This window comes from [Pseudopropionibacterium] massiliense, from assembly GCF_900607225.1.
Lineage (GTDB): Bacteria > Actinomycetota > Actinomycetes > Propionibacteriales > Propionibacteriaceae > Arachnia > Arachnia massiliensis.
In genome coordinates this window covers 2,358,866-2,415,411 of the sequence record NZ_LR027842.1, presented here as the reverse complement: position 1 = coordinate 2,415,411, position 56,546 = coordinate 2,358,866, and the positions used below count along the sequence as shown (strand labels likewise).

Annotated in this window: 53 protein-coding genes and 1 tRNA gene (2 of these 54 running past the window's edge); 31 read left to right on the top strand and 23 right to left on the bottom strand. The window is 67.6% G+C overall.

The window, feature by feature from the left end:
- Together E0E39_RS10780 and E0E39_RS10775 are read right to left on the bottom strand one after the other, a co-directional pair.
- Positions 1–814, bottom strand: partial view of a D-serine ammonia-lyase gene (locus E0E39_RS10780; protein ID WP_130874732.1) — the 5' portion only. The gene continues 542 nt to the left of window position 1, outside the view; only the first 814 of its 1,356 coding nucleotides appear in the window; the start codon lies at positions 812–814; its stop codon lies beyond the left edge, outside the window.
- A 144-nt stretch (positions 815–958) separates the two neighbouring features.
- Positions 959–1,426, bottom strand: coding sequence for a DUF5360 family protein (locus tag E0E39_RS10775; protein WP_245988285.1), 468 nt, complete (start codon positions 1,424–1,426; stop codon positions 959–961).
- A gap of 40 nt (positions 1,427–1,466) precedes the next feature.
- Between E0E39_RS10775 and E0E39_RS10770 the strand changes: the two genes are divergently transcribed.
- Together E0E39_RS10770 and E0E39_RS10765 are read left to right on the top strand one after the other, a co-directional pair.
- Positions 1,467–1,757, top strand: a complete 291-nt coding sequence (locus E0E39_RS10770; RefSeq protein ID WP_130874731.1) for a hypothetical protein — start codon at positions 1,467–1,469, stop codon at positions 1,755–1,757.
- On the top strand, positions 1,754–3,118 hold the full coding sequence (locus E0E39_RS10765) for a tripartite tricarboxylate transporter permease (RefSeq protein WP_130874730.1): 1,365 nt from the start codon (positions 1,754–1,756) through the stop codon (positions 3,116–3,118). Before E0E39_RS10770 ends, E0E39_RS10765 begins: the two co-directional genes overlap by 4 nt.
- 148 nt (positions 3,119–3,266) lie before the next feature.
- Here the strand turns inward: E0E39_RS10765 and fni are convergent, their stop codons facing one another.
- The 6 genes from fni to E0E39_RS10735 all read right to left on the bottom strand — a co-directional run bounded on the left by fni (position 3,267) and on the right by E0E39_RS10735 (position 9,606).
- Positions 3,267–4,355 (bottom strand): type 2 isopentenyl-diphosphate Delta-isomerase, encoded by a 1,089-nt coding sequence (gene fni / locus E0E39_RS10760; protein ID WP_130874729.1) that lies wholly within the window; start codon positions 4,353–4,355, stop codon positions 3,267–3,269.
- Entirely contained in the window at positions 4,352–5,446 is a 1,095-nt protein-coding gene (locus E0E39_RS10755) for a phosphomevalonate kinase (RefSeq protein WP_130874728.1), read from the bottom strand. Before E0E39_RS10755 ends, fni begins: the two co-directional genes overlap by 4 nt.
- Positions 5,443–6,426 carry a diphosphomevalonate decarboxylase gene (gene mvaD / locus E0E39_RS10750; RefSeq protein WP_130874727.1) on the bottom strand — a complete coding sequence of 328 codons (984 nt, stop codon included), beginning with the start codon at positions 6,424–6,426 and terminating at the stop codon, positions 5,443–5,445. Before mvaD ends, E0E39_RS10755 begins: the two co-directional genes overlap by 4 nt.
- Positions 6,423–7,385, bottom strand: a complete 963-nt coding sequence (gene mvk, locus E0E39_RS10745) for a mevalonate kinase (protein ID WP_130874726.1) — start codon at positions 7,383–7,385, stop codon at positions 6,423–6,425. The genes mvaD and mvk overlap by 4 nt, the downstream gene beginning before the upstream one ends.
- 179 nt (positions 7,386–7,564) lie before the next feature.
- A complete protein-coding gene (locus E0E39_RS10740; protein WP_130874725.1) occupies positions 7,565–8,641 on the bottom strand; it encodes a FecCD family ABC transporter permease in 1,077 nt (358 codons plus the stop codon).
- Complete coding sequence (locus E0E39_RS10735) at positions 8,638–9,606, bottom strand: FecCD family ABC transporter permease (protein ID WP_245988284.1); 969 nt, start codon at positions 9,604–9,606, stop codon at positions 8,638–8,640. Before E0E39_RS10735 ends, E0E39_RS10740 begins: the two co-directional genes overlap by 4 nt.
- Before the next feature lie 187 nt (positions 9,607–9,793).
- Between E0E39_RS10735 and E0E39_RS10730 the strand changes: the two genes are divergently transcribed.
- The 3 genes from E0E39_RS10730 (at position 9,794) to E0E39_RS10720 (ending at position 13,437) form a co-directional block, all read left to right on the top strand.
- Positions 9,794–10,870, top strand: coding sequence for an ABC transporter substrate-binding protein (locus E0E39_RS10730; protein WP_130874723.1), 1,077 nt, complete (start codon positions 9,794–9,796; stop codon positions 10,868–10,870).
- Positions 10,867–11,688 carry an ABC transporter ATP-binding protein gene (locus E0E39_RS10725; protein ID WP_245988283.1) on the top strand — a complete coding sequence of 274 codons (822 nt, stop codon included), beginning with the start codon at positions 10,867–10,869 and terminating at the stop codon, positions 11,686–11,688. Before E0E39_RS10730 ends, E0E39_RS10725 begins: the two co-directional genes overlap by 4 nt.
- Positions 11,689–11,838: 150 nt before the next feature.
- A complete protein-coding gene (locus E0E39_RS10720) occupies positions 11,839–13,437 on the top strand; it encodes a hypothetical protein (RefSeq protein WP_130874722.1) in 1,599 nt (532 codons plus the stop codon).
- Between the two features lie 97 nt (positions 13,438–13,534).
- Here E0E39_RS10720 and E0E39_RS15810 read toward each other — a convergent pair whose 3' ends face one another.
- The 4 genes from E0E39_RS15810 to E0E39_RS10700 all read right to left on the bottom strand — a co-directional run bounded on the left by E0E39_RS15810 (position 13,535) and on the right by E0E39_RS10700 (position 17,091).
- Positions 13,535–13,687 (bottom strand): hypothetical protein, encoded by a 153-nt coding sequence (locus tag E0E39_RS15810; RefSeq protein WP_165444744.1) that lies wholly within the window; start codon positions 13,685–13,687, stop codon positions 13,535–13,537.
- Positions 13,688–14,269: 582 nt separating this feature from the next.
- Positions 14,270–14,342: transfer RNA gene (locus E0E39_RS10710), tRNA-Arg, on the bottom strand.
- Between the two features lie 73 nt (positions 14,343–14,415).
- The gene (locus tag E0E39_RS10705; RefSeq protein WP_130874721.1) at positions 14,416–15,774 is read right to left on the bottom strand and encodes an MFS transporter; all 1,359 of its coding nucleotides are present in this window, start codon (positions 15,772–15,774) and stop codon (positions 14,416–14,418) included.
- 18 nt (positions 15,775–15,792) lie between these two features.
- Positions 15,793–17,091 (bottom strand): MFS transporter, encoded by a 1,299-nt coding sequence (locus E0E39_RS10700; RefSeq protein WP_130874720.1) that lies wholly within the window; start codon positions 17,089–17,091, stop codon positions 15,793–15,795.
- A gap of 190 nt (positions 17,092–17,281) precedes the next feature.
- On the opposite strand from E0E39_RS10700, the gene E0E39_RS10695 reads away from it, so the two are divergent.
- The 11 genes from E0E39_RS10695 to E0E39_RS10645 are packed head-to-tail and all read left to right on the top strand — an operon-like array spanning position 17,282 to position 28,518.
- The gene (locus E0E39_RS10695; protein WP_165444743.1) at positions 17,282–17,983 is read left to right on the top strand and encodes a helix-turn-helix transcriptional regulator; all 702 of its coding nucleotides are present in this window, start codon (positions 17,282–17,284) and stop codon (positions 17,981–17,983) included.
- Positions 17,980–21,684 carry a nitrate reductase subunit alpha gene (locus tag E0E39_RS10690; protein WP_130874718.1) on the top strand — a complete coding sequence of 1,235 codons (3,705 nt, stop codon included), beginning with the start codon at positions 17,980–17,982 and terminating at the stop codon, positions 21,682–21,684. The genes E0E39_RS10695 and E0E39_RS10690 overlap by 4 nt, the downstream gene beginning before the upstream one ends.
- A 21-nt stretch (positions 21,685–21,705) precedes the next feature.
- Positions 21,706–23,295: a nitrate reductase subunit beta gene (gene narH, locus E0E39_RS10685; RefSeq protein WP_130874717.1), complete on the top strand. Its 1,590-nt coding sequence runs from the start codon at positions 21,706–21,708 to the stop codon at positions 23,293–23,295.
- Entirely contained in the window at positions 23,295–24,002 is a 708-nt protein-coding gene (gene narJ, locus E0E39_RS10680; RefSeq protein WP_130874716.1) for a nitrate reductase molybdenum cofactor assembly chaperone, read from the top strand. Before narH ends, narJ begins: the two co-directional genes overlap by 1 nt.
- Before the next feature lie 3 nt (positions 24,003–24,005).
- Positions 24,006–24,743, top strand: coding sequence for a respiratory nitrate reductase subunit gamma (narI, locus tag E0E39_RS10675; protein WP_130874715.1), 738 nt, complete (start codon positions 24,006–24,008; stop codon positions 24,741–24,743).
- Positions 24,740–24,994 (top strand): DUF6457 domain-containing protein, encoded by a 255-nt coding sequence (locus E0E39_RS10670; protein ID WP_130874714.1) that lies wholly within the window; start codon positions 24,740–24,742, stop codon positions 24,992–24,994. The genes narI and E0E39_RS10670 overlap by 4 nt, the downstream gene beginning before the upstream one ends.
- Positions 24,994–25,740: a HesA/MoeB/ThiF family protein gene (locus E0E39_RS10665; RefSeq protein WP_130874713.1), complete on the top strand. Its 747-nt coding sequence runs from the start codon at positions 24,994–24,996 to the stop codon at positions 25,738–25,740. Before E0E39_RS10670 ends, E0E39_RS10665 begins: the two co-directional genes overlap by 1 nt.
- A gap of 1 nt (position 25,741) precedes the next feature.
- Positions 25,742–26,977: a molybdopterin molybdotransferase MoeA gene (locus E0E39_RS10660; protein ID WP_130874712.1), complete on the top strand. Its 1,236-nt coding sequence runs from the start codon at positions 25,742–25,744 to the stop codon at positions 26,975–26,977.
- Positions 26,974–27,444: a cyclic pyranopterin monophosphate synthase MoaC gene (gene moaC, locus E0E39_RS10655; protein ID WP_130874711.1), complete on the top strand. Its 471-nt coding sequence runs from the start codon at positions 26,974–26,976 to the stop codon at positions 27,442–27,444. The genes E0E39_RS10660 and moaC overlap by 4 nt, the downstream gene beginning before the upstream one ends.
- Positions 27,437–28,282 carry an NTP transferase domain-containing protein gene (locus tag E0E39_RS10650; protein ID WP_130874710.1) on the top strand — a complete coding sequence of 282 codons (846 nt, stop codon included), beginning with the start codon at positions 27,437–27,439 and terminating at the stop codon, positions 28,280–28,282. Before moaC ends, E0E39_RS10650 begins: the two co-directional genes overlap by 8 nt.
- Entirely contained in the window at positions 28,279–28,518 is a 240-nt protein-coding gene (locus tag E0E39_RS10645) for a MoaD/ThiS family protein (protein WP_130874709.1), read from the top strand. The genes E0E39_RS10650 and E0E39_RS10645 overlap by 4 nt, the downstream gene beginning before the upstream one ends.
- A 1-nt stretch (position 28,519) precedes the next feature.
- Here E0E39_RS10645 and E0E39_RS10640 read toward each other — a convergent pair whose 3' ends face one another.
- Complete coding sequence (locus tag E0E39_RS10640) at positions 28,520–28,894, bottom strand: hypothetical protein (RefSeq protein WP_130874708.1); 375 nt, start codon at positions 28,892–28,894, stop codon at positions 28,520–28,522.
- Positions 28,895–29,170: 276 nt separating this feature from the next.
- Between E0E39_RS10640 and E0E39_RS10635 the strand changes: the two genes are divergently transcribed.
- From E0E39_RS10635 to E0E39_RS10625, 3 genes are read left to right on the top strand one after another with little or no spacing between them, the layout of a single operon-like run.
- Entirely contained in the window at positions 29,171–30,349 is a 1,179-nt protein-coding gene (locus E0E39_RS10635; protein ID WP_130874707.1) for an ABC transporter substrate-binding protein, read from the top strand.
- Complete coding sequence (locus E0E39_RS10630) at positions 30,346–31,518, top strand: FecCD family ABC transporter permease (protein WP_130874706.1); 1,173 nt, start codon at positions 30,346–30,348, stop codon at positions 31,516–31,518. The genes E0E39_RS10635 and E0E39_RS10630 overlap by 4 nt, the downstream gene beginning before the upstream one ends.
- Positions 31,519–31,548: 30 nt before the next feature.
- Positions 31,549–32,349: an ABC transporter ATP-binding protein gene (locus E0E39_RS10625; protein ID WP_130874705.1), complete on the top strand. Its 801-nt coding sequence runs from the start codon at positions 31,549–31,551 to the stop codon at positions 32,347–32,349.
- 127 nt (positions 32,350–32,476) lie between these two features.
- Here the strand turns inward: E0E39_RS10625 and E0E39_RS10620 are convergent, their stop codons facing one another.
- From E0E39_RS10620 to E0E39_RS10595, 6 genes are all read right to left on the bottom strand, one after another.
- Positions 32,477–33,187: an ATP-binding cassette domain-containing protein gene (locus tag E0E39_RS10620; protein ID WP_130874704.1), complete on the bottom strand. Its 711-nt coding sequence runs from the start codon at positions 33,185–33,187 to the stop codon at positions 32,477–32,479.
- On the bottom strand, positions 33,184–33,948 hold the full coding sequence (locus E0E39_RS10615) for an ABC transporter permease (RefSeq protein ID WP_130874703.1): 765 nt from the start codon (positions 33,946–33,948) through the stop codon (positions 33,184–33,186). Before E0E39_RS10615 ends, E0E39_RS10620 begins: the two co-directional genes overlap by 4 nt.
- The gene (modA, locus tag E0E39_RS10610) at positions 33,945–34,754 is read right to left on the bottom strand and encodes a molybdate ABC transporter substrate-binding protein (protein ID WP_130874702.1); all 810 of its coding nucleotides are present in this window, start codon (positions 34,752–34,754) and stop codon (positions 33,945–33,947) included. Before modA ends, E0E39_RS10615 begins: the two co-directional genes overlap by 4 nt.
- The gene (locus E0E39_RS10605; RefSeq protein WP_130875700.1) at positions 34,751–35,149 is read right to left on the bottom strand and encodes a TOBE domain-containing protein; all 399 of its coding nucleotides are present in this window, start codon (positions 35,147–35,149) and stop codon (positions 34,751–34,753) included. Before E0E39_RS10605 ends, modA begins: the two co-directional genes overlap by 4 nt.
- A 78-nt stretch (positions 35,150–35,227) precedes the next feature.
- Positions 35,228–36,211: a GTP 3',8-cyclase MoaA gene (moaA, locus tag E0E39_RS10600; protein WP_130874701.1), complete on the bottom strand. Its 984-nt coding sequence runs from the start codon at positions 36,209–36,211 to the stop codon at positions 35,228–35,230.
- Positions 36,208–36,672 carry a molybdenum cofactor biosynthesis protein MoaE gene (locus E0E39_RS10595; protein WP_245988281.1) on the bottom strand — a complete coding sequence of 155 codons (465 nt, stop codon included), beginning with the start codon at positions 36,670–36,672 and terminating at the stop codon, positions 36,208–36,210. The genes moaA and E0E39_RS10595 overlap by 4 nt, the downstream gene beginning before the upstream one ends.
- A gap of 94 nt (positions 36,673–36,766) precedes the next feature.
- Here E0E39_RS10595 and E0E39_RS10590 point away from each other — a divergent pair, with 94 nt between their 5' ends.
- The 3 genes from E0E39_RS10590 to E0E39_RS10580 are packed head-to-tail and all read left to right on the top strand — an operon-like array spanning position 36,767 to position 40,832.
- Entirely contained in the window at positions 36,767–37,060 is a 294-nt protein-coding gene (locus E0E39_RS10590) for a DUF2249 domain-containing protein (RefSeq protein ID WP_041697192.1), read from the top strand.
- Positions 37,061–37,113: 53 nt separating this feature from the next.
- Positions 37,114–38,133, top strand: a complete 1,020-nt coding sequence (locus E0E39_RS10585) for a hypothetical protein (RefSeq protein ID WP_041697194.1) — start codon at positions 37,114–37,116, stop codon at positions 38,131–38,133.
- Positions 38,130–40,832, top strand: a complete 2,703-nt coding sequence (locus E0E39_RS10580; RefSeq protein WP_130874700.1) for a multicopper oxidase domain-containing protein — start codon at positions 38,130–38,132, stop codon at positions 40,830–40,832. The genes E0E39_RS10585 and E0E39_RS10580 overlap by 4 nt, the downstream gene beginning before the upstream one ends.
- A 31-nt stretch (positions 40,833–40,863) precedes the next feature.
- Here E0E39_RS10580 and E0E39_RS10575 read toward each other — a convergent pair whose 3' ends face one another.
- Positions 40,864–42,231, bottom strand: a complete 1,368-nt coding sequence (locus tag E0E39_RS10575) for an SH3 domain-containing protein (protein ID WP_130874699.1) — start codon at positions 42,229–42,231, stop codon at positions 40,864–40,866.
- A gap of 487 nt (positions 42,232–42,718) precedes the next feature.
- Between E0E39_RS10575 and E0E39_RS10570 the strand changes: the two genes are divergently transcribed.
- On the top strand, positions 42,719–44,170 hold the full coding sequence (locus E0E39_RS10570) for a patatin-like phospholipase family protein (protein WP_130874698.1): 1,452 nt from the start codon (positions 42,719–42,721) through the stop codon (positions 44,168–44,170).
- A gap of 43 nt (positions 44,171–44,213) precedes the next feature.
- Here E0E39_RS10570 and hchA read toward each other — a convergent pair whose 3' ends face one another.
- Positions 44,214–45,077 carry a glyoxalase III HchA gene (gene hchA, locus E0E39_RS10565; RefSeq protein ID WP_130874697.1) on the bottom strand — a complete coding sequence of 288 codons (864 nt, stop codon included), beginning with the start codon at positions 45,075–45,077 and terminating at the stop codon, positions 44,214–44,216.
- A 223-nt stretch (positions 45,078–45,300) separates the two neighbouring features.
- Between hchA and E0E39_RS10560 the strand changes: the two genes are divergently transcribed.
- Positions 45,301–47,187 carry an alpha-amylase family protein gene (locus tag E0E39_RS10560; protein ID WP_245988279.1) on the top strand — a complete coding sequence of 629 codons (1,887 nt, stop codon included), beginning with the start codon at positions 45,301–45,303 and terminating at the stop codon, positions 47,185–47,187.
- A 57-nt stretch (positions 47,188–47,244) separates the two neighbouring features.
- Here E0E39_RS10560 and E0E39_RS10555 read toward each other — a convergent pair whose 3' ends face one another.
- On the bottom strand, positions 47,245–47,484 hold the full coding sequence (locus E0E39_RS10555; protein ID WP_130874695.1) for a hypothetical protein: 240 nt from the start codon (positions 47,482–47,484) through the stop codon (positions 47,245–47,247).
- A 381-nt stretch (positions 47,485–47,865) separates the two neighbouring features.
- The gene (locus tag E0E39_RS15805) at positions 47,866–48,111 is read right to left on the bottom strand and encodes a hypothetical protein (RefSeq protein ID WP_165444741.1); all 246 of its coding nucleotides are present in this window, start codon (positions 48,109–48,111) and stop codon (positions 47,866–47,868) included.
- 373 nt (positions 48,112–48,484) lie between these two features.
- Here E0E39_RS15805 and E0E39_RS10540 point away from each other — a divergent pair, with 373 nt between their 5' ends.
- The 7 genes in view from E0E39_RS10540 to E0E39_RS10510 are tightly spaced (at most 27 nt apart) and all read left to right on the top strand, a layout consistent with a single transcriptional unit that may run on beyond the window.
- Entirely contained in the window at positions 48,485–49,642 is a 1,158-nt protein-coding gene (locus E0E39_RS10540) for an ABC transporter substrate-binding protein (RefSeq protein WP_130874694.1), read from the top strand.
- Positions 49,639–51,456 (top strand): ABC transporter permease, encoded by a 1,818-nt coding sequence (locus tag E0E39_RS10535; RefSeq protein WP_130874693.1) that lies wholly within the window; start codon positions 49,639–49,641, stop codon positions 51,454–51,456. Before E0E39_RS10540 ends, E0E39_RS10535 begins: the two co-directional genes overlap by 4 nt.
- Complete coding sequence (locus tag E0E39_RS10530; protein ID WP_130874692.1) at positions 51,456–52,373, top strand: ABC transporter ATP-binding protein; 918 nt, start codon at positions 51,456–51,458, stop codon at positions 52,371–52,373. The genes E0E39_RS10535 and E0E39_RS10530 overlap by 1 nt, the downstream gene beginning before the upstream one ends.
- A complete protein-coding gene (locus E0E39_RS10525; RefSeq protein WP_130874691.1) occupies positions 52,366–53,121 on the top strand; it encodes an ABC transporter ATP-binding protein in 756 nt (251 codons plus the stop codon). The genes E0E39_RS10530 and E0E39_RS10525 overlap by 8 nt, the downstream gene beginning before the upstream one ends.
- Positions 53,105–54,046 carry a uroporphyrinogen decarboxylase family protein gene (locus E0E39_RS10520; RefSeq protein WP_130874690.1) on the top strand — a complete coding sequence of 314 codons (942 nt, stop codon included), beginning with the start codon at positions 53,105–53,107 and terminating at the stop codon, positions 54,044–54,046. The genes E0E39_RS10525 and E0E39_RS10520 overlap by 17 nt, the downstream gene beginning before the upstream one ends.
- Positions 54,047–54,060: 14 nt before the next feature.
- On the top strand, positions 54,061–55,737 hold the full coding sequence (locus tag E0E39_RS10515; protein ID WP_130874689.1) for a urocanate hydratase: 1,677 nt from the start codon (positions 54,061–54,063) through the stop codon (positions 55,735–55,737).
- Positions 55,738–55,764: 27 nt separating this feature from the next.
- Positions 55,765–56,546: the 5' portion of an S-methyl thiohydantoin desulfurase domain-containing protein gene (locus E0E39_RS10510; RefSeq protein WP_130874688.1), read on the top strand. 340 nt of this gene lie beyond the right edge of the window; the window shows 782 of its 1,122 coding nt (coding positions 1–782); its start codon is at positions 55,765–55,767; its stop codon lies off the right edge, out of view.

Sequence of the window (56,546 nt, the reverse complement as noted above, 5' to 3'; positions counted from 1 at the left end):
CCTCGTCCACCAGGACGTCGAGGGCCTGGAGTTGACCGGCCAGTCGTCGCCCGGCCACCGCGTATCCGAGGAACAGGGTCGTCGAGTTCTCGTCGTCGACGAAGTGCGTCGACGGATCGGATCTGGCCTGCTTTCGACCCGCGGACACCGCCACCGAGTAGTCGGAGTCGTATTCCACCACCTCGACGCCGTGCCTGCGGAGCATCTCCTTCTTCCAGGGGCGGGCGCCAGAGGACATGTGCACGGTGACGTCGAAACCGAGCCGAGCGCTCATGATCCCGATCGACAGGCCCAGGTTCCCGGTGGAACCGACCGCTATCGAGTGCTCGGAGAACAGCTCGTGGGCTTCCGGTGAGTCCAGCTCCCGGTAGTCGGAGTCCCGGGTGATCAACCCCGCGTCGAGGGCTATCCACTCCGCGTGGTGCAGCACCTCGTAGATCCCCCCGCGAGCCTTGATGGAACCGGAGATCGGCAACTCGGCGTCCATCTTCGCCCAGAGTTTCCCGGGTATCCGGATGCCCTCCCGACGTTCGATCGCGGCCTGCATGAACGGAACCGCGTACAGCGGGGACTCGATGATCCCTGCGGAGAGCCGGGTCTCGGGGAAGACCTGAGCGATGTAGGGGGCGAAGCGCCTCATGCGTTCCGCTGCGTCGTCGATGTCGGCGACCGTGAGCCCGAGGCCCGTCAATGCAGCTTTGCCGGACCTGACCCCGGGGTTGAACCACGCCGTCTCCTGGTACGCGACGAGCTCCCGGATCAGGGGGAACTTCGCTTCCCAGGTGGACGGTTCCTTTCCGGCGATGCTCGTCATGGCTGCTCCTGCGGTTGCCTCAGATCCGCTCCACAGCTTAGAGGTCTTTCAGGTCGTAGCGGTACCGTGACTGCCTTGGGGATGCGTCGGCCGTTTGGCCTTCCCCAGGGGTGCGCTTCGGATCGATACCGTTTCTCTTCCCGCTCACGGTGATGCCGTCCCGCGGCAGAAGAGCTTGGGGGTGAGGAGCAGTCCCACCGGCATCAGCATCAACCAGAGGTTCACCAGCCACCATGAGAGGGCCCACGTGCCCCACAGCGCAAAAAAGCTGACGGCCAACAGACCCGCCGAGAAGGTGAGGGTCAGGGCGCACAGGAACAGCGGTGCCGACCAGCGATGCCCGGTGGGTAGCAGCGACCACGTCAGGCCAGCAGTGACCGCGAACAGGTCCAAGGGTAGGAAGGACCAATTCCAGGCCAACAGGACGTCACCCGTGCCCACCGAGATCACGCCGATGGTGGTCAGTGTCCAGTAGGCGAGCAGGCCGAGATCGGTGACGATGAGAAACACCTTCGCAGTGCGTTGCGTGCAGACATCGAGAGGGACTGCGGTGACGGGGCCTATCTGCTCGCCTGGCGAACCGATCAATCCGCTGGAGTGTCGATGAGCCATGTATGGTGCGTTCGGGGGATCTGGAATACGATGGCCGATCGTGCGCGATATTCCCGAAGCCGGATTCGAGGGCCTGGAAGGTCGTAACATCGAGGTCTGGAACGACCTCGTCTCGCCCAGGGACCTGCTGGTCTGTCTGGCGGTCTCGGCGGTCTGCGCCGTCGCGGCGGTGCTGATCGCCGCGAACACCGGCGGGCAGACGCTCTACTGGGGGCTGGGGGCATCGGTTGTCGGTTTCGTCGCGAACTGCTTCCTCGTGACCCCCAAACGGGAGGTCGCGATCGTCGAGGAGATGGACCCCGCCGACGCCGGTGAGGACGGTGCCGCGTGACCCCGGAACTCATCGGCATGATGTTGGTGGCGGTGCTCGGCGCCGTCGTGCTCTACACCTTCATCGGTTTCATCCCCGGCACCGACGAAACGAGCGTTCTCGCGCCCATCACCCTGGCCGTCGTGCTGTCCGGCGCCCCACCGGAGGTGGTGCTCGCCTTCTTCGTCTCCGCGGTGGTGACGCTCAACCTGATGAACGGCATTCCCACCGCTCTGGTCGGCCTGCCGGGCGGGGTGATGTCTGCCCCGCTGATGGAGCACTCCGTTTTCCTGCGCAACAAGGGCCTGGCATCCGAGACGATCCGGAAAATGGCGGTGGGTTCCGCCATCGGAACCGTGGTCTCCATACCCCTCAGCTTCATCCTGGCGGGGCTGCTGGCGCCCATCGCCGATCCGATCAAGGCCCAGACCCCGGTGATACTCGCGGCGGGAACGGTGCTGCTGGCGCTGCTCGGCACCAACCGGATCCTCGCGCTGGTGGCGATCATTCCGCTGGCGCTGATGTTCCAGGCGCTGCCCACGCTCTACCGCTCGGTCAACATCATCGGGGAGAAGGGCAACGTCAACATCTCCTTCTTCCTGGGGATCACGGTCGGCCCCATGCTCATCACCCTGCTCGAACTACTCAACGCCAAGCGCCGCGCGGCGCTTCCGCACGGGACCAGGACCAGGACGGCCCTCCTGCGCTCCGGGTTCGAGTCGCAGGCGCTGATGCCGGGCCACATGATCACCCGGTCCGAGGGCAGGTGGAGCGCTCTCATGGCAGCCGTCTCGACGCCGCTGTTCGTTCTCAGCCCCGTCGGCCTGACCTTCCTGCTCGGCGAGGCGTCGGTGGCGCGCCAGAAGAAGGACCCCGTGCGTCGCGCGCAACGCGCCGTGACCGTCATGAGCTCCTTGACGCACTCCACCTATCTCGCCGGCGTCATCATTCCGCTCGTGGCCCTGGGCATTCCCGTCTCGGGGGTTTCCGCGGGACCCGCGGGTCCGTTGTTCAACGCACCCCCCGTCTACAGCTTGGACAACAACCTTCACCACCTGTTGCAGCTGCCCGGTTTCGTCGCAGCAGTCACCGTGGGTGCGCTCATATCGGTCGTGATCACCTACGTCATAGCGGTCCGGTGGTCGTCACAGATCACCTACTTCGTCATGCGACGCATCCCGCACGAGGCGGTCCTCACGCTGTTCGTGGTCTTCATCCTGCTGCTGGCCTACATCGACGCGGGCGTTCCGAACATGTTCGGCGTGCTGCTCGTCGGCGTGGTGTGCGGAGCGCTCAACCGGCTCGGGGTCTCCTACGGCGTGCAGTTCATGACGCTCTACGCCGCCCCCGGAATCGTCGGTGCCCTGGCCACCCTCGCCTGAACTGGTTCAGGTCTCCACACAACCATGCCGACCTTGTCCGGGTCTTGCGTCGGGTTTTGTCGACCGGGTGCCAGGGGTGGTTTCGACTCGGGCTGCTCGTTCCTCGCGGCCCGGCTCAACCGGCTTCAAAGCCCGGCTCGATCACCCTTCAACGCTTCGAGCGGTGGGCGAACTGCGCCGGATCGACGCCGAGCAGGCGGGCCCGCTCGGCGGTTTCCCCCGTCACCAGCACATCCGTGCCGCGCAGCTGATCGACATCGGCCGCCCCCAGCAGCGTCATGAGCGTGCGCACGTGATCGATCCACGTGGTGAGCTCGATCCGAAGTTCGTCCGGGCCCTTCTTGACCAGGGTGCGCAGGAAGTGCCCCGAGACGCCGACGGCGCGTGCGCCCAGCGCGAGTGAACGCACGACGTCCAGCGGGGTGCGCACCCCCCCGGACGCGAGAACCGGCAGCCCGGTGGGTTCGTCCCCCCACAGCGCATCCAGCAGACACAGCACCGCCGACTGCCCCCACCCGGTCAGGTACGAGTAGTCTCGGCGGTGGCGCCGCTCGTTCTCGATGGCGATGAAGTCGGTGCCGCCCGTGCCCGCCACGTCGACGGCTGCGACGCCCGCCAGTTCCAGCATCGCCATCGCGCGGCGGGAAAGGCCGAACCCCACCTCCTTGGCGATGACGGGAACGGGCACCGCCGCGACGATGGCCGCGATCCGCTCGGGCCAGTCGCGGAAGTCCCGGTCCCCCTCGGGCATGACCAGCTCCTGCGCCACGTTGAGGTGGATCTGCAGGGCATTGGCCTCGAGCATCTCGACGGCACGCACCGCATCCTCCGGGTTGACCGTCGGGCCGACATTGGCCAGGACGAAGGCGCGCGGGGCCTCGCGGCGAATGATGCGGAAACCATCCTCGCGCCCGGGATCCTTCAGGGCGATGTGCTGCGAGCCGCAGGCGATCGCCACGCCCGCATCGGAGGCGGCCCCGGCCAGGCCGGCGTTGATCTCCGCCGTGGCCCGGGTGCCTCCGGTCATCGCATTCATGTAGAACGGCACATCCCAGCGCACACCGCACACGGTCGTGCCCGGATCGGTCGAGTCGACGGAGGTGCCGGGCAGGGCGTGATGGATGAAGGAGACGTCGTCGAAGGCGTTGGACCGGTCCCGGTCGTGCAGGCGCACGGCCAGGTTCAGGTGCTCGTCCTTCCGGGAGGCGTGTCCCGGGGCGCCGCGATCGGGGGTCATGGGGTTGCTCCGGGACGGGAATGGACCGTCAGGTCGAGGGGGTGGACACCCGCCTCCTCCCACGCGGCGCACAGGGCGGCGGTGTCCGTTTCGGGCGGGCACAGGGCGATTCCGCAGTCCCCGCCCCCGGCTCCGGAGCTCTTGGCCGCCGCCCCGTGCGCCTGGGCGATCTCCACGAGACGCCGCAGCTGAAGGGTTTCGATGGCGATCCCGCTGGTGCGGCTGAGATCGAGGAGGAGCCGCCGGTTCTCCTCGATCCGGCGCATGATCCCGGGCGAGTCGTTGTCCTCGAGCGCCCGCATCAGATGCTCCAGGCAGTCCTCGCTGCCGCGCAGGAATGCCGTGTAGGCGGCGTCATCGGTTCTGTGCGCACCGGCCTGGACACCCGCAACCAGCCGGGGGGTGGATGCGGGGGCGCCGGTCCATCCCACGCGAAGAGTCAGGTCGGGGGCGGGCAGGCGGTGGATCTCCAGCAGCGGCCAGCGCGCGCCCACCAGCCGGCCCAGACCGTTCTCCGCGTTCGTTCTCCCGCGTTCCCTGCGCAGCCAGGCACGGTCGGGGGAGGTGTAACCGACCCATCCGGTGAACGCGCTGGCGGCGATGTCGCCGCCGGAACCGATGGGCTGCACGGCATCGCTGGCCAGCAGCGCCAGCTTGTAGACGACCAGGTCGTCCAGGGGCAGGTCGTAGAAACCGGCCACGGCCCGCACCGTCGCCACGGTCACCGCCGAGGAGGACCCTAGGCCGAGTTTGCGTCCGCTGCCGTCGTCCAGCTCGCTGGAGACGTCCAGGTCGAAGAACCGCATCGCGCCGCCCGCCTCGCGCACCATCTGCTCGACGACGCGGATCGCCGAAACCACGTAGTCGTCGAACTGCTCCTCGACCTCCAGCACGTCGTCCTCGATGCGCCGGTACCACGTCAGGGAGCGCGTCGCGTACAGGTCGGAGGTGATGCGGCCGGCGTGCTCGGCGGCCGTCACCCGGACGGTGATGAAACGGTCGACCGCGACCAGCACCGCCCGGTGGCCGGGTTCGACCACGGCGTACTCGCCCGCCATGTAGAGCTTTCCGGGGGCGCTGGCCGAGATCACGCGGTGACCTCCTCGACGCGCACGCCCCCGCCCGGGTACCTGACCGACGCCGTGGCCCCGGGGACGCGGTCCCGGAGAACATCCGCGACCCGGTCTGCATCCTTCCTCGCGGTGAGGACCTTCACGTTCGGGCCGGCGTCGATGGTGGCCCAGACGGGGAACCCCTCCTCGCGCATGACACGCACCGTGTGCAGTACGGCGAGCGTTTCCGGCAGCCAGTACACGACGGAGGGCCGCGACGCGATCATCGCGGCGTGCATTCCCAGGGCATTGGCCTCGACGACCTCACCCAGGCGTGGCAGGTCGCGGGCGCGCACCGCTTCCAGCGCCGCCCGCAGATCCTCGTGGCTGGCCTCGACCCAGGCCCGGTAGAGCGGCGAGGTGGTCATGGTGTGGCGCATGGCCTGCGTGCTGCTGATGGTCTTGCTCCCTGCCGAGACAACGACGACGACCATGGCCGGGTCCAGGCCGCAGTCCACGGGTTCGGCGTAGGAGGTTTCGTCGTCGACGCCGGCGTTCCACAGCACCAGGCCGCCGAAGACCGAGCGGGTGGCCGACCCGGAGCCGCGCCGGGCGAGCCTGGAGAGCGCACGCTCGTCCAGGGGCATGCCCGCCGCGCGCGTGGCGGCCGCGGCGAGCGCGGCGAACCCAGCCGCTGAGCTCGCCAGGCCGGCCGCGAGCGGCACGGTGGAGGAGGACGTGACGCTCGCCGCCACCGCCGTGCCCGACCGGGCGCGCACGAGGTCGAGGAACCGGACGACCCGGTCCCGGGCCGTCCCGCCAGGGGTGGTGCCGTTGATGGTGATCGCGTCCTCGCCCGCGGCGCCGCCGTCGAAGGAGACCGTGGTGGTGGTCCGGGTCCCGCCGAGGGTGAGCGACAGGCTCGACGTCGCGGGGATCGCCAGTGCCTCGTCCGCCTTGCCCCAGTACTTGATCAGGGCGATGTTGGTGTTCGCGCTGGCCGTCGCGGTGATGGTCATTCGTTCACCTCGCTGACGGGCATCCGGTGGGTCCAGGTCGCGGGTGCACCCGCGTGTTCCAGGGCGGTGCGGACACGGTCCGCCGCCTGCGCGCTGTCCGCCAGGGCGAGCACGCACCCGCCGAGCCCCCCGCCGGTGAGCTTGGCGCCCAGCGCCCCGGCCCGGCGGGCGGAGGCGGTGAGTTCATCCAGGACCGGCAGGCTCAGCCCGAGTTCCGCCAGCACCGTGTGCGCCCGGTTCATGGCTGCTCCGAGGGCGGGTGCGTCGCCGCCGTCCAGGGCAGTGATCGCTTCGCGTGCGAGCGCGCCGAGTTCGTCGATGAGCGGTCCGATGGTTCCGGTGTTCTCCTCGTAGCGTCGTCGCAGGCCGCCGACGGCCTGGCGGGTGCTGCCGTGGACGCCCGAATCGGCGATGACCAGGTGCGCGTGTTCGATGCGCTGGCTGAGGGGGCGCATCCGGCCGCCCTGGAACCGTATGGGGTGGGAGGAGCTGGTCGCCGCCGCATCCAGCCCGGACGGTTTTCCGTGTGCCACCTGCTCGGCCAGCTGGGTCAGGGCGAACAGCTCGTCCTCGGACGCGTCGCGCCGGCAGGCGTCCAGGACGGCGCGGATGATCGCGCCCGCCGCGGCCGCGGAGGAACCCAGGCCGCGTTCGTGGGGGAAGTCGCTGCGGGTGGTGATCTCGAAGGGTCGTGCGGGGCATTCCGAGAACTCCCGGGCCGCTTCGAAGGCCTGCACGATGCAGGCGAACCGGGGGCCGGCCTGGTCCATGGGGCCACGGTGATCGAGACTGTTCAGCCGTGAGGGGCCGTTGACGGGCGTGGCCGTCGCCAGCATCTGCAGATCGTGGAGCGGCACGGCCACGGCGGGGTGTCCGTACACGACGGAGTGTTCGCCCAGGAGGATGGCCTTCGCCCAGGTGCGGCCGCGGCCCTCACGGGCGGGGGAGTGCCTTTCCAAATTTCTTTCCTTGCCTGTGGCCCGGGTGCATGGGGAGCGACCCGGCGCGTCGCTCCCCACCACTGACGGTCCTCAATGTCTCGAGGCCGGAGGTGGGGCGGGAAAACAGTATCGGCCCCTTCCGTCCGGCCGCAAGCCCTGCCGGGACGGGGCGGGTGGTCATCGCCCCGCGCCCTCACTCATGCGCGACGCCGACCCCCCATTCCCAGCAGCCACATCAGGTAGAGCCCGCCGAGGGCCGAGCTGATCAGTCCGACGGGGATCTGGAAGGGACTGAGCAGCCGTCCCGCCGTGAAATCGGCCAGGACCAGCAGGGCCGCGCCCACCATGAATGTCGGCAGGAGGTTGATCCCCGCCGAGCGTGACAGCCGGCCCGCCAGCTGGGGAGCGGCCAGGGCCAGGAAACCGATCGGGCCCGCCGCGGCCACGCACACCGCTGCCAGGACCACGCCGTAGCCGATCATCGCGGAACGGGTCCGGCGAACCCTGAGGCCGAGTCCCGAGGCGGTGTCGTCGCCCATCTCCAGGATCCTGCCTGGCCCGGCCAGCCACAGGCCCACCGGGAGCAGCAGGACTGCGGTGATCAGCAGAGGGGTGACGGTGGCCCAGGTGATGCCGTTGAGGCTGCCGTGCTGCCAGGTCTTGGCCGCCTCGGCCGACTCGATGTCGGTGGCGGCCAGCAGGTAGTCGTTGAGGGAAGCGAGCATCTGCCCCAGGGCGATACCGGTCAGTACGAGGGTGTCCCCTCCGACCCCGCGTCGTGCCGTCAGCAGCACGACCACCGCCGCCGTGGCGGCGCCGCCGACGATCGCGCCGGCCCCGGTGATCAGCGTGCTGGATGAGGCGAACACCAGGATGGCGAACAGGCCGCCCGTTGTTGCGCCCCGTGTGAAACCGACGATGTCGGGGCTGCCCAGGGGGTTGCGGGAGACGCTCTGGAAAATCGCGCCCGACATCCCGAGCATGCCGCCGATGATGATGGCTCCCGTCACCCGCGGCAGCCGCTGTTCGAGAACGATGAAGGGGGCCAGATCCTCACCTCTTCCTTGGAACACCTCCAGGAGCATGTCGAGGGACACCGGGTAGGCCCCCGTGGTCAGCGACGCCACCGAACCCGCCAGGAAGACCAGCAGGGCGATCCCGGCCACCACCAGCGACCGCCCGTGCAGCAGGAAACTGCAACGCGCCCCGGAGCCGAGGGCGAGTCGGCGATGACCGGGTGGAGCGCCCAGGGTGTGAACCGATTCCGCGGTCATGCGCCCCTCCTGATCGTCCGGTTCGTCACAGCAAGTACCAACAGCACGGGTGCCCCGATGAAGGCGGTCACGATTCCGGCCTCCAGCTCCGTGGGGCGGATCAGGAGCCGTCCCGCCACGTCGGCCGCCAGCAGGAGTCCCGCCCCCACCACGACCGACCACGCCAGCAGGCGTCGCTGGTCGGCCCCCACCAGCAGGCGGACCACGTGGGGAACGACCAGACCGATGAAGGAGATCGGGCCGACGGCCGCCGTGGCCGCCCCGCACAGCAGGGTGAGGGCGATGAACGCCCCGCCCCGCACCACGGCGAGGTTCACCCCGAGCGCCGTGGCCTGTTCGTCGCCGAGGGCCAACGCGTTGAGGCTGTGCGCGGATGCCAGGGCCAGGACCAGGCCGACCGCCAGGAACGGGGCCACCCAGAGCAGGACCTCCAGTTTCCGGTTCTCGAGCGAACCCACCACCCAGAACCGGTACGAGTCGAAGATCTTGCTGTTGTACATCGTGATGGTGCCGGTGATCGACGACAGACTGGCACTCAGTGCGACACCGGCCAGTACCAGGCGGGCGGGACCGGCATCGGCGGAGCGCCGCGACATCACGTGGACGAGCACAGCCGCCGCCGCCGCGCCGACGAAAGCGAACGGCAGGTACTGGTTCACGGATGTGAACCCGAGCCCCCCGATGGCCGCGACCACCGCGAGGGAGGCGCCCGCGTTGACGCCCAGGATTCCGGGTTCCGCCAAGGGGTTGCGTGTGAGGGCCTGCATGACGACGCCGGCCACCGCGAGGGAGGCGCCCACCACGATCGCGAGAACGGTGCGGTGGATGCGCAGCTCCCACACCACCTTGCTGGCCACCGAGTTGTCGTGCGCCAGGAGCCCCTGCCAGACCTCTTCCGGTCCCAGGGTCCGCGATCCCAGGGCGAGGCTCTCGGTGATCAGCACGAGAAGAACCAGAACCGCCACCAAAGGCGCCAGGGAGCGCGAGAACCCGTTGTGTTGCCGAGCAGAACGAGGGCGACGATTCCAAGCGGGGGCATCGGCCCGGTCAGCGGTGGATCGCACGGTGTGCGGGCCTTTTCCGGGTCGAGGATCGCGACGAACTGCGAGATATGCTGGTTTTTGTCACGGAACTAAGGTTAGCCTTGCCCTCATGAGTGCTTTCCGAGCCACGCGCCCCCAGTATTCCACCGTCTCCCGCCGCACGATCCTGACAGGCGGGGCGGTTTCCGCCTTGGCGGTGCTCGCGGCCTGTTCCTCCAACTCCGCTTCGCAGGATGCATCCTCCGGCGCATCCGCTTCCCCCAGGAGCATTCCGGAGAACACCGCTGTTCCCAGCGAACTGGACAGTGGATTGGGTTCGGGGCAGGCCGACGGGGTATTTCCGCGCACCGTCGTTCATCAGCAGGGCGAGACGACGATCAATGCTGCCCCCACCAAGGTGGTCATCCTTTCCACTGGCCAGGCCGACGCCATGCTGACCCTGGGCATGTGCCCGATCGGATCCACCACCGCATCCGGGGCCGAGGGCCCCGTCCCCCAGTACCTGAAGGACGCCTACCCCGACCAGGCCTCCGCAATTGAGGCCATCACGAAGGTCGGGTCCCGCACCGAACCGGACATCGAGGCCATCGGGGCGCTCAAACCCGACCTGATCCTCACCAACAAGGCAGGCAAGGACGACGCCGACACCCTGTACAAGAACCTGACAGCCATCGCCCCCACCGTCGTGACTCGCGGCACGGGGCAGTTCTGGAAGATCGACTTCCTGCTGCTCTCGGATGCGCTCGGCAAACGGGAAGCGGCCCAGTCCGTGTTGGACGGGCTCACGCAGGAGGCCTCCGAGGCCGGTTCCGCGCTGGGCTCCGCCGGAACGATCTCGCTGCTGCGCAAGAACGGGGAGAAACTCCGCGTCTTCGGGCCGGCATCGTTCGCGGGTTCCGTCGTCGCCGACATGGGACTGCAGCGCCCCGACACCCAGCAGTTCACCGACGGTGTCTCCCAGGAGCTGTCCTCTGAGACCCTCGACCAGGCCGACGGGGACTGGTTGTTCTACGGAGTGCAGGGTGGCAAGGACGAAGAACTCACCGGGCAGGCGCTCTGGGGATCGCTCAAGGCCGTGGGCGCTGGGCACGCCGTCAAGGTTGATGACGATCCGTTCTTCCTGAACGCCGGGCCGACCGCGGCGCATGTCGTCCGCGACCAGATAGTCAAGGCCATCCAGGGTTGAGTGGGAACGACTCCCGGTCCTTCGTGCTGGAGGGCCGGGAACTCCATCTGGGGTATGCCGGCGGCGCCGACGTCGTGGCGGGTCTCGACGTCGGCATCGAGACGGGATCGTTCGCCGTGATCGTCGGGCCGAACGCCTGCGGCAAGTCCACCCTGCTGCGGTCGCTGAGCAAGGTGCTTCCGCCGCGCTCGGGAACCGTCCTGCTCGACGGCAGGGAGATCGCGGGAATGCGTCCCAAGGCCTTCGCGCGGGAGGTCGGTTTCCTGGCGCAGTCATCGATAGCCTCCGAGGGCATCACCGTCCACGAGCTGGTCAGCCGCGGCAGGTATCCCTACCAGAGCGTGCTGCACCAGTGGTCGGACGAGGACGACGAGCAGGTCAGCACCGCCATGGAACGCACCAACGTCAGCGCGCTGGCCGCGCGGCGCGTCACCGAGCTGTCCGGCGGTCAGCGGCAACGGGTGTGGATCGCGATGGCACTGGCCCAGCAGACGCGCGTGCTGCTCCTCGACGAACCCACCACATTCCTGGACCTGGCCCACCAGGTGGAGGTCCTGGAGCTGTGCCGGGAGCTCAACCAGGTGCTCGGCACCACCGTGGTGGCCGTGCTGCACGACCTCAACCAGGCCTGCCGCTACGCGGACCGGATCATCGCCATGCGCGACGGCCGGATCCTGACGCAAGGAAAACCCTCCGATGTGATGACCGCGGAGACGGTGGAACAGGTGTTCGGCCTCAAGGTGTCGGTGACCCCTGACCCGGTGACGGGCACACCGCTGGTGCTTCCGGCTCCCCCGAGGACACACGGCACCGGATAGCGAGCATTCCCGAAAGGTCGCGCGACTGTTTGAAAGAGAAAATGACCCTGATGGCTTGTAGCCTCTGTCCCAGCTGGCGTTCACCGGGAAGAGGTCCTCGCAATGGAGCACACGGAAACATCTGAGAAACCACGGAATCCAGAAGCCGGAGTGAACAGAAGGCTTTTCGGGTGGCGTCCTGGGTGGATCATCCTCGCCGTGACCGCCGCTCTCGTCGTCGCTGGAGGGGCGGTGATACCAGGCCTGCTGAACCGCTCGGCGCCGGAATCCGGGAGATCCTCTTCCACACCACTGGCACTCCCGACCTTCACGCCTCTCCAGGACCCCGGAACCAGCTTCACGAATGGGGCAAGGAAGTTGTGGGAACTCGACCTCGTCGCGGCCTTCCCCGATTACAAGGAGCCGCGCATCTGCTACGACTGGTCGAAGACGCCGCAACACGACGGAAACACCTTGCGGGGTGGCCCCTTGGACGACGGTCCCCTGGTGATCGGTGACGTCTGGGTGGTCTGGGTGGTCAACAACAAGAGTTGTGACGACACCGACCTCGATGCGAATGGCAGCAGACTCGCAGGTGTCTCGGCAGGGACCGGAGAAGTGGTGTGGAGCCTCGACGCCGACTCCAAGTGGAGCTGCGATACGCTTCCCTCCGCTCCCAAAATCATCTGCACCGATCTCGCGGGAACAATCTTCACCCTGGACGAGGCGGGAACTCGAAGTGACCTGATCACATTTCCCCGGGAGAGCGCGGGCGAGGACGGCGGTTCAACGGAAACGGGACGAGTGGCCTCCTGGGCCGACGGGGTGGTCGTCGTGATCTCCGGCGGAAAAGGGAACGGCGCCCACCTGCTCGGACTCGACGGCACGGGCGGCGAGGTCTGGCGAGATGAGCTTCCTGGGGGGTACAGCCTCGGCTGGGAAGTCGGATACCTCGGGGTGACCGGTGATGTTTTCACGATCTGGGAGTATTCGAACGACGCCGGGACTAAGAGAAAGGAACCCACCGAGAAGCTGCGCTCCGCGAGAAACGGGGAAGTGTTGGCGACCAGGGAGAACCCTGTCACATCCCCCTATCCCATCCATGTCGGTCCACGGACTCTGGACGGAAGGAGCAACCCGAGCTTGGCCGAGGCGGGTGAGGGAAGTTTTGAGATCGTCGACACATCGAAAACCGATTACGAGTACGTTTCGTGGCCCGATGGCGTCGGGATCTTGATCCGTGTAGGAGAAGAAGGTGCTGCCAGCCCGGAAGGGCGCTGGACGGAAAGACGCAACATCTCGCTGTGCAATGAGCAGACCGCCAGCAGCTGTCGTGCGGTTCCGGGCCTTGAGGGAATCAGCGGGAAAGCGTACGGGATGCGTTGGCCACGGCTGGTCAACGTGGACGGCAAGGTGCATGTGATGACCTCGTTCAAGAACGAGGAGGAGACTCCGAACCTCGGCTATGCAGTGGCCCCTGTGGATTTCAGCCACGAAGCATCGAAAGGCGAACTTGGATTCACCATCGGCGACGAGGAGGTGATGGGGGTATCCGACGGTTTCAATTCCATCGTCGTCGGCAAGAAATCCTCGGATGAGGTCCGCGCCCAGTACGTCGGCTCCGGTGACGTGGTCGACATCTCGGTGGGCGACGGCGGTGATTGGTACCCGGTGCCCCGCATGCCGGGGAACCGAATACTCCTGGGCAGGAGCGAGAAGGTCGGTGAGGTCAGGGGAGAAACCCGCCTGGCTGCGTGGGGGCCCGCCTGAGCGACCACGCCGGGGCGAACGGTCGTGGCCGGTTCCGTTGGAGCGCACGGTTGCCTGAAAATCGCCGAGGAACCGCGCGCCCGGCGTTCGGAGCCGGTCACGCGGTCAGGGTGCTGACCGCCACCACGTCGGATCGCTGGCTCGCCGCATCCGTGGCGGGTGAGGTCGAGGTGAGGACGGCCGTTCCCAGGGACAGGGCGATCAGGGTTGCCGCGGCCCACATCTTCGTGTTGCGGATGAAGGTTGTCATGGTCTGCTCTCTTTGCGAGGGTCGTTGCTGATTCCATCGAACAACGTCTGGCTGTGGGTTTGCTGTGCGCCTGCTGAGCCGTGGGTTTGAGCTGGGGCGGGGAATGAGCCAACCACCAGAGCGATTTACAATTCAATCAGCTTTGGTCTGTCCGATGCGAAGACGTGCAGTTCGGAATCTTCAGCGTCGGCGACGTGATCACCGACCCCGCCGCCGGGCGTACCCCCCACCGAGCACGAGCGCATCAGGGCCACCGTCGAGATCGAGAGGCTCGCAGACGAGGAGGGGCTCGGGGCGGTCCGCACCGGGGTCTTCGCCGTCACCGAGGACTTCGGAGGTTCGGGGTGGCGGCACTCCGGCGGCGCATCGACGAGGCGGTGGAGGAGCTGCGCTCCTGCCTGACGGGCCCTGAACGCCGACTTTCTCCGTCGACGGGTGCGAGCAGGTCACCCCCTTCGAGGAACTGCTGAAACGGGGACAGTAGGAACACCCGCGAGTCGATTCGACCGGCCCCGGGGCCAGGAGAGCGGCCATGGAAACGACGAAACGCCTGGTCACGTATGACCAAGCGCGTTTCATCCGCGACCCCGGTTGGATTCGAACCAACGACACCCGCTTTAGGAGAGCGGTGCTCTATCCCCTGAGCTACGGGGCCAACTGTGGCAGCTTATCCCATCCGGTGGCGGTCCGTGCGACCCGGCCTCGCACGGACCCGCCACCGGCGGTGATCAGCTGGGCTTCGGGGCGCCCTTGCGGGCGTAACGCTGCCAGGTGATGACCACCCCGCCGAGGGCGAAGACCACACCGACCCAGTAGAACGCGACAGCACCCAGCAGAGTCACGCCGACGCCGAACAGGAACGGCCCGAAGGCGGCGATGGCGGCCGTCCAGCCGATCACACCGCCCGCCTGCCGCGGCTCGAAGATCATCGGCATCTGCTTGAACGTCGAGGCGTTGCCGATCCCGGAGAACAGGAAGATCGCGAGCATGCCCCACAGGTAGAGGTTGAAGCTGCTGTCGAGAGCCACCACCGAGCTCTTGTCCGGGGTCAGACCGAGAATGGTGACCGGAATGGAGATCACCAGCCCGATCCCGGAGATCAGGGTCCAGATCGCGCCACCCATCTTGTCGGTCAGTGGCGAGAAGGCCACCCGCGCCCCGGCTCCGACCAGCGGGCCCAGGAAGGCGTAGACAGCCGGGTCCTTGAGCGCGTAGCCCTGGGCGACGAGGTCCTCCAGGCCCGCCCCCGAGCCGTACAGGTTGGCCATGAGCAGGCCGAACAGGGCCGACAGACCCGAGAACGTGCCGAAGGTCATGATGTAGAGGTAGGTCATCCACCAGGTGTCGGGGTTGCTGAAGATGTCGAACTGCTGCCTGATGTTGGCCTTGATCGGCACGGATTTGAGCGCCAGCCAGGCCCACACCGCGATGGCCACCAGCAGCGGCACCCACACGAAGGCCGCGTTCTGGTACCAGACGTCACCCTTCGGGCCGTGCTGGGCGGCGCCCAGCCAGGACACCATGGAGAAACCGATCAGCCATGGGGTGAGCAGCTGCACCAGCGAGACACCGAAGTTGCCGATGCCCGCCTGGAGGCCGAGCGCGGTGCCCTGGAGGCGCTTCGGGAAGAAATAGGAGGTAGAGGGCATGAAACCGGAGAACGCGCCGCCACCGATGCCCGCCAGGAAGGCCAGGGCCATGAACAACCAATAGGGGGTGCCCGGGTTCTGGACTGCGAACCCCCAGCCGATCAGCGGCAGGATCATCAGCACCGACGTGATGGTCACCAGCTTCCGGGTGCCCAGGATCGGGGGCAGGACCATCCACACCAGGCGCAGGATGCCCGCGGACAGACCCACCATGGAGGTCATCCAGTACAGCTCGTCCTTGCTGAAGGCGAAGCCGATGGATGTGAGTTTCGGGATTATCGCGCTCGGCAGGAACCAGGACACGAACGCCATGGTCAGCGAGAACGTCGTGATGGTCAGGGTGGTCCAGGCGATCCTGGAGTCCCACTTCGATTCGTCCTGGGGATCCCAGTCCTCGAGCCACTCCCCGGAGCGGGGTTTCTCTGCTGGTGTGCTCATTGGTCTTCCTTCTCCTTCCTACGCGGACTGGGTGCCGTCGGGGACCTCGACGAGGTCCTTGTCGGGGTTCGCCCGTTTCATGCGGGAGATCACGAGGTGCATCCAGATCAGCGTAAGGCCTGTCAGGACGGTCAGTACGATGAAGGGGGTGGAGGCCAGCCCCGTGAACTTCTCGATGTAGGCGAACATCGGGGGAAGGAAGAAGCCACCCAGGCCACCCAGCATGCCGACGAGACCCCCGACGGAACCGACGTGGTGCGGGAAATAGGTGGGGATGTGCTTGTAGACCCCCGCCTTGCCGATGCCCATGGTGCAGCCGATCAGGAAGACCAGCGTCACCACCAGCCACAGCGGCAGGCCGTAGGCGTTGCCCTGCTCGTCGACCCCGCTGGGGATGCACAGGACGGTGAAAAGGGCGCCGATCGGCACGAAGGTCGCGTACATGGCGGTGCGGGCACCCCAGCGGTCGGAGACCCAGCCGCCCAGCGGCCGCAGCAGAGAGGCGGGGAAGATGAAGGTGGTGGTCAGGAGGGCGGCGGTGCCGAGATCGACCCTGAACACGTCCTGGTAGTAGGTGGGCAGGATTGCCGAGTAGGCAACGTAGGCCCCGAAGACGATCACGTAGTAGAGGCTGAAGCGCCACACCCGGATGTCCTTGAGCGGCGTCAGCATCTCGGAGATCCTGGCGCTCGCCCCCGGTGTGCGATCCGGGAAGGGGGTGATGAACCACTGGAGGATCCCGACCACGATCAGCAGGATCGCGTACACGATGGGGATGAGGCGCCAGCCGCCGGGGAGGAAACCGAGCACGGCGCTGCCTGCGGTGGCCGTGATGATGCCGGGGCCGATGATCTTGGTGACGGAGGCGCCGACGTTGCCCGCGCCGAAAACGCCGAGGGCGAAGCCCTTGTGCTGCGGGGAGTACCAGGCCGAGTTCCACGCGACACCGGCCGAGAACGAGTTGCCGACGATGCCGACGCAGAAGGCCAGGACCAGCAGCATCGCGTAGTTGTCGGCGAAGGAAACCGCCAGTGAGGCCACTGCCCCGAAGGTCATCATCACGGTGAAGACGATCTTGCCGCCGAAACGGTCGGCGAGGATTCCCGCGGGCAGGCGCCACATGGAGCCGTTCAGGACCGCGACGGCGCTGATCCAGCTCAACTGCACGGAGTCCAGGCCGAACTCCGTCTGGATGGGTTTGCCGAGGATCCCGAACATCAGCCACACGGCGAACATCAGGGTGAACGAGATGCTGGACATCGTGAGGACACGCACGGCGCCCGGGGCCTCATGATGTCTGGTTGTGTCGGCGCTCACGGCGCTCCCTCCATTGGGGGATGGTCCCTTTTAATTGCTGGCAGGAGCCTATGTGTGGCTGTAGTATCAAGTCAACAGACGAGGCCGGGAAGGCCTAACAGCCGGGGCTTAAAGCAAGAAGTTCATTGCTAAATTCTCGTTTCGGACTGGCCGGGGCTTCCCTTTTTATTCTGATTGCAGGAGGACGTCGGTGACCGTCGTGAGGCAGCTGGCCGGGGGCGAACAAACCGCATCCGCGCAGGATTCTGCCCTCGACCTCCTCGCGCGCCATCCTGAGGGTCTGACGGTCGCTGAGGTCGCCGAGCATCTCCGGCTGCACGTAACGACCGTCCGGGTGCACCTCAATCGGCTCGTCGCCGAGGAACGGCTCCTGCAGCGCGACGAACGGGTGGGGGTCGGGCGGCCCCGGCGCCGCTACTTCCCGGTGCCCCGCGCCGTCCCCTCGGTCACCATCCAGGACGATTACCAGCTGCTGGCCGAGGTGCTCGCCGAGGTGCTGGACGTCGAGAGCGCCAAGGCCGAGGAGGTGCTGAGGGAATGGGCGATGCGCACCCTGGACGCCGACGTCCTGGGGCTGCCCACGCCTTCCGAGGTCGGCTGGCAGGACAAGGCCGACGTCGTGCTCAGGCTGTTGAGGTCCTGGGGATACGACCCCCGGGTGACGCGGACCGGGCCGTGCTGTCTGGCCGCGGAGCTGCGCGGTTGCCCACTCCGCGGGGCCGCTTTCTCGTCCCCCGAGGCCGTGTGTGGCGCACACCGGGGGCTCATCCGCGGGGCTCTGGGGGCGCTCGGGGAACCCGACACGGACGTCGAACTCGAAGCAGACCTCTCGGGCGGACCCTGCTGCCTGAGGCTCAGCCGGGAAACCGGACACGAAGGAGAGAAGCAATGACCAACACGTACGAGGTGGGCATGGACGGTCCGTTCACGGATCTGCTGGTTGACACCGGCCGGTTCTTCACGCGGGGTGAGGTCTCCCGTGACGGGCGCACCGTCCACAAGAAGGGCGGTCGCAGCGACTCCTTCTACCGGGACCGCTGGGCCTACGACAAGGTGGTTCGCTCCACCCACGGGGTGAACTGCACCGGGTCGTGCTCCTGGAAGGTCTACGTCAAGGACGGGATCATCACCTGGGAGGCGCAGCAGACCGACTACCCCTCCGTCGGTCCCGACCGGCCCGAGTACGAACCCCGCGGCTGCCCGCGCGGAGCGTCGTTCTCCTGGTACACCTACTCCCCGACCCGGGTGCGTTACCCCTACATCCGGGGCATCCTGCTGGAGATGTACCGGCAGGCCAAGGCCCAATACGGTGATCCCGTGCTGGCGTGGGCCTCCATCGTCCAGGACGAGGAGAAATCGCGCACCTACAAACGGGCCCGCGGCAAGGGCGGTTTCGTCAGGGCGAACTGGGACGAGGCCGTCGAGATGGTGGCCGCCGCCCACACCTACATCATCAAACGCTGGGGTCCCGACCGGATCGCCGGTTTCTCGCCGATCCCGGCCATGTCGATGGTCTCCCACGCATCCGGTGCCCGGTACCACAGCCTAATCGGCGGCTGCATGCTGTCCTTCTACGACTGGTACGCCGACCTGCCGCCCGCCTCGCCGCAGGTCTACGGCGACCAGACCGACGTTCGTGAATCAGGCGACTGGTGGGATGCCGGCTACCTGATGTTGTGGGGTTCGAACGTGCCCCTGACGCGTACGCCCGACGCCCACTGGATGACCGAGGCCCGCTACCGCGGTCAGAAGGTCGTGGTCATGTCGCCCGATTACTCGGAGGCCACCAAATTTGCTGACGAGTGGGTTCCGGTCGCGCCCGGCACCGACGCGGCCCTCGGCATGGCGATGGGGCATGTGGTGCTCAAGGAGTTCTTCGCCGACCGGCGGGTGCCGTTCTTCGACGAATACAACCGCACCTACAACGACTCCCCGTTCCTGATCACCCTCGACGAACACGCCCCCGGTGTGTACCGGCCGGGCAAGAACCTCGTCGCGGGCGATGTCGGCGGGGACCTGGCCGAGCAGGCCAATGCCATGTTCAAGCCGCTCGTGTGGGACGAGAACACTGACCGGGTCGCGAGCCCCAACGGCACCCTCGGGCATCGTTTCGGCGACGCCGATGCGGGCAGGTGGAACCTGGTCCTGGGCGACATCAAACCGGCCCTGACCATGATGGACACTCCCGGGCACGAGATGGTCGAGGTGGAGCTGCCCTGCTTCGCAAACGATGCCGAGGAGCCCTTCGGGGTGCGCCGCGGGGTGCCGGTGCGCAGAGTCGGGGACCGGCTGGTCACCACCGTCCTCGACCTGCTGCTGGCCCAGTACGGCGTGGCCCGCCCAGGCCTGCCCGGCGCCTGGCCGAAGGATTACGACGATGTCGAGGGCATCTACACCCCCGCATGGCAGGAGACCATCACCAACGTTCCCGCCGCACAGGTCATCCGGGTCGCCCGCGAGTTCGCGCAGAACGCGATCGACACCAATGGGCGCTCCATGATCATCATGGGGGCTGGCACCAACCACTGGTACCACGCCGACGTGATCTATCGGACCATGCTGACGCTGATCCAGTTCTGCGGTTGCGAAGGGCGCAACGGGGGTGGCTGGGCCCACTACGTCGGTCAGGAGAAGGCCCGCCCCATCACGGGATGGGCCACCATGGCCTTCGCGCTGGACTGGCACCGCCCCGCCCGGCAGATGATCCACACCGGCTACTGGTACATCCACACCGACCAGTACCGCTACGACACCTTCGACGCCGATGCTCTTTCTGCTAAGAAGTTCGGCAACGGCCTGTTCGACAAGAAGGTCACCTCCGATCTGTACGTGCAGTCCGCGAAACTGGGCTGGATGCCGTTCTTCCCACAGTTCGAGAAGAGCCCCCTCACCCTGGCAGACGAGGCTGCCGCCGCCGGGCAGGAGGCCCCCGACTACATCGTCGATCAGCTCAAACAGGGCAGGCTGAAGTTCGCGGTCGAGGACCCCGACAATCCCGAGAACTTCCCCAGGGCACTGACGCTGTGGCGCTCCAACCTGATCGGCAACACCGCCAAGGGCGATGAGTACTTCCTGAAGCACCTGCTCGGCACCGACCACGCCGTCACCGCCGCCGAGGCGGAAGGGGAGATGCGCCCCAAGGACATGGTCTGGCGGGAGCAGGCGCCCGAGGGCAAGCTCGACCTGCTGTTGACGCTGGACTTCCGCATGACCAGTTCGACGTTGATGTCGGACGTGCTGCTGCCCGCGGCCACGTGGTACGAGAAGCACGACATCAACACCACCGACATGCACCCGTTCATCCACCCGTTCACCCCTGCCATCAATCCGCCCTGGCAGGCGAAGACGGACTGGGAGGCGTTCCAGTTGATCGCCGACAAGCTCTCCGAGCTGGCCAAGGATCACCTCGGGGTGCGCAAGGACGTGATGGCCACCCCGCTGATGCACGACTCACCGGACGCGATGGCCATGCCTCACGGTGTGGTCAGGGACTGGAGCAAGGGCGAGGTGGATCCGATCCCGGCGGTCACCATGCCGCGCCTGACCGTCGTCGAACGCGACTACACCGCGATCGGGGCGAAATACGGCACCGTCGGTCCGCTGCTCGACAAGCTCGGCACCGCCCAGAAAGGCCTCGTCACTGACGTCACGTCGGCCATCGAATACCTCAAGGGTAAGAACGGCACCCGCCGTGGCGGCCCCGCCGACGGCCGTCCGCAGCTGGACAATGGGATCGACGTCGCCGAGGCGATCATGTCGCTGGCCGGCACCACCAATGGGCACCTGGCCACCCAGGGGTTCAAGACCCTGGAGAAACGGACCGGCATGCAGCTGCACGACCTGGCGGCTGAACACGAGGGCAAGCACATCAAGTTCCAGGACATCGTCGCCCAGCCGCAGCCGGTGATCACCTCACCCGAATGGTCGGGCTCGGAGTCGGGAGGCCGCCGATACGCCCCGTTCACCATCAACGTCGAACGCATGAAGCCGTGGCACACGCTCACCGGGCGCATGCACTTCTACCTCGACCACGATTGGATGATCGCGCTCGGTGAGCAGCTGCCCACCTACCGCGGTCCCCTCAACATGACCCGACTGTTCGGGGAAACACCCCTCGGCGAGGTCAACGAGCTAGGGGTCTCGGTGCGCTACCTGACCCCCCACTTCAAGTGGGCCATTCACTCGCAGTACCAGGACAACTGGTTCATGCAGACGCTCTCCCGCGGAGGTCAGCAGATCTGGATCAGTCCGCAGGACGCGGCTAAGGTCGGGATCGAGGACAACGACTGGGTCGAGCTGGTCAACCGCAATGGCGTCGTCAGCTGCCGCGCGATCGTGTCGCACCGCATGCCCGAGGGCACCGTGTACATGTACCACGCTCAAGACCGCCTCATCGAGGTTCCTCTCACCGAGCGCGACGGTCGCCGTGGCGGCATCCACAACTCGATGACCCGCATCATGGTCAAGCCGACCCACATCGCCGGTGGCTACGGACAGATCGCCTTCGCGTTCAACTACTACGGACCTACGGGTAACAACCGTGACGAGGTCACGATGATCCGCAAGCGTTCCCAGGACGTCACCTACTTCTGAGCCGGAAAGGACCTAATCAACATGCGAATCATGGCCCAGATGGCGATGGTGATGAACCTCGACAAGTGCATCGGTTGCCATACCTGCTCGGTTACCTGCAAGCAGGCCTGGACGAACCGCTCCGGCACTGAGTACGTGTGGTTCAACAACGTGGAGACCCGCCCGGGTCTCGGCTACCCCCGGGAATACGAGAACCAGGAGAAATGGCAGGGTGGTTGGGAGGTCACCAAACGCGGCAGGCTGCGCCTCAAGGGTGGTGGTCGGTTCCACAAACTGCTCAACATCTTCGGCAACCCGAAGATGCCCGAGATCGACGACTACTACGAGCCGTGGACCTACGACTACCAGAACCTGCTGAACGCCCCGGCGGGGCAGAAGCACTTCCCGGTGGCTACGGCCCACTCACTGATCACCGGCGAGAAGATGACCCCGAAGTGGGGTCCGAACTGGGACGACGACCTGGGCGGTGCGGTCGAGTACGGGCACAAGGACCCGATGCTCAAGGGCATCGAGGACAAGGTGAAGTTCGAGTTCGAACAGACCTTCATGTTCTACCTGCCGCGCATCTGCGAACACTGCCTCAACCCGGCGTGCGCGGCCTCCTGCCCCTCCGGTGCGATCTACAAACGCGCCGAGGACGGCATCGTCCTGGTGGACCAGGACCGCTGCCGCGGCTGGCGCATGTGCATCTCCGGCTGCCCCTACAAGAAGGTCTACTTCAACCACCACACCGGCAAGGCCGAGAAATGCACCTTCTGCTACCCGCGCGTGGAGCTGGGGATCCCCACGATCTGCGCGGAAACCTGCGTCGGACGGCTGCGCTACATCGGGTTGATGCTCTACGACGCCGATGCGGTTCTCGTTGCAGCGGCCGAACGCGACGAACACAAGCTGTACGAGAAACAGCTCACGGTCTTCCTCGACCCGGAGGATCCCGAAATCCGTGCCGAGGCGGAACGCCAGGGCATCCCGCACGACTGGATCGAGGCGGCCCGGCGTTCCCCGGTGAAGAAACTCATCATGGATCACCGGGTGGCGCTTCCCCTGCACCCGGAGTACCGCACCATGCCGATGGTCTGGTACATCCCGCCGCTGTCGCCGATCGTTGACTCCGTCGCCTCCACCGGATACGACGCAGAAGACGTCGACAACCTGTTCGGGGCCATCGACGTGCTGCGCATCCCCATGGAGTACCTGGCCAACCTGTTCACGGCCGGCAACGTCACCCCGGTGCGCGCCGCCCTGGAGAAGATGGCCGCGATGCGCTCCTACATGCGCGACATCAACCTCGGAGGGGCCGGCAACGAGGAGATCGCCGCCAAGGTCGGCATGACCGGCCAGGAGATCCAGGACATGTTCCGGTTGCTCGCGATCGCCAAGTACGACGAGCGCTACGTCATCCCGCCGTCGCACAAGGAACAGGCCCACAGCCTGGAGTCGATCTCCACCGAATGCCCCGTCGGCGAGGGTGGCACGGCCCCCGGCAGCGGTCCCGTTGCCGTGACGATCGGCAGCTACTCGGCCGCGAAGGCCCGGCGGGAGAACGCTCAGGGACAGGGCACCTTCCTCGACTGGGACGGCCACGGCATACCGACCTCGGGGGTGAAGTGATGAGACGCTGGCTACCCGGCATCGGACGCCGGGCCCCGAACGTCCCGGCCCGGGAGCTGCCCGACGACCAGCTGCGCGTGACATGGCAGGCCGTCTCCCTGCTGCTGGACTACCCGTCGGTGAAGCTGTTCCGGAACCTGACGCGGCTTCGTGATACGGCCGGGCGGCTGCCCGCCACGGTGGGGGAGCCGCTGATCGGGGTGATCGACCACCTCGAAAAGCAGGGCCTGGAGGCCTCCCGGCAGGCCTACGTCGAGACCTTCGACCACACCCGCAAGTGCGCCCTGCACCTGACCTACTACGCCCACGGCGACAGCCGGAAACGGGGAGTGGCCCTGGTGCAGTTCAAACAGGCCTACCGCCGCGCCGGGATGGAGGTCAGCGACGAGGAACTGCCCGACCACCTGTCAGTGGTCCTGGAGTTCGGGGCCCTCGGCGACCTGGATGTCGCCTGGGAACTGATCAACCGGCACCGCGCAGGGGTGGAACTGCTCGCCATGGCCCTGGAGCACCGGGGATCTCCCTGGCACGGGGCGCTGGCCGCCCTGCGCGCCACCCTGCCCGCCATCGACGGTGAGCAGGCCGAAACCGTCGCGAAACTGCTCCGCGACGGCCCCGAAACCGAGGACGTGGGGCTGGAACCCTACGGCATCGATCCGTTCCTGAACCCCCGTCCCGACGAAGACGCTGAACTGCTGGGAGTCTGATCCATGAACACTCTGCTCTGGGGGGTTTTCCCCTACATCGCGATGGCGGTCTTCGTCGTCGGCATGATCTGGCGATACCGATTCAGCCAGTTCTCCTGGACCACCCGCAGCTCGCAGATCTATGAGTCGCGGCTGCTGCGCATCGGTGCTCCACTGTTCCACTTCGGCCTGCTGTTCGCCTTCGGTGGGCATCTCATGGGGCTGGTCATTCCGAAATCGTGGACCGATGCCCTCGGCATCGGACAGGAGACCTACCACCTGGTCGCGGTGGCCGGCGGCTGGGTCTCCGGGATCATGATCGCCGTCGGGTACCTGATCCTCATCATCCGGCGCATCGCCGTGCCCGCGGTGCGGAAGGCCACCACCATCGGGGATGTCGTGATGTACGTGGTGCTGACCGCCATTCTCGTCACCGGCGCGTGGAACACGCTGACCACCACCTTCGACCACCACTACAACTACCGGCAGGGGGTGGGTCCCTGGTTCCGCAGCATCTTCACCTTCCAGCCGAACATCGAGCTGATGGTGAACTCGCCGTTATCCTTCCAGGCGCACGCCTTCCTGGCGTTCCTGATCCTGCTGATCTGGCCGTTCACCCGGTTGGTGCACGCCTTCAGCATCCCGGTCGGGTACGTGACCCGGCCCTACGTGGTCTACCGCTCCGCCGGTAGGAAACCGGCCCGGCACACCAATGTGCCCGCTGGGCTGTGGGACAAACCCAAACTGAAGGAGCAGGTGTGAGCGGTCGGGAACCCATTGACGAGACCACCTGGGCTGCCTGGGTGGAGCACGTGGCCGCGGCCCTGGAGGTCGACGCATCCGGGGTTTCGCCGCGCGCCGTTCACGACCTGACGGGCCAGGTCGCGGCACGCTACCAGCGCCCCATGGCCCCGGTCTCCGCCTACCTGTGGGGGTTGGCGATCGCCACCCACCCGGACCGTGATCCCGGGGAACTGGCCCGGGTCATTCTCGATGCGCTCCCGGAGGGCTGATGCAGCCGGTCATCGCCGTCCCTGAGCCCCTCACCGACGCCGAACGTGAACGCTACCAGCGAACCATGGCCATCGACGGTTTCGGGGAGGAGGCCCAGGGCAGGCTCAAGGCAGCCACGGTGTGCTGCATCGGTGCGGGAGGTCTTGGCGGTCCCGTGCTGCAGTACCTGGCCGCCTCCGGGGTGGGGCGGCTGATCGTCGTCGACGACGACGTCGTGGAGGAACGCAACCTGCAACGCCAGACCCTCTACGGAAACGCGACCCTGGGAGCCTCCAAGGCCGACGCCGCCGCCGCGCGGCTGGCGGACCTCAACCCCTTGGTCGAGGTGATTCCCGTGCCTCTGCGCGTCACGCAGGAGACGGCGGAGGAGATTCTCGGGGACTGCGACGTGGTGGTGGACGCGGTGGACAACCTGCCCACCCGCCTGGTCGTGGCGCGGACCTGTCAGCGCCTCGACCTGCCTTTGGTCTTCGGCGCGGTCCAGGCCGTCAACGGGCAGGTCACGGTGCTGTGGGAACGTCACGGACTGGCGCTGTCGGACCTGTTCCCCGACCCCCCGCGAAGCTGCCCGACGGCCTCCGAGGTCGGGGTGCTGGGTCCCATGACCGGCTGGGTGGGTTCGGTGATGGCCACCGAGGTGGTCAAGCTGCTCACTGGGGTCGGGGAACCGCTGCTGGGGCGCGTGATGTACATCGACACCCTCCGGGCGAGGGTGGTGGAACTACCGTTTGCCGGGAGGAGTTGACGTGCGCGACAGGCTGAGCATCGAGGAGTACCGGGACGAGCTGCTCCGGCTCGTGACGCGGATCACGGATGTCGAGACCGTGTCCCTGGGCCGGGCGGACGGGCGGACGCTGGCGGCGCCGGTGACCGCGGCCGCGGCCGTTCCGGTGTTCGCGAACTCCGCCATGGACGGTTTCGCGGTCCACGAAACCGACCGGCACCGGGGCGCCGAGCTGAGCGTGGTCGGGACGGTCGCCGCGGGGTCACCGCTGGATCCGGCGATGGCTCCCGGCGAGTGCGTGCGGATCATGACGGGCGCGCCCCTGCCGTCGCAGGCCGATGCGGTGGTGCCCGTCGAACTGACCGAGGAATCCGGGGGGATCGTCCGGATCGTCGAGGAACCGGGCGGGAAAACCCACGTCAGGGCAGCGGGGGAGGACTTTTCCGCCGGCGCCGAGGTGCTGCCCGCCGGGCTTCGGCTGGGACCGCGATCCCTCGGCGCAGCGGCCGCCTGCGGGCGGGGCGAGGTGACGGTGGTGCGGCGGCCCCGCGTTGCCGTCATCGCGACGGGCGACGAGCTGCGCCCCGCGGGTGCGGTGCTCGCCCGGGGCCAGATCCACGAGTCGAACGGCACCTTCATGGCCGGGCAGCTGATCAGGATGGGCGCCGAGGTGGTCGCCGCCCCGGTCCTGCCCGACGAGCCGGGGAGCTTCGCCGCCGGGCTGGAGGCCGCGGCGGCAGGGGCGGATCTGGTGGTGCTGAGCGGCGGGGGTTCCGTCGGCGACCACGACGTGGTGCGGCAGGGGCTGGGGGGGGAGATCGGTTCCTCCGCCGCGGTGCGGTCCCGGTTCGTCCACGTCGTGATGCAACCCGGGAAACCGCAGGGCTGGGCGCTGTGGCGGGCGGGGGAGCGGGAGGTGCCGCTGGTGGCGCTGCCCGGCAATCCGTTGTCCACGATGGTCAGCTGCGAATTGTTCGTGGAGCCGTTGCTCGACGCAATGTTGGGCCGTGTCCCACGGTCCTGGCTGCGGGCCGTCGTCGGGTCCCCCTGGCCCGCCCCCAGGGGTCGTCGCCAAGTGGTGCCGGTCATCGTCGAAACCGACGAGACGGGGCGCCTGGTCGTGGTGCCCGCCCACGAGGGAATCTCGGCCTCACATCTGGTCTCGGCCGCCGCCCGGGCCGATGGCCTGGCCCTGCTCGACGAACCGACGGACAGCGTCCGGCCCGGCGACCTCGTCTCCTTCCGGAGGTACCTGTGAAGTTCACCCACCTCGATTCCGCCGGCCAGGCCCGCATGGTCGACGTCACCGACAAACAACCGACGAAACGCGCCGCCACCGCCTCCGCGACGGTGGTTTGCGACCCGGAGATCCTGAAACGCATCGCATCCGGGGAGATGCCGAAGGGCGACGTGCTTGCGGTGGCGCGCATCGCCGGGATTGCTGCGGCGAAACGAACCCCGGAGCTGCTGCCGCTGGCCCACGTGATCGGGGTGCACGGCGCTGTGGTCGACCTGACCCTGGGCCCGGAGAGCATCGAGGTGGTCGCCACGGTGCGTACCGCCGACCGCACCGGCGTCGAGATGGAGGCCCTCACCGCCGCCTCCGTCGCCGCGCTGGCGCTGATCGACATGGTCAAGGGCCTCGACAGGCACGCCCACATCCGCGAGGTGAAGCTGCTTGCCAAGGAGGGCGGCCGGTCGGGCAGTTGGCGGCGCGATGCCTGAGTTCGACGCGATCATCCTGGCGGGTGGCCGCGGATCGCGGCTCGGCGGGGTGTCCAAGGCTGACCTGGTCGTCGGCGGCAGGCGGCTGCTCGACGTGGTGCTCGAGGCGGTCAGGCGCGCCCGCACGACGGTGGTGGTCGGCCCGGTGGCGGTGCCCGACGGGGTCTTGGTCACCGTCGAGGACCCTCCGGGAACCGGACCGGCAGCCGGGATCGTCGCCGGCCTGGACGCCGTCGGGGAACCCGCGGAATGGACGGTGGCGCTGGCCTGCGACCTGCCCGGCGTGCAGGCGGCCGTGCCCCGGCTGCTCGCCGCGACCACGCGGGACGACGACCTGGACGGCTACTGCCTGGCCTCGGCGGAGGGAACCCCCCAGTGGCTGCTGGGAATCCACCGCACCGCGCGGCTGCGGGCGGCGGCCCGGGCCTACGGCGACCCGCGGAACCGGTCGGTTCGCGGGCTGCTGGCGGGCATGCGGCTGGGGTTGCTGCCCGATGTCGGTGACGACGGTCGTGACGTGGACACATGGGCGGATCACGCCCACTGGAACGAGTTCTGGAGGGACAAGATGAGTCAGGACGAAACCGGCTGGCAGGAGTTCGTGGACCAGGCCTGTGCGGCCCTGGAGATCGACCCGGGGCGCGTGGACATTCACGGGGTGCTGGAACTCAGCCGCGAGATCGCCCACGCGGGGGCGCGCCCCATGGCCCCCGTGAGCGCCCATCTGTGGGGGCTAGCAGCCGGAGCCACCCCGGGACGCGACCTCGACTACCTGCGCCGGGTGGTGGAGGACGCCGCCACTTCGGCGCCCCTGCCGCCGGAGAAGGAGGAGAAATGATCCTCGTCCGGTTGTTCGCGGCCGCGGAGGCCGCCGCCGGGACCGGTACCGAGGAGGTGGAGGCCGCCACCCTCGGTGAGCTGAAGGCCATCCTCGTCGCCCGTCACGGTGAGGGGTTCGAGGCGGTGCTGGGGCGTTGTTCCACGCTGGTCGATGGCAGGGCGGGCCTGCCGGACGACCACGACCTGACCGGGGCGCGGGGGGTCGACGTCCTACCGCCCTTCGCCGGGGGCTGATTCAGCGACCCGGAAGTTCTCGCAGCAACTCCTCCGGAACGGGGAACGGGAGGATGTGGAAGGTCTGGTCGGAATTGATGTCGTTGAAGTCATCCTCCTTGACGCGCACGAAATCCGGGGTGGCCTCGGCGACGTAGACCTTCGATGTGCCCGAGTCGGTCACGAGTTCGTAGGGGGCGGCCAGGTAGCGGATGCCAAGCTCGTCGAGGGTCTCCTCCGCTTCAAGCCAGTCAACCGTTCCGCTGCGTTCCCGGCCGAGCAGGTCGATGGCGACGAAACCCTCGCCGCGGGGTGCGATCCAGCCGATGGGCTCGCGGTTCGCCCCGCCGAGATGCGTTATCCAGTCCTCGGGCACGATCTTCTCGGTCTGCCTCATGTCCCAGAGTTTAGGGGGCTGTGGGCGGGGTCCGTTCACCGTGGCGGAACAGGGCGGTGCAGGCGAAACCAAACGTGTGTGAAGCTCGCTGCCATACGGAGCTTCGTCCCGGGCGGCGTCTCAGATAGTGCAACGCCTGAGTTGCGCAATCCTGCGATCTGCTCTTAGGGTTGCCTAGCTTTCTCTCTGAAAGGACGCCGTCAGCGTCCCGGGCAGTTCGATCTGACCGATACCACCAAACACAATCGCGCCGTCGTGGCGGCAGGAGGCATGGATATGAAACGCAGGACTTTTCTGGCAGGAGCCGCGGGGGCGCTGGGGGTGGCCGCCGTCTCGGCGTGCGGCAACCGGAACCAGACGGCCGAAACATCCGGTTCGGGTTCCGCAGGTGGCGCATTGACCATCACCGATGTCGCGGGCCGTACCGTCACCCTGGAATCCGCTCCCACCAAGATCATCCTGGGGGAATCCCGCCAGGCCTACTCGCTGCTCTTCCTGCAGCGCGACAACCTGATGGACAAGGTAGTGGCCTGGGGAACCGACATCCAGAGCGCTGCCCCCGACATCTACGATCGCCTGGTGAAGGTGCAGCCCAAGGCGGCAGAGCTGCCCACCGTCGGCAGCGTCGCCAAGGGAGACCTGAGCGTGGAGAACCTCCTCGAGTACAACCCCGACCTGTTCCTCATGACCCTGGAACAGTACGAGGCCGCCAAACAGGCCGGGTTCGACGCGAAACTGGATTCCGCCAAGATCCCCTACCTGGTGACCGATTTCCGCAAGAAACCGGTGGAGAACACCCACACCAGCGTCCGGCTGCTGGGTCAGGCCTTCGGCGTCTTCGGCAAGGCGGATGAGTTCCTCACCTACTATGACTCCTTGGTCAACCCGGTCCTGGAGGCAGCCAAGGCCAAGGCCGAGGCGGATCGCCCGAGTGTTTTCGTGTGGCGTTCCCCCGGCATCTCCGAACCCGGCCGCACCTTCGGGGAGTCCAACTTCGGCCAGATTGTCACCGCCAGCGGCGGCAACAACCTCGGCACCAAACTTATCGATGGGGACGCGGGCACCGTCACGGCCGAGCAGCTGATCGCATCCCAGCCGGACATCATCATCGCCACGGGAGGCGACTGGGAGAAGCAGAAGGTGAGCGAGAAGACGGTCATCAAGTACGTCAAACTCGGCTACAACGCCACCCCTGAGGAGACGAACCAGACCTTGGGGCAGCTGTCCAGCGAGACCGGTTACAGCGAGCTGAAAGCGTTCAGCGACAAGCAGGTCTACGGCATCTACCACCAGCTCTACGACGCGCCGTACAACTTCCTCGCCTACGTCGCCTTCGCCGAATGGCAGGGACTCAAGGTTGACGGGCTGCCCGAGGTGGACGCCGCCTGGAGCGAGTTCCACGACAAGTTCATGCCCTTCAAGGCCGAGGGCGTCTTCGCCGCCAAGCTGTCATGACCGACACCAAGGCAGCCGAGACCGTCTCGGAGAGTAGCGCCGCAGTGGGAGCCGCGGTACTGGAGGACGGCTCCCAGAAGGAAGCACTCGCCGAGTTCTGGCGGATCAAGACCAAACGCATGCTGACCCTCGTCGGCATTCTCGTGGCCGTGGTGGCCATGTTCGTGATCGCCATGCTGGTGGGGCCGCTCAACATCAGCGCCGCGGACATCGCCAGCACCTATCTCAGGGGGATCGCGGAAGGACTGCAGCAACTGGGGATCGATGCCGGATGGGCGGCGGAGGTGTCCGGGCGGACCCGAACCGTCGTGATGGAGTTGCGTACCCCGCCCGCTCTCATGGCGGTGGTGGCCGGAGCCGCACTGGCCCTTGCCGGCGCGCAGATGCAGACCATTCTCGACAACCCCCTGGCGGAGCCCTACACTCTCGGCGTCTCCGCCGCTGCGGGTTGCGGCGCGGCAATCGTGATCGCCACCGGGATCAGTTTCCCCTTCTTCTCCGAGGCCTCCGTGCCGATCGGCGCCGCGGCGCTGGCTCTGGTCGCCAGCGGGGTGATTGCGCTGGTGTCGCGGCTGCGGCGGTCGGGTCGCGAAACCATCATCCTGCTGGGTATCGCCCTGGTCTTCGGGTTCCAGGCGTTGCTGATGCTGCTTCAGTACCGGGCCTCCCAGGAATCCCTTCAGCGGATGGTGTTCTGGACCATGGGGTCGCTGGAACGCGCCACCTGGTTCTCCATCGCCATGGTGCTGGTCTCCCTCATCGTGGTCACTCCGCTGTTCTCGATGAACCAGTGGAAACTCACTGCGCTCTCGCTTGGTGAGGCCCGGGCCCGGGCCATGGGTGTGAAGGTCGACAACGTCCGCATGTGGACCCTGCTGGGGGCCTCCCTGATCGCGGCGCTCACCGTCAGCTCCGTCGGGATCATCGGTTTCGTGGGCCTGGTCGGCCCCCACGTGGCCCGCATCCTGGTGGGGGAGGACCAGCGGCTCTTCGTGCCGACGGCAATGGCCTGCGGCGCTCTAGTGCTCACCAGCGCCCATGCGGTGGCCCAGATCGTGGTGCCGGGTGTGGTACTCCCGGTCGGCATCCTCACGGCCCTCGTCGGTGTCCCGGTGTTCGTGCTGATCATCCTGGGTAGGCGGCGCACCACCTCCGCCATCTCCAACTAGACCACGCTCACGAGAAGAGGTTCGGAACTCATGCTCAACCTTGAATCCATCAGCGTGAGCTATGGAAAACACGCGGTGCTCTCCGGTCTCGACCTGACCATCAAGGAGGGCGTCGTCGCGGGGCTGCTCGGCCCCAACGGCTGCGGGAAGTCGACGCTGGTCCGTTCCATCGCGGGCGCCCAGCACTGCCACGGGTCGGTCAGCTACGGGAAACGCAGCGGCCGCGCCCTGCAGGACGTCACCGGGTACATGCCCCAGGAGATCCCGGGGCACATCGCTCTGACCGCCATGGAATCGGTGCTGGTCTCGGCCCAACGCGGCGGCTCGGCGTGGCGGGTCCCGAAAAAGGACGTGGAACGCGCCTACGCCGCCCTCGACGCGCTGGGCATCGGCAAGCTCGCCAACACCTATCTGGGGGAGTGCTCGGGAGGCCAACGGCAGCTCATCTCCCTGGCGCAGACCCTCGTTCATGGACCCGAACTGGTGCTGCTCGACGAACCGACCAGTGCCCTGGACCTGAAACACCAGGTCCGGGTGCTGCGCAGCGTCCGCAAACACGTCCACGGCTCCGAGGCTACGGTCGCCGAGAAACTGAACGGAAAGGACGCGGATGCGGGGGAGTCGTCCTCCCGGCTGGCCCTGGTGGTCCTGCACGACATCAACCTGGCCACCCGGTTCTGCGACGAGGTGATGCTGATGACCGCCGGTGAGGTGGTGGCCCAGGGAACCCCACACGAGGTCTGCACCTCGGAGAACCTGAGCCGGGTCTACGACACGGAGGTGGCGGTGAACACGGACGAGGACGGGGTGCTCACGGTCGTGGCCCGATAGGGGATCGACCCGGCTTCTCCGGAAGCTCCCTCGGGAAGCTGGTTGAGCCGGGCCGTGACGAAGGAACAGTCCGAGTCGAAACCACAGGGTGGTCGAGAAACAGGCGGTGTCAAGGAGGTCGCCCGGGTCAGTCCCGGACGAACAGCAGTTTCCCGAAGGAACTGCCCGGACGGGCCATGACCTCGGCGGCCGGGCCGTGTTCCACGATCCGGCCGTTGTCCAGCACCGCGACGTCGTCGGCCAGTGCCGCGACGTCGGCCGGGTCGTGGGTGACGATAATGCAGGGGCAGCCGACCTCGGCGAGGGCCGCCTTGACCGCCACCCGCAACCGGGGCGTGTACTCGACATCCACGGCGGCGAAGGGTTCGTCGATCAGCATCGCGCGGGGCCTGGTGGCCAGTGCCCGGGCCAGCGCGACCCGAGCCGCCTGACCACCTGACAGCTCGTCGGGTCTGCGGGAGGCGAGGTCGGCGGCATCCAAGCGCTCCAGCATCTCCAGCGCCAACGCCCTGGCCTCGTCGCGCCGGAGCTTCTGGGCGCGGGGCCCGTAGGCGACGTTGCCCAGCACGTCGAGGTGCGGGAACAGCAGCGGCTGCTGCCCGAGCAAGCCGATGCGCCGCCGGTGGGCGGGAACGAAACGGCGGGAGTCGACCAGTACCTGGCCGTCGATGTCGAGGCGGCCGCGGTCGGGTTTCAGCAGCCCGCACAGCAGGTCCAGCAGCGTCGATTTCCCGGCCCCGTTCGGGCCGACCACGGCCAGTACCCGCCCCGCCGGCACGTCCAGGCCGGTTTCGTGGTTGCGGGCATTGAGGGTTCCCTCCCAGTGCAGTCCCTTCACGACCTGGTCCTTCCCTTTCCGTACGCGATCACCATGACGATTCCCGCGAAGATCACCAGCAGCAGCGACAAGGCGATGGTGGCATCCGGGTCGGCCTCCCGCTGGAGGTAGATCTCCAGCGGCAGGGTCCGGGTCCTGCCCTGCAGGGAACCCGCGAAGGTCAGGGTGGCGCCGAACTCGCCCAGCGCCCGGGCGAAACTGAGCACGGCCCCCGACAACAGCCCCGGGAACACCAGCGGCAGGGTCACCGTGAACAGGGTCCGGGTGGGGGAGGCCCCCAGGGTGGCGGCCACCCTCTCGTAGCGGTCCCCGGCGGTGCGCAGCGCCCCCTCGAGACCCATCACCAGGAAGGGCAGCGACACGAAGGTCTGCGCCAGGATGACGGCCACGGTGCTGAAGGCGATCTTGATGCCCGCGGCCTCCAGGTGCTGCCCGATCAGACCCATCCGCCCGAACGTGAACAGCAGCGCCAGCCCGCCGACCACCGGGGGCAGCACCAGCGGCAACAGCACCAGGGGCCGCAGCCAGCGCAGCCCGTGGCGCGCCAGGATCAGCGCCATTGGCGTGCCGAGCACGATGCAGAAGACGGTGCTGACGCTCGCAGTGAGGATGCTGAGCTGCAACGCCGCCAGCGACGACTGCGACGTCAGCAGTTCCCACAGGCCGGGCCACGGCACCCTGCTGAGCAACCCGGCCAGGGGCAGCGCCACCAGCAGCATGCCGAGTGCCGCCGGCAACACCACCCATCTGGGGGTCGTCACCTGGGTGCGCCGAAACCAGCTGCCTGCAGCATGGACTGGCCCTGTTCACCGAGCACGAAGTCAACGAAGGCCTGGGCTCCCTGGCGCGCGGACTTCGTCACCGCGATCGGGTACTTGTTGACGATCTTGTCCGCCTCGGGGGTTTCGACGACCTTGACCTTGTCCCCCGCGCCCGCGGCGTCGGTTACGTAGACCAGGCCCGCATCGGCCTCACCCGAGGTGACCTTGGCCAGTACGTCGGTGACCTTCTGCTCCTCCGAGACCGGGGTGAAGGTGAAACCGGTGGCCTCCGAGAGCTGTTTGGTGGCCGCGCCGCAGGGAACCTGCTCGGCGCACACCACAAGCTTCACACCCTCCTTGGTGGCATCCTCCAGTTTTGTGATTCCCGCCGGGTTGCTGGGAGGGGTGACCAGGGTCAGGGTGTTGGTGGCGAAGATCTTCGTGTTCGCGGCATCGACGTTGCCGGCGTCAGAGGCCACCTTCATCTGCTTCTCGTTGGCGGAGGCGAAGACATCGGCCTCGGCGCCGTTGTTGATCTGGGTGGCCAGCTCCGAGGAACCGGCGAAGGAGAACTCGATGGTGTAGTTCGGGTGGGTTTTCTTGAACTCCTCGTAGATCTTCGGGAAGACGTTCTTCAGGGAGGCCGCGGCGAAGATAGTCAGGGTCGCGCTGGTCTGGTCGGTGCCGCCCGATGCGGCGGAGGACGCCGCCGGTTGTGTTGCGTTCTGGCTGGTGTTGGACGTGGCCTGGGAACCGCAGGCGGTCAGGGCCAGCAGGCCCGCCAGGGCCAGGGTGAGTTTCTTCACGAAAGTCCTTCCGGGGTTTCAACGATCACCGTGGTGGCCTTCACCACGGCCGTGGCGAGTGTTCCCGGGACCAATCCGAGCCGATCCGCGGATTCCGTGCTCATCAGGGATGTGACGACGAAGGGTCCGCACCGCAACTGCACCTCCGCCATCACCTTGTCCTTCTTGACGGCCATCACCAACCCGGTGAGGCGGTTGCGCGCCGAGGTGGGGGTGCCCTCCGTCTCGGCCGCGGCCTGCCGGGCCTGCTGGAAGGCCACCAGGTCGCGTCCGTCGACGCTGAGGTGCCCGCCGTCACGGGATGCGCGCAACACGCCCCGGTCGATGTTTCGCCTGAGGGTGTCGTCGCTGACGCCGATCAACTGGGCGGCTTCCCGGATGCTGAAGGTGGTCATGGGGCTCACCGGCAAATCCTGTTCGTCGGAATCTGAGTGTCAAACCCCGTCATGGTATCCGCACATGCGAGTGAAAAGCTATCCGCCGATCGCATTCATGGGACGTTGAGGCTGAAGGAAACCGGGATTGTTGATTCCGTGGCCGGGCAGTTTGCGCAGCAGGCAGCGGTGGAAGATCCCGGCCAGTTCCTCGTCCCCGGCGCCTTCGCGCATCGGGGTGCGCAGGTCGGACTCCTCCGTGGCGAACAGACAGTTTCGCAGCTGCCCGTCGGCGGTCAGTCGCAACCGGTCACAGGCGCCGCAGAACGGCGCGGTCACCGACGCGATGATGCCGACGGTCGCGGGGCCGCCATCCACCAGGAAACGTTCCGCGGGTGCCGCGCCACGACCCGGCAGCGGGCTCAGGGTGAAGTGTTCACCGAGCCGGGCCATGGTCTCGGCGGCGGTCACCATCGAGTCGCGCCGCCAGGTGTGCCCCGCGTCGAGGGGCATCTGCTCGATGAAACGCAGCTCATAGCCGTGGTCCATCGCGAAGGCCAGGAGGTCGGGTGCCTCGTCGTCGTTGATCCCGCGCAGCTGCAGCGCGTTGAGTTTCACCGGGTGCAGCCCCGCGGCATCCGCCGCCGCAATCCCGGCCAGGACGTCGGCGAGCCGGTTGCGGCGGGTGAGCTGGTGGAAACGATCCGGTTTCAGGGTGTCCAGGGAAACGTTCACCCTCGCCAGGCCGGCCCGTTTCAGGGGCTCGGCCAGCCGGGCCAGGCCGATGCCATTGGTGGTGATGGAGATCTCGGGGCGCGGCTCGACCGATGCGATGGCCGCCACCACGTCCACGCAGTCGGGGCGCAGCAGCGGTTCCCCGCCCGTCAGGCGCACCTCCTCAATGCCCTCCCCGACGGCGATCCGCACTATCCGCATCAGTTCCTCGGGGGTCAGCAGGGTGGTGCGGGGCAGCCACGGCACCCCCTCGGGGGGCATGCAGTAGGTGCAGCGCAGGTTGCAGTGGTCGGTCAGCGAGATCCGCAGATCGCGGTGAACACGGCCGAAACGGTCGGTCAGGGTCACTGGGGCAACCCCAGGTTGGACCAGGACGCGCGCCCGGACTCCTCGTGCTGGTGCTTCCAGATCGGCACCTCCGCCTTGACGCGATCCACCAGCGTCCGGCACAGCTCGAAGGCCTGGCCGCGGTGCGCCGATGCGGCGACGGCGACGATCGCCACATCCCCGACCCCGAGGGAGCCGATCCGGTGCTCGACGGCGAGGACGGCCCTGCCCTCCGGGTCCAGGTCCGATGCGACGGATGCGGCGACGCCGGCCAGGAACCGGTCAGCGTCGGGATGACAGGTGTAGTCGAGCCCTACGACGACTCCCTCGGCCTCCTCGTCGTGGTCGCGGATCAGGCCCGTAAAGCTCACTCGCGCGCCCGCGTGCGCGCTGGAGACGAGAGCCTCCAGACGTGACTGGTCGATGGGGTCGGTGGTGATGGCGGCGTGGATCACCGGCATGGACACCCCCTCCTCGCGCATGACTATCCCTGACAGGCCGCAAGCCTACTGGGCGATCCTCCCGAATGGTGGTGTCGTCCACCGTGGTGCCGCGGATGTCGTTAAACTCCGCCGCATGACTGAACTGCCCATCACCGAGAAGTCCTCCGGGGGTAGCTGTGGCTGCGGATGCGGTCACGACTCCCTGCCCGAACTCGATGCCCGCGTCATCCCGCACGCGATCCGTCACGCCGCGATCCTCGGTGTCGTCGGTTCCTTGAACGTGGGCGGCGCCTTCATTCTCGTCGCCCCCCATAACCCGCTGCCGCTGCTGGCGCAGATCGCCGACCTCCACGGCGACGCCATCCAGGTCAGCTACGTCCAAGAAGGTCCCGACGCTTGGAAGCTGAAGCTCGAACGGCGCAGCTGAACCCTTTGAAAAAGGCCGCACCAGCTCCCGTCTCGCGCCGTGTCCTCCTGGTGATGCTGGCGGGAATCAGCCTTCTGACAGGCCTCAACGCGGGACTGGTGCGGCTCGGTGTCTGGGCGCCGGTGGCCAGCGGCCGGCTCGCCGACCTGCACGGGCCGCTCATGGTCCTGGGGTTCATGGGGTCCCTGATCTCTCTGGAACGCGCCCAGGCGCTGCGCAACCGGCTTGCCTACGCAGCACCTGCCCTGCTCGGCGCCGGGGCGATCGTGATGATCTCCGGGGCATTCCCGGTGCTCGGGAGGCTGCTGCTGTTCGACGGCACCCTCGCCTTCGTCGCCGTCATGGTCGCCCTGTACCGCCGCGCCCCGTTGCCGCTGGTGGCCGCCCAGGTGGTGGGGGCGGTCCTGGCGTGTCTCGCGGCCGCGCTGCTGGTCAGCGTGGAGGTTCCCGCGCTGCTGCCCCTGCTCGCCGGGTTCATCGTCGTCACGATCGCCGCCGAACGCGCCGAGCTGGCGCAGCTGACCATGGGCCGCCGCGCCATCCCCACCCTGGTGACGGCGAGCGCGTGGCTTTCCCTGGCGGCCGTTTCCGCGTTGCTGTGGCCCGGTTCCGGCGACCGCATCTTCGGGGCCGGGGTGCTGTTCGTGGCGCTCTGGCTGATCCGCGACGACGTCGGGCGTCGGCTGATCCGAAGCGAGGGCCTGCGGCGCTACAACGCCGCCGCGCTGCTGCTGGGAAACTTCTGGCTGGCCGTCGCGGGCCTAACCTGGGTCATCGTCGGCCGCCCAGAGGCCACCGGAACCTACGACGTGGTGGTGCACGGCACCTTCCTGGGGTTCGCCATGTCCATGATCATGGCCCACGCCCCGATCATCTTCCCGACCGTCCTTTCCCGTCCCCTGCCCTACCGCCCCGCCATGTGGGTGCCACTGGCGGTGCTGCACCTGGGCATGGTGGTGCGCGTCCTCGGTGCCCTGACCGGAACCTTCCTGTACCAGATCGGAGGAGCCATGACCGTGGTCTCGATCCTGTTGTTCGCCGCAACGGCCATCCACTCGGCGGTGCGGGCATGAGCACCCCCACCCGTCCAGGAGCGGGACCTTCGGAAACCGGCCGGCCCCCTCAGGCGGGGCGGCCGGGCGGTGGGGGACGGCCCGGCGGTTCGCGCCGCAATCGTGCCCGCGACTACACCGTCATCATCTGGTTGCTGAGCGCCGTGATCGTCGCCGCGGCCCATCGCCTGGTGCCCGAATCCACCTGGCTGATGGTGCACCTGGTGCTGCTCGGGGCCCTGACGCACTCCGTGCTCGTGTGGAGCCAGTACTTCACAGCGGCCCTGCTCAAGACCCGGCCCGACGAGGCCCGGGACCGCGCGCAGCGCAGGCGTCTCGGCCTGCTCTCCCTGGGATCCCTGGCGGTGTTCGTCGGGGTGCCGGCCACCTGGTGGTGGCTGGTGGTCGCGGGAGCGGTGTTCGTGACCGCGGCCGTCTCCTGGCACGGGATCTCGCTGTGGCGGCAGCTCCGCAAGGCCCTGCCCGGACGTTTCCGGGTGGCCGTCTGGTATTACGTGGCCGCCTCCTGCCACCTACCGGTCGGGGCTGCGTTCGGGGCGACGCTGGCCTTCGGACTGGATGCCACCTGGCACTGGCGGTTCCTCGTCGCCCACACCATGACGAACCTGCTGGGTTGGATCGGCCTGACGGTGGTGGGGACGCTGGTCACCTTCTGGCCCACCATCCTGCGCACCCGCATGGACGACCGCGCCGAGGGATTCGCCAAGCAGGCCCTTCCCTGGCTGATCGGCTCGGGGATGGTCGTGGTGGCGGGCGCGCTGGCGGGTCTCCAGTACGTCGCGGTGGCCGGTCTGGCCGGTTACCTGTTGGCGCTCGGCTGGTGGGGCAGGGTGCTCGTCGCCCCGCTGCGACGCCGACCCCCGCGCGAATTCGCCCCCGCTTCCGTGCTCGCCGCGATGATCTGGTGGATGGTTGCCCTGGTGGTCACCGGCGGGATCGTGCTGACCACCCCGACCTCGGGCTGGTCGGAGGTGACCGGAACCCTCGCCGTGGTGTGGGCCGGCGGTTTCGCCGCGCAGCTGCTCACCGGCGCACTCAGCTACCTGCTGCCCTCCGTCCTCGGCGGCGGGCCCCGCGTCGTGCGGGCTGGCGCGGCCTGGTTCGACCGTTTCACCACCTTCCGGATCGTCGCCCTCAACGGCGCCCTGATACTGTTCCTCACCCCCACACCACCCTGGGTGAAACTCACCTCCGGTGTGCTCGGGGTGGGATCGGTGGCGGCCTTCCTGCCCCTGATGATCCTCGGGATAAAAGCGAGTGTCGCGGAACGCAAGGCGATCGCCAAGGCGGGTCCCCGCACCGGGCCGCCCCAGAAACTGCCCGAACGGGAATCCGCGCTGACCGCCAACGGGATGCTGGCGGGTGTGCTCGCCCTGACCCTCGCCGTCACGGTGGGGGTCGGCATCGACCCATCGGCGGTCGGCCTGGGCGGCGGTTCGTCGTCGACGGGGGTGAATGCGACGGGCAGGACCCAGAGAATCCAGGTCACCGCCAAGGAGGGGTTGCGTTTCGAACCCGCCTCGGCGGAGGTCAGCCGCGGTGACCGGGTGATCATCGAGCTGAGCAACGCCGATGCCACCATGATCCACGACCTGAAGCTCGGCGACGCCACCACCCCCAGGCTGAGCGCAGGAGAGACCGCGGAGCTGGATCTTGGCGTGGTCGGGGAGTCCATCGAGGGCTGGTGCACCGTCGTCGGGCATCGCCAGGCCGGGATGGTTTTCACCCTCAAGGTCTCGGGGCAGGACGCCTCCACTTCGCAGGACGGAACTACAGGTGGCGGACACGACCACGCCCCCGCGCAGGCCAACTCGGCTCCGCTGAACACCGTGGTGGATCCCGTCGCCCCGGCGGCCACGGAGGAAACCATCCACCGCGTGGAGATGCGCGTCACGGAGCTCCCCCTCGAAGTGGCCCCCGGGGTGTGGCAGAAACGCTGGACCTTCAACGGCGGACCGGTCGGACCGACCCTGCGCGGCAAGGTCGGGGACGTGTTCGAGGTGACCCTCATCAACGACGGCACCATCGGCCATTCCATCGACTTCCACGCCAGCAACCTCGCGCCCGACGGGCCCATGCGCACCATCGCCCCGGGCGAAAGTCTCGTCTACCGGTTCACCGCGCACCGCGCCGGGATGTGGCTGTACCACTGCGGCACCGCCCCGGTGTCCGCGCACATCGCCGCCGGCATGCACGGTGCGGTGATCATCGACCCCGAAGGACTGCCCGCGGTGGATCGCGAGTACGCCCTGGTGGCCTCCGAGATCTACCTGACCGGTGGCACGGGAACCAGCCCGGAGACCGCCGCCGAGGTCGACGCCGCCAAGGCGCAGACCGACACCCCCGACTACTCGACCTTCAACGGCATCGCCTTCCAGTACGCGCAGCGCCCGTTCACCGCGAAGGTGGGGGAGAGGGTGCGGTTCTGGGTGCTTTCCGCAGGGCCGAACCTGTCCACGAGTTTCCACATCATTGGCGGCCAGTTCGACACCGTCTACTTCGAGGGCGGCTACCTGCTCAAGGGCGGGGAGGACGCATTCGGCAACAGCGGCGGCGGTTCCCAGGCCCTCGGGATCGAGGCCGCCCAAGCGGGTTTCGTGGAGCTCACCTTCCCGGAGGCCGGTCACTACACCGTCGTCGATCACGCCTTCCTGGACGCCGAGAAGGGCGCCCTCGGCACCGTCGAGGTGACCGAGTGACGCCCTTGCGCGAGGGGAGGCTTCCCGGGGATCAGTTGTCGTAGACGGTGATGTGGATGTGGTCCTTGTGGTTGGCGGTGTCGCTGCCGCGTCCCGCCATCGGCCGCCAGCCCTCGCTGTCGCGGGTGATGTTCCAGATCTTCTGGTCCCAGATGATGTAGTGGACGCGGAACTGGGAGTGATTGGCCTTGAAGTAGGCGGCCAGCCGGTTGCCCAGTTCCTTGTTCGACCTGTAGTTGGGGATCATGATGTCCACGGCCCGGCCCGACGGGTGGTCCGGCAGGGAGTCCGGGCGCACGCCGTACATGGTCTTGATCTCCGGAACGTTGTTCCAGATGTAGCGGACGATCCGTTTGACGTTCTCGTTGGCCTGATCGAGGCCCTTCGACCAGCCCCGGTTGAGGCTGCCGCCGCCGTCGCTGCCGCCGCCGTCGCCACCAGGGGCCGAGGAACTCAGGTAGCGGGCCGTCACCCAGCGGATGGCGCCGTTGTGGACGATCTGCGCACGACCGGACTGGACGGTGCCGGTCACGGCCACCTCGCTGCCCTTGGGGATCTCTCCGGTGTGGGCAGATCCGGTGGCCGAGTGCCAGATGTTCAGGTTGGCCGTCGCGTACTGGGTGGTGGTGGCGGGAAGGCTGCCCCCGCCCGGAGCGGCGGAACCGTCCACCGTCCTCAAGTACTTGTTGTTGAACCAGCGGACGTTGCCCTGCCAGATGCACTGGGCCATTCCGCTGGTCACCACGTCCGTGCAGTCGAGGATCGTGCCGCGCGGGACGTCACCCAGGGAACGGTAGCCGCTTCCCGGGGCGGTGCGGATCATCAGCTCGGTGGTGGCCCGCAGTTTCTTCGTGGTGGTGGGCAGATCCTGCCCGGGGGAGCCCGCGGACCGCGACAGGTAGCGCGTCGCCGCCCAGAGCGTCTGGCCGTTCCAGGTCACCTGCGAGAACTCGCCCTTCACGGTGCCGGTGAGCGTCACTTTCGCGCCCTTCGACGCGACCGTCCTCACCCGGTAGCCCAAACCGGGTCCGGTGCGCAGGTTCAGTGCTGTGGTCGTGTAGGCGTCCCCGGATGCACCCGAGGACGACCCGCCGCCTCCGCCGCTCGATGACGACGCCAGGTATGCGGATGCGACGTAGCCGGTGCGGCCCTTGTAGGACACCTTCGTCCAACCATTGCTGGTGCCCAGGGCCTGCACGTGGTCCCCCGAGTAGAGCAGGCCGATCCGGGAATAACCGGTCCCCGGCCCCGAGCGCACGTTGACAGCAGTGGTGGCCCGCATCGAGGTGCCCGCCGCATCAGCGCTGGTCACCAGGGCCAGTGAGCCGACCGATTGAACGAGCCCGGCCACCACCAGAGCGGCCAGCCCTCCCCGCACGGTTCGCATCTTTCGGTTCACGTTTCCTCCGAAATTTCTCAAGGTCTCGGGCCGACACGACTCTTCCCCGGGAACTCGGCCCCAGCCGTGTCGGCCGATCGGACAGTAAGGAGGGGGAAAGACTTCCCACAAGCCCGAACCGTGACACGCAGCAGGGGCGCGAGCCGTTCTCGCGCCGGGTTTCCGAAAATCACATCGGCGTGTTTTCGCACAGAAGAAGGAGGAGCAAAGCGGCTTTGACTAGGCATTATAACTTTGGTTGATTGAATAACAGATGATGCGTGCGATTTCTGGGAGAGGTCTGAAACCGAGTCCGGCAATTCACCTCAACTGCCAGTTCAGGTTCAGGTGGTTGAGGTTGAGGTTGAAGACGTCGACGTGGTTGAGGGCATCAGGACGCGTCCACGCCCCACGAGGAGAGCCCACGGCACGGCTTTCCCGAGGTTTCACCGGATGACAGTCGGCCTCATGACCGAGCCCCTGTTGACGCGGCCTCTACACTTCACCCATGGCCCGTAGAGGATGGTTGGGACTCCCGTTCTTCGAATCCCATTCCGAGCCGAGCCCCACTGCCTGCGTGCTCTCGGGCGGTGGATCGCGGGCCAGTTTTCAGATCGGCGCTCTCGACTACCTGTACGCGAACGACCCCGGGTTCACCCCCACGATCTTCGTCGGCGCATCGGCCGGGGCCATCCTGGCCGCGGGCCTGGCCCAGTACCCCACCCGCCAGGAGCAGATCGGCTTCCTGGAGCGCATCGACGAACTCTGGTGTTCCATGACGGGGCCCGATGACATGTTCATCCCCCGGCCCTGGCTGTCCCGGCTGCTGGCCGAGGCCCCGACGTGGCTCGAACTCGTGGGCCAGGGTGCCAAACCAGCGGATACCCCGTCACGCTCTTCTTGGCTGCCGCTGCGATGCCGTCGTCCCGAACCGTCGGGGATCGAGACCCCGGAGGATCCCGTGGAGGAGGCGCTCACCCCTGACGAGGAACTGCAATCGGATTTCTCCCTGGGATTGCTGGCGCAGCTGGCGGGGGCCCTCGGGCGCCTTCCGAAGTTGGGGAGCGACCTGATGGCGGTCAAGGCGGGTCTGGAGCAGTCGCGGTCGCTGTACCGGCCGGGACCCGTGCTGGCGAAGCTGCTGCACGCCGATGTCTTCGACCCCGACCGGGTGTCCGCCTCTGGCATGCAGCTGCGGATGGCGATGGTGGCCCTGGAGACGGGGGAACTGCACTTCATGCGCGAGGACGGCGCCCTGGTAAACCGCGAGGACCGGGAGATCGACGCGGGCCCTCACAACCTGACCCGCGGGGTGCTCGCGTCCTGCGCCATTCCCGGGGTGTTCCGGCCGGTTCCGGTCGGTGCGGAGACCTATGTCGACGGAGGAGCCCGGGAGAACCTGCCCGCAGAGATGGCGATCGGGCACCTGCGGGCCGGCCGAACGTACGTGGTCTCGTCGCAGACCGACGGGGTGCCGCGACGACAATCGATGGCCCAGGCCGACGTCTTCCAGGTGGTGATGCGCGCCACCGAGATCCTCATGGACGAATCCGGACGCGACGAGACGGCCTACGCGTTGTCGGCCGGGGCGGTCGTCATCGCTCCGGACGTCGAGGTGCACGAGGCCATGACCGTCCATCCCGGGCTGATCCGCATCCACCGCGACCACGGCTGGTGCCGTGCGGCTGCGGTCGTGCAGGGGGTCGATACGGTGGAGCAGCAACGGTTGAGCCGGGTCACCGCGCTGCGGATTCGCTGCCTGCGAAGAGAGGAGACCTGGCTGGAGGACCCCGCCAACCGTCGCGCCCTGCTGGAGTTGCAGAGCGCGAAACTGGAGCTGCGCGACGCCATAGCCCGCTGTCGGAAGACCCTGCTGCCCGAAGGCGCGGATCAGTGCTGGGCCCGCTTCGAGGAGCACCCGAGGACCCCCGACGTCGAACCGCGGTGGCTCGACAGATGAGGGGCATCGTCGAAACCCGCGCCGACAGCCGGGGAATCAGGTGTCACGCGTCGTAGGAACGACCGGTCAGGGTCTCGACGGCGAGGCGGCCCAGGGCGTTGGCGGCAAGCGGGCTGTCGCCGGTGAGCAGGAGGCGATCCCGGTGAACCTGCCCGCTCATGCCCTCGTTGACGATGGTGAGCCCCTGCCGGGTGAGACGCTCTCCCAGCATCCACGTCAGTTGTCCGGGCAGGTAACCGATCTCGACATTGGCGCCGGTGTCCAGGGAATCGGGGAAGACGCACAGCGAGTAGCCGGCGAAATAGGAGGATCCCTCCTCGTCGGTGGCGGCGCACAGGGCGGCCGGACCGTGACACAACGTGATGACCGGACGCTCCTCCTTCAGCGCCCACACCAAGGCGTCCCTGACCGCGGTGCTGTCCGGAATACCCCCGCCCATGGCCCCGTGACCCCCGGGGATGAACACCGCGGCGTAGTCGGAACATGCGCCGAGCTCGGTGGCAACCACATCGGCGAGACGCCTGGGACGCAGAAGAGAGGGAAGAAGCCTGTCGTAAGCGGCCTTGACCGCCTCGTCCTGTTCCGGCATGGCCCACATCTCGAACTTCGCCAGGTTCCCGGACAAGGTGGCCACCTCGACCTCGTAGCCCGCGGCCTGCATGTGCATGAGCGGGAGCAGCGTCTCCACCGGATGATTACCGGTCGAGAACAGGCCTCCCGTGGTGGGCAGGTAGCGCTCGTCGACGGCGATGGTCAGGATCTTGCGCGGCCCCGAGGTCACCTGCGGTACTCCCACGGCGCCGTCGAAATCGGTCCTCTTCGGTACGTACTGTCCCAGGGAGTAGTCGGAGGGGAAGAACGCGTTGTGCTCGGCGCGGTCGGGGACCGGGGATTTCGAAGTCGTCATGACGTTTCACTCTTTCTGAAGGTTGGTCGTGAAAGTTCTGATGGATGGTCGTGAGAGATTCCACCGCCGGGATTGATCACAACACGAGCTGCCACGGCGAGGTCGGATGCCACTCCGAGGAGTCATCAACACCGGTTTCTGATCCGAGAATCCCCCGGGCCGCGGTCGCGAGATTTATCTTTGTGCCGTAACATCACCCCCGTTTGCGGCTATGCTGGCCGCCATGGGTGACATTGACGACGTCCTGGAACTGCGGTGGAACCGCTACGGAGATGAGCTGACAACGGCGCTGCGCAACGTCTACGGAGACAAGACCGACGCTCTGGTGGAACGGGTGCGCGGAATCGTGAAGAAGACGCTCGAGGAGCGTCCCGCCGACCTGCGCAGGCTGGACGAGGCACGCCTGCTGCGCCCCGACTGGCTGCAGCAACCCGGCATGACGGGCTACGTCTGCTACACGGACCGGTTCGCCGGCACCCTGAACGGGATCCTCGGACACCTCGACTACCTGCACGACCTCGGGGTCACCTACCTGCACCTGATGCCGCTGCTGCAACCCCGTGAGGGCGCCAACGACGGCGGCTACGCGGTGGCCGACTACCGCTCCATCCGCAGCGACCTCGGAACCATGGACGATCTCGCGGAGGTGGCGAAGGGGCTGCGGGAACGCGGCATCTCGCTGGTGGTCGACCTGGTGCTCAACCACGTCGCCAAGGAACACGAATGGGCCCGCCGCGCCCGGGCGGGCGAGCAGAAGTACCGCGACTACTTCATGATCTACCCCGACCGCACCATCCCGGACCAGTACGAACAGACCCTGCCCGAGGTGTTCCCGGACTTCGCCCCCGGGAACTTCACCTGGGACGAGGAGCTCGCAGGCTGGGTGTGGACCACCTTCAACGACTACCAGTGGGACGTGAACTGGGCGAACCCCGACGTCTTCTGCGAGTACCTGGAGATCATCTGCAACCTCGCGAACCACGGTGTCGAGGTGCTGCGGTTGGACGCCATAGCCTTCATCTGGAAACAGATGGGCACCGACTGCCAGAACGAACCTCCCGTCCACGAACTCGCGGAGGCGCTGCGGGCCGCGGTGCGGATCGCGGCCCCGGCGGTCGTGTTCAAGGCCGAGGCCATCGTCGGCCCGCGCGACCTGATCGCCTACTTCGGTCAGGGCCGCCACTACGGGAAACTCTCCGATCTGGCCTATCACAACTCGCTGATGGCCCAGCTGTGGTCGGCGCTGGCCAGTCGCGATGTGACGCTGCTGCGCTACGCCCTCGAACGGTTCCCCGCGAAACCCCCGACGGCCACTTGGGGAACCTACGTGCGCTGCCACGATGACATCGGCTGGGCCGTGGACGATCGCGACGCCGCCGCGGTCGGCATCAACGGGGCCGAGCACCGCCGGTTCCTGTCCGACTTCTACTCCGGGGAGTTCCCGAAATCGTTCGCCCGCGGCCTGGTGTTCCAGGCCAACCCCGTCACCGGCGACCGGCGCATCTCCGGCACCCTGGCCTCCCTCGCCGGACTGGAGGTGGCCCTCGAGTCGAAGGACAAGGAGGCCATCGACCTGGCCGTGGCGCGCATCAACATGCTGCACGCCGTGATCTGCGGGTTCGGCGGTGTGCCGCTGATCTACATGGGCGACGAACTGGCGATGCTCAACGACTACCACTACGGCGACGACCCCGCGCACGCCGAGGACAACCGCTGGGTGCACCGCCCCGTCATGGACTGGGACGCCGTGGCCGCGCTGGCCGAGAACCCCGACTCCGCCCAGGCGCGCGTCAACGCGTGGCTGAGGCACGTGCTCGACGTGCGCCGCGCCACCCCGCAGCTGCACGCCGGCTACGAGTCGCGCATCCTCGACGTCGGTGACCACAGGGTGTTGGCGATCCGCCGCGACCACCCGATCGGCCCCATGTATCAGCTCTACAACCTCTCCGAACACAGGGTCAGCATCCCCATGGGGCTGTTGCGCACCCCCTACGGCAGCAGGGCCAAGGAGCTTCTCGACGACGTGACCTGGGATCTGGACCCCGCAACCCTCAGCCTCGATCCCTACCAGGTGCACTGGTTCGTGGCGGCCGAGGACCCGGAGGACTGATCAACACCCTCCCGTGAAGCTGGTTGAGCCGGGCCGCGAGGAACGAGCGGCCCGTGTCTAAACCATGCCGCGGGTTTCCGGGGGTCTGTGGCCGGGTTCGCCGTGGGCCCGTGCCAGATCCGTCGCGGCGTAGCGAGGTTGGCGAACCGGCCTCCGCGGACGGGACTCCCGGACGATTCCCAGGGCCGAGGGGCCGCCGTAGCGATGGTAGTGGGCGGCCCACATCAGGCAGTCGTCCCCGAGGTTGACTTTCCCATGCCTCCTGACGGAGCTGAGCAGTCTGCTGGCTCCAAACACGTCCTCCTTCCACAGGGACAGCTTGCCTCTTTGCGTATTACGTAATACGCTGGTTGTTGTGGGGAAGCACATGATTCAAGGCCGTGAAATCTCGGATGAGCAAGTGCAGGCTTGGGCGGATGAGGCAGAAACGGGCTACGAAGTCGACGAGCTACAGCGACGGTGGGGGCGTCCCCCTCGTGCGGGCAAAGCATCTCGGGTGGTGCCGACCCGGTTCTCTGATGAAGAGTTGAGCGAGTTGATGGCACGTGCGGAGCGTGAAGGACTCGACCGCTCAACGGCGATCCGTACCGCTGTGCGTGAATGGGCCCGTGCGTGATCGTCTCGCCGTCAGCACGCAAGCACGGCATCAGTGACGAGGACGCCATCGCTGCCGCACGCTCAGCGCTGGCTGGTGGACCGCTCGATGATGAGAGTCCGCAACGGGAGCCACGGATCGGGCTGGACACAGCAGGTCGCCTCCTGGAGATCGTCGTCCTGCTCTAGGACGACGGCGAAGTCGAGATCATCCACGCCATGAAAGCCCGAGCCGCGTATCGACGACTCGTCGGTTGAGCTGATCAGCATCGTCACTGTCACCACGGCCACCAGGGTCATCATCGGGGGTTCTCCGGTCGGCGATGACATGGAGGAATCCGGGCCGAATCGGTCTTCGCGGGCGTGGTTTCTCGTATTCTGGAATGAATTGACAGCAGGTCAACAAGGACATAGGTTGGAAACAGTCCATCAACCATGGGAGCAATCATGCAGCATGCAGCGATCCTGACCGGCCCGGTCGTGTTCTGCCCTGCCTGCATGTGTTGTTGTCGTCCCTGTTGATCCTTTTCGGCCAGGCTTCTTGAGCCCGAGGGTCGCCTGAGCGCGGCCGGCTCGTCGCCCATCCCCGATTTCCGAGGTGGCTGATTTCGTCCTCCTGAAGCGGTTCTCCGTTTGGTTTTCGCTTTCCAATTCGCCGTCCATTTCCGGCGATGTTCAACCCTGCCCAGAAATGAGTATTGCCATGCCCAGAAATCTATCCCGCCGTGCCTTGGTCGGAGCCATTCCCGTATTCGCGGCATTGAGTGCCTGCAGCGCCCTCTCCCGGGCCGGCGCGTCCGGGAGCGGCGCCGCCGATCAGGGCGGGGCGGTCATCTTCGGGGTCTCGGGACCGAGAACCGGGGCCAGCGCCGAGTACGGCCAGTACTGGCAGGAGGGCTTCGACCTGGCCCTCGAGGAACTCAACGCAGCCGGGGGAGTGGACGGCCGCAAGGTGGAACTGAAATGGGAGGACTCCCAGTCCGACCCGAAACAATCGGTGCCGATCGCGCAGAAGTTCGTCGCCGACGCCGCCGTCATAGCGGAGCTGGGGGACTTCTCCTCCGGGGCCTCGATGGCCGCGTCGGCCACCTACCAGCAGGCGGGGCTCGTGCAGTTCGGTTTCACCAACTCCAACCCCGACTTCACCAAGGGCGGCGACCACATGTGGTCCACATCCCTGACCCAGGAGTTCTACCAGACCCGCGCCGCCCAGTGGATCGCCGCCAAATATCAGAAAATATCGCTGGTCTACCTCGAGAGCGACTGGGGCAAGAACTCCTTCGACATCTTCAAGGCGGCCGCCGTGGAGGCCGGACTGGAGATCGCATACGAGTCACCCATCCAACCCGACTCCGAGGACTACCGTCCCGTCCTGATCAAGGCCCGCGACGCCGGACCGCAGGCCGTCGTCCACCTCGGCTACGGACCCGACGGCGCGCGCATCGTGCGGCAGCTGCGGGAGATCGGTTTCACGGGCCAGTTCTTCGGCGGCCAGAACACCCCGCAGTTCCTGGAGGCCGCAGGATCCGCCGCGGAGGGAACGATCATCATCGAGAACTTCCTGATCGGCAACGACTCCCCGGCGGTCGTCGACTTCAACAAGCGGTTCAAGGACAGGTTCGGGCACGACCCCAGTACCTTCTCCGCCTACGCCTACGACGCCCTCAACGTGCTGGTCGAGGCGGTCCGGCGTGGCGGCGCCACCCGGGAGGGTGTCTTCAAGGCCCTTTCCGACGGCGGCAGGTGGAGCACCGTGCAGTTCGGGGAGTTCGAGTTCTCCGCCGATCGCCGCCCCGGCGACGTCACACTCCTGCCCGTCACAGTCAAGAACGGCAGCTACGTGCCGGCGGAGGCCTCATGATCGACACGATCGTCTCGGGACTCGTCCACGGCAACGTCTACGCGCTGGTCGCCGTCGGCATCTCCCTGATCTTCGGCGTCACGGGCGTGGTCAACTTCGCCCAGGGCTCCATCGTCGGTTTCGGCGCGATGCTCGGCTGGTGGTTCATCGACGTGTGCGGGTGGCCGTGGTGGTTGGCACTGCTGGCGGTGGCCGCCTCCAGCGCCCTGATCGGCTGGGTCGTCAACCTCACCGCGGTACGTCCCCTGATCAAGGCGCCCCCGATCGCGGCGCTGCTCGCCACCTTCGCCGCCTCCATGGTGCTCGACAACCTGAGCCAGATCCTGTTCACGGCCGACACTCGCGAGTACCCTGCCCCGCTGCCGACCGACAACCTGCCCGTCGGCGGGGTCAGACTCGGCACCTCCGACGCGGTCGCCTTCGGCTTCACCATCGCCTCGATGCTGGCCCTGTGGGCGTGGCTGCGGTTCGGGCGCGACGGTCTGGCCGTGCGCGCCACCGCCTCCGACCCGGACGCCGCCCGCCAGATGGGGATTCCCGTGAAAAGGGTCCAGAACCTGTCCTTCCTGCTGGCCTCCTGCCTGGGTGGGATCGGGGGAATCTTCTTCGGCATGTACGCGGGTGTCATCTCGCCCTACTCGGCCTCCTTCACCGGAACCGTCGGCTTCATCGCCGCAGCGGTCGGAGGCCTGGGATCCATCGTCGGCGCCGTGGCCGGCGGGTTCGTGATCGGCCTGCTGGAGGCGCTCGGCATCTACCAGTTCGGCGGCGGTGCCCGGGACCTGTTCATCTTCGGCGCTTTTCTGCTGGTGCTGCTGCTGCGACCCCACGGGCTGTTCGGTTCCCGGCACGCCGTCGCATCCGAACCCATGACCGGCACCTTCCTCGGGGCCGGCCGCCCACCCAGGCTGGTGTGGTGGCACTGGGTGCTGCTCGCCCTGGTCGCGGGCCTGGCGGTGCCGCTGCTGGGCGGTCCGGTGCCCAGCTCCGTCGGCACCCAGGTGGCGATCTACGCCATCATCGCGGTCCCCATGACGCTGCTGGCCGGATCAACCGGACAGATCTCCCTCGGACAGGCGGCGCCCGTCGCCATCGGCGCCTACGCATCCGCGCTGCTGGTGATGCGCCTGAACCTGCCCTTCCTGGTGGCCCTGCTGCTGGCCGGGGTGATCGCGGCAGTGCTGGCCACCCTGGTGACCCTGCCGATCTGGAGGCTCGACGGCCACTACGTGTCCATGGCGACCCTGGCCCTCGGCTACATCGTGCTGTCGGTGATCCGCGGCTGGGATGCGGTCACCAAGGGCGCCTACGGGCTCTCCGGCATCCCCGCCCCGGAGATCCTCGGGTTGCGGCTGCTGGTGGCCGAGGACCACTACCAGCTCGACCTGGTGATACTCGCGATCACGCTGTTCGTCGTGTTCAGGATCCGTTCCTCCCACCTGGGCAACGTCCTGGCCGCCGTCGGCTCCGACGAGATCGCGTCGCGTTCCCTGGGGCTGCGCACCCGCGGCTACAAGGCACTCGCCTACGCGCTGGCCGCCTTCTTCGCGGGGATCGCGGGGGCACTGCTGGCGCACCAGTACAACTACCTCGACCCGACGGTGTTCACCGTCCAGATGTCCGTGCTGGTGCTGACGATCGTCGTGCTGGGCGGGATGAACTCCCCCTTCGGGGCGGTGCTCGGCTCCCTGGCCCTGGTCGGGTTGCCCGAGGCGCTGCGCCTGGCTCCCGACGTGCGCATCCTGCTCTACGGGGTCGTCGTGATCGCGATCATCCGTTTCCTGCCCCAGGGACTGTGGACGAGGAGAGCATGATGACCACACCCACCACGCCCGTGCTGAAAGCAACCGGTCTGCACCGCCACTTCGAGGGGGTCCATGCCGTCGCCGGCGTCGACCTGGAGGTCGCCCCGGGACAGACCGTGGCGATCATCGGACCCAACGGGTCGGGCAAGACCACCACCCTCAACCTGGTGACGGGGGTGCTGCGGCCAAACTCCGGGAAGATCGCGATCCGAGGCCACGCGGTGGCGGCCCGTCATCCCGAGGAGGTCGCGACGGCCGGGGTGCTGCGGACCTTCCAGAACGGTCGCGTCTTCGGGAATCTGACCGTCGCGGAGAACATCTCCGTCGGCCTGCACCGCGACCTGAAGGCCCACCGTCCCCTGAAACACCTGGCGGAGATCCCCGTCCTGCGCTGGTCCCTCGGCTGGTTGCCGCTGCTCGGTGAGGTGCTCGCGGCGCTGCTGCCTCTACCCGGGGTCAGGAAGGAACGCGAAAGAATCAGGCAGCGAGTGACGGCCGGGATCGACAGGTTCCCCGAACGCCTCGGTGACCGCGCCGACGACCTTGCCCACACCCTCAGCTACGCGAACCGGCGTCGCACCGAGATTGCCCGCTCCCTCGCGGGAGACCCAACCCTGCTGGTCCTCGACGAACCGACCGCGGGAATGAACCAGTCCGAGACCGCCGAGATGCTGGAACAACTTCTCCGCCTCAAGGCGGCGGGGCAGTCGATCCTGCTCGTGGAGCACAAACTCGACCTGGTCATGACACTGTCCGACCACGTGCTCGTGATGGACGACGGCCACGTGATCGCCTCGGGACCGCCCGAACAGGTCAGGAACGACCCTGCCGTCATCGAGGCCTACCTCGGCAGGCCGGAGGACGCACGCCGCCGCGCCCGCGAGGAACGGGCACGCAATGACCGGGAAGGAGGAGACGATGCCTGAGACGCTGCTGGAACTGCAGGGGATCGAGGTCAGCTACGGACAGGCCAAGGCCCTCAACGGGGTGAACCTGACGGTCCCCAAGGGGCGGATCGTCTCGCTGCTCGGCGGGAACGCATCCGGCAAGTCCACCACGATGAAGACCATCCTGGGTCTGGTTCGCCCCCAACGGGGCAGGGTGCTGCTGGACGGGCAGGACATCACCACCTGGCCGACGTCACGCAGGGTGGCCTCGGGCATCGCCTCGGTGCCCGAGGCGCGCCGCATCTTCGCACCCATGACCGTGGAGGAGAACCTCCTGATGGGCGCCTACACGCGGCGCGACAGAACCGGCATCCGCGACGACCTGGCGGCCCAGTACGACCGCTTCCCCCGCCTCGGGCAGCGACGGCGCCAGGCGGCCGGGACCATGTCGGGCGGGGAACAGCAGATGCTCGCCTTCGCCCGGGCACTCATGAGCCGCCCCCGGCTGATCTGCATGGACGAACCGACAATGGGTCTGTCACCCCGCCTCGTGGACGAGGTCCTCGACACCATCGCCGCGTTGAACACCGACCTGGGACTGGCCGTGCTCATGGTCGAACAGCAGGCGGAACTGGCCCTCAGCATCGCCCACCACGGCTACGTGCTGGCCACCGGGAACCTCGTGCTCGAGGGACCGGCCGGAGAACTGTTGGACAATCCGCGCGTCCAGGAGGCCTACCTGGGGCGCACCACACGAAACGGAGACGACGATGACGACCAAACGTGACCGATTCCTGACCGCCGCCCAGGGTGGCACCACCGACCGGCCCCCGGTCGGGGCCTGGGTGCACTACGGGTCGGCGAGATGGAGCCCGCAACAGGTGGCTGATGCCCACCTGAGGTTCTACCGCGACTACGACTGGGACTTCATCAAGGTCATGCACGACTACCGCATCGACCTGCCCGAGGGGCTCGAGGAGATCACCGACCCCGCGCAGCTCGACGACGTCCTGGCCGATCCCGGGGCGCCGCTCGACAGTCACGCCAAGCAACACGAGGTGCTGGAACTGATCCGCGCCGCCGCCCCCGAGGCCGCCGTCATCGAGACGGTGTTCTCACCCACCCAGGCCCTCGTCAGGGCACTCGGCGGCAGCGTCATCGAGTATTTCAAGGTGGATCCGGCGCTCGCGCACCGCACCATCTCCCGGGTGGCCGACGTCCTGGCCCGCTACGCGGCCGGGCTGGACGGGCTCGGTGTCGATGGTCTGTTCGTCGCCGTCAACGGGGCCAGCAGGGACGCCACCAGCTTCGGTCTGACCCCTGAACAGTTCCGCGACTGGGTGGCCCCCTACGACATCCAGGTGCTTGCCGCCGCGCCGTCGCTGGTGCGGATCGCGCACCTGCACGGCGAGGAAGCCGACCCGGAGCTGATCACCGACTATCCTGTCGAGGTGCTGAGCTGGTCCGACACGTCATCGGCACCCACCATTCCCGAGGCCACGAGCCGCTACGGCTGGGTGCCGATGGTCGGGATCGACGAGCTCACCAGCCTCTACTGGACCCCCAGCGAGGCGGCCGCGCACGTCGTCAGGGCGCGCCGCGCCGCGGGGGACCGCCTGATCGTGGCACCCAACTGCACGCTCCACTCCGACACCAACCCTCTGGCGTTCGTCGGCCTCAGGCGGGGCGTGGACGTGGCCCTCACGAACTGAAGGAAAGGAACCGTATGACCGTCACGGCCCGCAGGGGAACCGAGTTGCGCTGTCGGAACTGGCGGGCCGAGGCGCTGCTCCGTCTGCTGGAGAACGTCCTCGAGGTGGGGGAGAGACCCGAGGAACTGGTCGTCTACGCATCCATCGGCAAGGCCGTCAAGGATTGGGACGCCTACAACCGGATCACCGATGCCCTGCAACGCCTCGAGGAGGACCAGACCTTGGTGCTCCAGACCGGCAGGCCCGTGGCGGTGCTGAACACCCACGCCGCCGCCCCGATGGTGGTCTCGGCGGTGAACAACACCGTCGGGAACTGGGCCACGGAGGAGAAGTTCTACTCCCGGTTGGCGGAACACAAGACGATCTGGGGCGGGCTGACCGCCGCGGCCTGGCAGTACATCGGCCGGCAGGGCGTGCTGGGAGGCACCTACGAACTGCTGCGCACCGCCCTGGAAAAGCACTTCCGGGAACCGGCCGCCCCACACCGCTGGGTGCTCACCGCGGGGCTGGGCGGCATGGGCTCCTCCCAGCCGATCTCGGCACGGATGCTGGAGTTGTCCACCCTGGTGGTGGAGGCCGATCCCGCGAAACTGGCCAGGCTCCGGGCTGCCGGCGGCATCGACCTGGTGCTCGACGACCTCGACGGCGCCCTCGCCACGATCACCGCGGCGACCACCGAACGCCGCCCCGTCGCCGTCGGGCTGCTGGGCAACGCCGCCGACGTGTTCCCCGCCGTGGTCGCCCGCGGCGCACGCCCCGACATCGTGACCGACCAGACCGCCGCCCACGATGCCCGCTACGGCTACCTGCCCTCCGGCTACACCCTCGACGCCTGGGCCGAGACCCGCGAAAGCGACCCGGAGCAGGTGGAACGCGACGCCCGCGCCTCCATGGCAGCCCAGGTGAAGGCCATGTTGGAACTCGGCCGTCGCGGGTCGGTGGTGTTCGAGAACGGCAACAACCTCAGGGTGCAGGCCGCCCAGGTCCTCGACGAAACCGAGAAACAGCGGGTCTTCGCGGAGATCCCCGGTTTCATGGAGGGCTACCTGCGACCACTGTTCAGCCGTGGGATCGGACCCTTCCGCTGGATGATCCTCTCAGGCGACGACCACGACCTCGCGGTGGTCGACGACCTGGCGGTGACGATGTTTCCCGAACGCCCCGAGATCGCCCGGTGGATCGGGTTGGCTCGCCGCCACATCCCCACCCAGGGTCTGCCCGCCCGGTCCTGCTGGCTCGGGTACGGGGAACGCTCGGCCCTGGCCCTCGCCGTCAACGAGGCCGTCGCCGACGGACGGATCAGTGCGCCGGTCGCCTTCAGCCGCGACCACCTGGATTCGGCCGGCATGACCCACCCCAGAATCGGTACCGAGGGCATGCGCGACGACTCCGACGGCGTGACGGACTGGCCCATCCTCGACGCCATGCTGCTGGCCACCGGCGGTGCCGACTTGGTGGCGGTGCACTCCGGGGGCGGCGGCTACTCCGGATGGATGCAGTCGGCGGGGCTCACCGTCGTCGCCGACGGCACCGGGGCGGCGGCAACCAGGCTGCGCCAGGCCCTCGACCTCGACTCCGGGCTCGGGGTCATCCGCCACGCCACCGCGGGCTACGAGGAGGCCCTCGACGCGGTGCGTCGATCCCACGAACCGGGTGCGCACGGCGTACCCCTCACCCTGATCCGGAACTGACCCGCACCGACCCGAAGGAAAACCGACATGCGCGAACTGACCATTGATGACGCCCGCTGGGCCGTTCTCGGCGGGGGCGTCCTCGCCTGCGGCGGCGGGGGCTGGCAGGACCACGGGGAGCTGATGGGGCGGATGGCCACCACCCTCAACCGTCCCGTGCTGGCCGGCGTCGACGAACTGCCGGAGGACTCCTGGGTGGCCACCGTCACCGCGATCGGCGCCCCGGCCGCCCCCGACTGGGAGATCCGTCCCATCGACTACGTCGACGCGCTGAGAAAGCTGATCGACCTCTCCCCACACCCCATCTCAGCCGTCATCACCGGGCAGAACGGCTACTCCACCACCCTCAACGGCTGGATCCAGTCCTCGGTGCTCGGCGTGAAGGTCCTGGATGCGGCCGGCGACGTGCGCGCCCACCCCACCGGGAAACTCGGCTCCCTCGGGCTGACCACCCGCGAGGGATACGAAACCATCCAGGTGGTCTCCGGCGGCAACCGGGCCCTCCACGGGCACCTCCTGAGCATCAACATCGGCCGCGTCGACACCTGCGACGACGTGCTGCGCGACATCTCGGTGCGCTCCGGAGGATTCATCGCCTCGGCCCGTAACCCCGTCGAACTCAGCTGGGTGAAGGAACACGCCGCGCTGGGCGCGATCTCCCTGGCCCTCGACCTCGGCAGGGCCATGGAGGAGACCGGGTCGGGCCGTTCCCGTGCCGGGAAACGCGTCACCAGGACGGTTGTGGACTTCCTCGGTGGTGAGGTCGTCGACGAGGGACCGCTCGCCCACGAGGTGGAGCTCGTCACCAG

Excerpts from the sequence above, each read along its gene's own strand:
- E0E39_RS10775 (WP_245988285.1), bottom strand. The coding sequence starts at position 1,426 with ATGGCTCATCGACACTCCAGCGGATTGATCGGTTCGCCAGGCGAGCAG.
- fni (WP_130874729.1), bottom strand. The coding sequence starts at position 4,355 with ATGACCCCCGATCGCGGCGCCCCGGGACACGCCTCCCGGAAGGACGAG.
- mvaD (WP_130874727.1), bottom strand. The coding sequence starts at position 6,426 with ATGACCATCACCGCGACGGCCAGCGCGAACACCAACATCGCCCTGATC.
- E0E39_RS10740 (WP_130874725.1), bottom strand. The coding sequence starts at position 8,641 with ATGACCGCGGAATCGGTTCACACCCTGGGCGCTCCACCCGGTCATCGC.
- E0E39_RS10730 (WP_130874723.1), top strand. The coding sequence starts at position 9,794 with ATGAGTGCTTTCCGAGCCACGCGCCCCCAGTATTCCACCGTCTCCCGC.
- E0E39_RS15810 (WP_165444744.1), bottom strand. The coding sequence starts at position 13,687 with ATGACAACCTTCATCCGCAACACGAAGATGTGGGCCGCGGCAACCCTG.
- E0E39_RS10705 (WP_130874721.1), bottom strand. The coding sequence starts at position 15,774 with ATGAGCACACCAGCAGAGAAACCCCGCTCCGGGGAGTGGCTCGAGGAC.
- E0E39_RS10690 (WP_130874718.1), top strand. The coding sequence starts at position 17,980 with ATGACCAACACGTACGAGGTGGGCATGGACGGTCCGTTCACGGATCTG.
- narH (WP_130874717.1), top strand. The coding sequence starts at position 21,706 with ATGCGAATCATGGCCCAGATGGCGATGGTGATGAACCTCGACAAGTGC.
- narJ (WP_130874716.1), top strand. The coding sequence starts at position 23,295 with ATGAGACGCTGGCTACCCGGCATCGGACGCCGGGCCCCGAACGTCCCG.
- narI (WP_130874715.1), top strand. The coding sequence starts at position 24,006 with ATGAACACTCTGCTCTGGGGGGTTTTCCCCTACATCGCGATGGCGGTC.
- E0E39_RS10665 (WP_130874713.1), top strand. The coding sequence starts at position 24,994 with ATGCAGCCGGTCATCGCCGTCCCTGAGCCCCTCACCGACGCCGAACGT.
- E0E39_RS10650 (WP_130874710.1), top strand. The coding sequence starts at position 27,437 with ATGCCTGAGTTCGACGCGATCATCCTGGCGGGTGGCCGCGGATCGCGG.
- E0E39_RS10645 (WP_130874709.1), top strand. The coding sequence starts at position 28,279 with ATGATCCTCGTCCGGTTGTTCGCGGCCGCGGAGGCCGCCGCCGGGACC.
- E0E39_RS10640 (WP_130874708.1), bottom strand. The coding sequence starts at position 28,894 with ATGAGGCAGACCGAGAAGATCGTGCCCGAGGACTGGATAACGCATCTC.
- E0E39_RS10635 (WP_130874707.1), top strand. The coding sequence starts at position 29,171 with ATGAAACGCAGGACTTTTCTGGCAGGAGCCGCGGGGGCGCTGGGGGTG.
- E0E39_RS10630 (WP_130874706.1), top strand. The coding sequence starts at position 30,346 with ATGACCGACACCAAGGCAGCCGAGACCGTCTCGGAGAGTAGCGCCGCA.
- E0E39_RS10625 (WP_130874705.1), top strand. The coding sequence starts at position 31,549 with ATGCTCAACCTTGAATCCATCAGCGTGAGCTATGGAAAACACGCGGTG.
- E0E39_RS10605 (WP_130875700.1), bottom strand. The coding sequence starts at position 35,149 with ATGACCACCTTCAGCATCCGGGAAGCCGCCCAGTTGATCGGCGTCAGC.
- E0E39_RS10595 (WP_245988281.1), bottom strand. The coding sequence starts at position 36,672 with ATGCGCGAGGAGGGGGTGTCCATGCCGGTGATCCACGCCGCCATCACC.
- E0E39_RS10590 (WP_041697192.1), top strand. The coding sequence starts at position 36,767 with ATGACTGAACTGCCCATCACCGAGAAGTCCTCCGGGGGTAGCTGTGGC.
- E0E39_RS10585 (WP_041697194.1), top strand. The coding sequence starts at position 37,114 with ATGCTGGCGGGAATCAGCCTTCTGACAGGCCTCAACGCGGGACTGGTG.
- E0E39_RS10580 (WP_130874700.1), top strand. The coding sequence starts at position 38,130 with ATGAGCACCCCCACCCGTCCAGGAGCGGGACCTTCGGAAACCGGCCGG.
- E0E39_RS10570 (WP_130874698.1), top strand. The coding sequence starts at position 42,719 with ATGGCCCGTAGAGGATGGTTGGGACTCCCGTTCTTCGAATCCCATTCC.
- hchA (WP_130874697.1), bottom strand. The coding sequence starts at position 45,077 with ATGACGACTTCGAAATCCCCGGTCCCCGACCGCGCCGAGCACAACGCG.
- E0E39_RS10560 (WP_245988279.1), top strand. The coding sequence starts at position 45,301 with ATGGGTGACATTGACGACGTCCTGGAACTGCGGTGGAACCGCTACGGA.
- E0E39_RS15805 (WP_165444741.1), bottom strand. The coding sequence starts at position 48,111 with ATGTCATCGCCGACCGGAGAACCCCCGATGATGACCCTGGTGGCCGTG.
- E0E39_RS10540 (WP_130874694.1), top strand. The coding sequence starts at position 48,485 with ATGCCCAGAAATCTATCCCGCCGTGCCTTGGTCGGAGCCATTCCCGTA.
- E0E39_RS10535 (WP_130874693.1), top strand. The coding sequence starts at position 49,639 with ATGATCGACACGATCGTCTCGGGACTCGTCCACGGCAACGTCTACGCG.
- E0E39_RS10530 (WP_130874692.1), top strand. The coding sequence starts at position 51,456 with ATGACCACACCCACCACGCCCGTGCTGAAAGCAACCGGTCTGCACCGC.
- E0E39_RS10525 (WP_130874691.1), top strand. The coding sequence starts at position 52,366 with ATGCCTGAGACGCTGCTGGAACTGCAGGGGATCGAGGTCAGCTACGGA.
- E0E39_RS10520 (WP_130874690.1), top strand. The coding sequence starts at position 53,105 with ATGACGACCAAACGTGACCGATTCCTGACCGCCGCCCAGGGTGGCACC.
- E0E39_RS10515 (WP_130874689.1), top strand. The coding sequence starts at position 54,061 with ATGACCGTCACGGCCCGCAGGGGAACCGAGTTGCGCTGTCGGAACTGG.